The sequence below is a fragment of the Pseudomonas sp. PDM21 genome (assembly GCF_014852505.2).
Lineage (GTDB): Bacteria > Pseudomonadota > Gammaproteobacteria > Pseudomonadales > Pseudomonadaceae > Pseudomonas.
The window spans coordinates 4986289-5040103 of the sequence record NZ_CM181223.1 but is presented as its reverse complement, the minus strand read 5'-3'; the positions used below and the strand labels follow the sequence as shown (position 1 = coordinate 5040103).

Sequence of the window (53815 nt, the reverse complement as noted above, 5' to 3'; positions counted from 1 at the left end):
TGATCCTCGCCCGAGCCAGTGACGCGCCTGTCTACCAGCTGGACCTGTGGATGGTCGGCGAGGAAGAGAGCCGTCGGCTGCTGTGGGAGGCCGCCGGCGAGGCCGACCTGATCCTCATCGAAGGCGTGATGGGCCTGTTCGACGGCTCGCCGTCTGCGGCCGACCTGGCGCGGCGCTTCAATGTGCCGGTGATGGCGGTGATCAACGGCCAGTCCATGGCGCAGACCTTCGGCGCCATGGCCGTTGGCATGGCGACCTACCAGAGCGACCTGCCGTTCTCCGGCGTGCTCGCCAACCGTATCGGCAGCCAGCGTCACCGCGACCTGGTGCGCGACAGCCTGCCGGAGTGGATTCGCTGGTATGGCGCGCTGCCGCGCGATACCGAAGTGGAACTGCCCAGCCGACACCTCGGCCTGGTGCAGGCCGACGAGCTGGCTGACCTCGACGCCCGCCTGGACGCCGCCGCCGATGCCCTGGCGGCCAGCGCCAGTACCGAGCTGCCGCTGCCGGTGAGCTTTGCCGCGCCCGAGCCGCGCGGCGAATCCTCCCGCCTCGATGACGTGCGCATCGGCGTGGCGCGGGACAACGCCTTTGCGTTCCTCTACCAGGCCAATCTCGACCTGCTGCGTACGCTGGGTGCCGAGCTGGTGTTCTTCTCGCCGCTGCGTGATGACGCGTTGCCGGAAGTGGACAGCCTCTACCTGCCCGGCGGCTACCCGGAACTGCACCTGCAGGCGCTGGCCGGGAACCGCGCCATGGCCCAGGCCATCCACGCGCATCACGAGATGGGCAAGCCGATCCTCGCCGAGTGCGGCGGCATGCTCTATCTGCTCGATGCGCTGACCGATGTGGCTGGTGAACGCGCCGCACTGCTCGGCCTGCTGCCGGGCGAAGCGCGCATGCAGAAGCGCCTCGCCGCGCTGGCGCTGCAAGCGGTGACGCTGCCCGAAGGCACCCTGCGCGGGCACACCTTCCACCATTCGTTGCTGGACAGCAGCGAGGAGCCGCTGGCCCGTGGCGTCTGCCCCAACGACAAGCCGGTGGCCGAAGCGGTGTTTCGCCGCGGCCGGCTCACCGCCTCCTACATCCATTTCTACCTGCCGTCCGACCCGGACGCCGCAGCCGCCCTGCTGAGACCATGACCGAGCACGCCTACAGCCTTGAGGAGCGCGCCGCGCTCTATCGCGCCATTGCCGAGCGCCGCGACATGCGTCATTTCAGCGGCGGCGAGGTGGCGCCCGAACTGCTCGCGCGCCTGCTCGAAGCGGCGCACCAGGCACCCAGCGTCGGGCTTATGCAGCCGTGGCGGTTCATCCGCGTCACCTCGCGGGATCTGCGCGAAGCGATCCATGGGCTGGTGGAGGCGGAGCGCGTGCGCACCGCCGAGGCACTGGGCGAGCGTTCCGACGAGTTCATGCGTCTCAAGGTCGAGGGCGTGCTCGACTGCGCCGAAGTGCTGGTGGCCGCGCTGATGGATGGCCGCGAAGCGCACGTCTTTGGTCGCCGTACCTTGCCGAACATGGACCTGGCCTCGTTGTCCTGTGCCATCCAGAACCTCTGGCTGGCCTCGCGCGCCGAGGGCCTGGGCATGGGCTGGGTATCGCTGTTCGACCCCGCCGCGCTGGGTGAACTGCTCGGCCTGCCAGTGGGCGCCGAGGCGGTGGCGGTGATCTGCCTTGGCCCGGTCAGCGAGTTCTACCCGGCGCCGATGCTGGCCCTGGAAGGCTGGCGCCAACCGCGCGCGCTCAGCGAGCTGCTGTACGAGAACCACTGGGGAGAACAGCCATGAGCCTGGCCCTGCTGAGCGTCCTCGGCGTGGTGCTGGATGCCCTGTTCGGCGAACCGAGACGCTGGCACCCGCTGGTGGCCTTCGGACGTCTGGCGGATCGGCTGGAGCGGCGTTTCAATCGCTCCCGCGCCGACGCCGGCAAGGACACCCCCGGCCTCGGCTGGCGCAGCCACGGCGTCACCGCCTGGGTACTGGCGGTGATCCCGCTCACCCTGATCGCGCTATTGCTCAGCCTGCTGCCCTATGTCGGCTGGGTCGTGCAGGCGCTCGCGCTGTACGCCGCGCTGGGCCTGCGTAGCCTGGGCGAACATGCCGAGCCGGTGGCACTGGCCCTGCGCGCCGGAGACCTGAACGAAGCGCGCCTGCGCGTGGGCTACATGGTCAGCCGCGAAACCGCCGAACTGGACGACACCGCCGTGGCCCGCGCCGCCACCGAGTCGGTGCTGGAGAACGGTAGCGATGCGGTCTATGCCGCGCTGTTCTGGTTTGCCGTGGCCGGTGCGCCGGGCGTGGTGCTCTATCGCCTGAGCAATACTCTCGACGCCATGTGGGGCTACCGCAACGCGCGCTTCGAACGCTTTGGCTGGGCCGCGGCGAAGATCGACGATGTGCTCAACTACATCCCGGCGCGCCTGGTGGCATTCACCTACGCGCTGCTCGGCCACACCCGTCTCGCCCTGCGTTGCTGGCGCGCACAGGCGCCGCAGTGGGACAGCCCCAACGCCGGCCCGGTGATGGCGACCGGTGCGGGCGCCCTGGGGGTATCGCTCGGTGGTTCCGCCCGTTACCACGGCGAACTCCATGAGCGCCCACAGCTGGGCGAAGGCCCGGCGCCGACCGCCGCGGACATCTGGCGCGCGCTGGCCCTGGTACGTCAGGGCGTGCTGCTGTGGCTGGTGGTCATCTTCATCCTGGGAGTGCTCTGATGCTCGAACATGGCGGCCGGTTGCGCAAAGCGGCGCAGCAATACGGCATTCCGCTCTCCGAGTGGCTCGACCTGTCCACCGGTATTTCGCCCTGGCCCTGGGCGCTGCCCAGCGTGCCGGCAGCCGCCTGGATGCGCCTGCCCGAAGACAGCGACGGCCTGGAAGCCGCTGCGCGCCGCTACTACGGTGCCGAGAAGCTGCTGCCGCTGCCCGGCAGCCAGGCGGCGATCCAGTTGCTGCCGCGCCTGCGCCGGCCGGGCAAGGTCGGCGTGATCTCACCCTGTTATGCCGAGCACGCCGAGTCCTGGCGCGCCGCCGGACACATCCTGCGCGAGGTCAGCGACCAGGAGGTCCCTCATCACCTGGAGCGCTTCGACGTGCTGGTGGTGGTCAACCCGAACAACCCTACCGGTCGGCGCATCGAGGCCGGCGTGCTGCTGGAGTGGCACGCGCGTCTGCAGGAACGCGGCGGTTGGCTGGTGGTGGACGAAGCCTTCATGGACTGCACGCCCGAGCATAGCCTGGCGCCCAGCTGCGCGAGCCGTCCGGGATTGATTGTGCTGCGCTCCTTCGGCAAGTTCTTCGGCCTCGCCGGGGCACGGCTGGGCTTCGCCTTCGCCGAACCGCGCCTGCTGGATAGTCTGGCGAAACTGCTCGGCCCCTGGTCGGTGAACGGCCCGACGCGCTGGGTCGCGCAGGCCGTGCTGGGCGAGTTCCAGGAGCAGATCCAGCGGCGCCGCGATCTGCATGAGGCGAGCCGGCATCTGGCCGGGTTGCTCGGCGAACATGGGTTCGCCCCGCAGGGCGGCACGGCCTTGTTCCAGTGGGTGGTCTCCATGCGCGCCCACGCGCTGCGCGATCACCTGGCGCGCCAGGGCATCCTCGTGCGCCTGTTCGAGACGCCCGGCAGCCTGCGCTTCGGCCTGCCGCCGGACGAGAAGGGCTGGGAACGCCTGGAGCATGGCCTGCGCACCTTCAACCAGATGGAGAGCCTGCGTTGAGCACGCTGATGGTGCAGGGCACGACGTCCGATGCAGGCAAGAGCACGCTGGTGACGGCGCTGTGCCGCTGGCTGCGCCGTCAGGGCGTGGCCGTGGCGCCGTTCAAGCCGCAGAACATGGCGCTGAACAGCGCGGTGACCGCCGACGGCGGCGAGATCGGCCGCGCCCAGGCGGTTCAGGCGCAGGCCTGCCACCTGGCGCCGCACACCGACATGAACCCGGTGCTGCTCAAGCCCAACAGCGACACCGGCGCCCAGGTGATCATCCACGGCCGCGCGGTGACCAGCATGAACGCCGTGGCCTACCACGACTACAAGCGCGTGGCGATGCAGGCGGTGCTTGAATCCCACGAGCGCCTCAGCGCGCAGTACCCGGTGGTGATGGTGGAGGGCGCGGGGTCGCCGGCGGAGATCAACCTGCGCGCCAACGACATCGCCAACATGGGCTTCGCCGAGGCGGTGGACTGCCCGGTGATCCTGATTGCCGACATCGATCGTGGCGGCGTGTTCGCCCATCTGGTCGGCACCCTGGAGCTGCTCTCCGAGAGCGAGCGGGCGCGGGTAAAAGGCTTCGTCATCAACCGTTTTCGCGGCGACATCGCGTTGCTGCAGAACGGCCTCGACTGGCTGGAAGAACGCACCGGCGTGCCGGTACTCGGCGTGCTGCCGTACCTGATGGACTTCCACCTGGAAGCCGAGGACGCCATCGATACCCGTCAGGCCGCCAAGACCGGCGAGCACCTGCGCGTGGTGGTACCGGTGCTGCCGCGAATCAGCAACCACACCGACTTCGACCCTCTGCGCCTGCACCCGCAGGTCGAACTGACCTTCGTCGGCCCCGGCCAGCCGATCCCGCCGGCGGACCTGATCATCCTGCCCGGCTCCAAGAGCGTGCGGCCGGACCTGGCCTACCTCCGTGCCCAGGGCTGGGAAGAGGCGATCCGCCGTCACCTGCGCTACGGCGGCAAGCTGTTGGGCATCTGCGGCGGCTTGCAGATGCTCGGCCGCAGCCTGGCCGACCCGCACGGCCTGGAAGGCGCGGCGGGGGAGAGCGACGGTCTCGGCCTGCTGAACTTCTGCACGGTGCTGGAGCCGGAGAAGCAACTGCGCAACGTCAGCGGCCAGCTGGCGCTGGAAGAGGCTGCGGTGAGTGGTTACGAGATTCATGCCGGCGTCAGCGAAGGCCCGGCGCTGGCGAACCCGGCCGTGCGCCTGAGCGATGGCCGCAGTGACGGCGCGTTGAGTGCCGACGGCCAGGTGATGGGGACTTATCTGCACGGGCTGTTCGAGTCCAGCGCATCCAGCTCGGCGCTGCTGCGCTGGGCGGGGCTGCGCGAGGTGCAGAGCATCGATTACCACGCCCTGCGCGAACGCGACATCGAGCGCCTGGCCGATCAGGTCGAGGCGCATCTGGATACGGAAAAATTGAGTCGGCTGTGCGGACTGTAGGGCGGATGACCGTTCGCGGTTATCCGCCGTTTCGTCTTGCCAATGTTTCGGCGGATAACGCCGGGGGCGTTATGCGCCCTACGGCTGAGGCGGAGGTGCGCGATCCGAACGCCACCATCGCTCCGCGTAGGATGGGTGGAGCGGAGCGATACCCATCAATTCCCTGCTGCGATGCGATGGGTATCGCAGGCTCCACCCATCCTACAGGGACGTCGTCATTGCGGAGAGTCCATGCTTGAACTGATCCTCGGCGGCGCCCGTTCGGGCAAGAGCCGCCTGGCCGAACGCCTGGCGGCGGAAAGCGGACTGCCGGTCACCTACATCGCCACGGCCCAGGCCGGCGACGGTGAGATGTCCACGCGTATTCTCCAGCACCGCGAGCGCCGCCCCGAACACTGGGGCCTGGTGGAAGAACCGCTGGCTCTGGCCGACACGCTGGAGCGCCTGGCGGCGCCGCAGCAGTGCGTGCTGGTGGACTGCCTGACCCTGTGGGTCACCAATCTGCTGATCCATGAAAACGGCTGGCGCCTGCGCGGCGAGATCGACGCGCTGCTGGAAACACTGCCGCAACTGCCCGGACGCATCATTCTGGTCAGCAACGAAACCGGGCTGGGCGTGGTGCCGATGGGCGAACTCAGCCGCCGATATGTCGACGAGGCCGGCTGGCTGCACCAGTCCCTGGCCGAGGTCAGCGAGCGTGTAGTGTTCACCGTCGCCGGCCTGCCCATGGTGTTAAAGGGGGAAGCGTTATGAGTCTGCAATGGTGGCTGCAAGGCACCCAGCCGATCGACCGTGTGGCGCAGGACAAGGCCGCCGCGCGCCAGGACCAACTGACCAAGCCGCGCGGCGCGCTGGGCCGGCTGGAAGTTGAAACCATTCGCCTGGCCGGCCTGCAGGGCCGCGAGCGGCCAACTCTGGAACACATCTGGATCGCCCTGTTCGCCGGTGACCACGGCGTGGTCGCCGAAGGCGTGTCGGCCTACCCGCAGGCGGTGACCGTCGAGATGCTGCGCAACTTCGTGCGCGGCGGTGCGGCGATCAGCGTGCTGGCCCGCGACCTCGACGCGCGCCTGGAGGTGATCGACCTCGGTACTGCCACGCCGCTGGAGCCGCTGCCGGGTGTGCTGCATGTGATGGTCGGAGCCGGCACCGCGAACTTCACCAGGGAACCGGCGATGACCGCCGCCCAGTGCCTGATCGCCCTGGAGTCCGGCCGCGAGTCCGTGCGCCGAGCGCAGCAGGCCGGTGCGGAGCTGTTCATCGGTGGCGAAATGGGCATCGGCAATACCAGCTCGGCGGCGGCTCTGGCCTGCGCCCTGCTGGACGAACCGGCGCAGGTGTTGGTCGGCCCCGGTACCGGGCTGGATTCGCGGGGCGTTGCGCGCAAGGTCGAGGTGATCGACCGCGCGCTGGCGCTGCACCGCGCCCACTGCGACGAGCCCTTCGAGGCCCTGTGCCGTCTCGGCGGTTTCGAGATCGCCGCGCTGGTGGGCGCCTACCTCGCCTGCGCACAGAAAGGTATTCCGGTGCTGGTGGACGGCTTCATCTGCACCACCGCCGCGCTGTGCGCCACTCACCTCAACCCCGGTTGCCGGGACTGGCTGCTGTTCGCTCACGCTGGCGCCGAGCCGGGGCACAATCGCGTGCTGGCCGCGCTCGACGCGCAGCCATTGCTCGACCTCGGCCTTCGCCTGGGCGAGGGCAGCGGTGCTGCGCTGGCAGTGCCGCTGCTGCGTCAGGCGTGCCGGTTGCACAGCGGCATGGCGACTTTCGCCGAGGCAGCGGTGTCGGATCGTCCGGCATGACACTGCGCCTGGAATTGCTGCGTCACGGCGAGACCGAACTTGGCGGTGGCTTTCGCGGCCGCCTGGACGATGCGCTGACCGAAACCGGCTGGGCGCAGATGCGCGGCGCGCTGGGCGATGAGTGCCGCTGGTCGGTGCTGGTCAGCTCGCCTTTGCAGCGTTGCGCGGCTTTCGCCGAGGAGTTGGCGGCGCGCCATGGCTTGCCGCTGGGCTTCGAGCCGGGCCTGCAGGAGCTGGATTTCGGCCAGTGGGAAGGCCTTTCGCCAGCTAAGCTGATGGAGAGCGATGCCGCGGCGCTGGAGCAGTTCTGGAACGATCCGTACGCCTTCCCTCCGCCCGGTGGCGAGGCCATGGGCGACTTCGAATCCCGCGTCTTCGCGGCGCTGCAGCGCCTCTACCAAGCCCACGCCGGATCGTCCGTGCTGGTCGTCACCCACGGCGGTGTGATGCGCCTGCTCGGCGCGCTGGCCAGCGGCCTGCCGGCCAGGCGTCTGCTGGAAGTGGTGGTGGCCCACGGCGAATGCATGGCGCTGGACGTGACCCGCGACGGCGACGGCTGGCGCATCCACAAGGCAAGCAATTGATGAACGACCCGCACCGGGACCGCGAGCAAGAGGCACCCGAGCCCGCCGAGCAGAGCGGGGCGGACGTGCACGCCGCCCACCTCAGCGACTGGCTGCTGCCGCTGGTGGCATTGCAGTTCCTCACCCGACTGCCGGTGCGCCTGGGGCATATGCCGACGCCCGAACAGTTTGGCCGTGCCACCTTGTATTACCCGCTGGTGGGGCTGCTGATCGGTGCCGTCTTGTTCGCCATGGGCGAGTTGCTCAGTGGCGTGCACCTGCTGTTGCAGGCGGCGCTGATCCTGCTGGTGTGGGTAGCTTTCAGCGGCGCTCTGCACCTGGACGGCCTGGCCGATTCGGCCGACGCCTGGATCGGCGGCCTGGGTGATCGCGAACGTACCCTGGCGATCATGAAGGACCCGCGCTGCGGCCCGGCGGCGGTGGTCGCGCTGGTGCTGTTGCTGCTGCTGAAGTTCGCCGCGATCACCGCGATCCTTGGCAATCACCAGCACTGGGGTTTGCTGCTGGCGCCCTGGCTGGGGCGTTGTGCGCTGCCGCTGCTGTTCTTCACCACCGGCTATGCGCGCAAGGGCGGGTTGGGCCAGGCGCTGGCCGATCACCTGCCGCGCGGCGCGATGCCGTGGATGCTGGCGGCCAACGCGGCGCTGATGGTGCTGGTGGGCCTCACCGGCCTGCTGGCGCTGGTGGTCGCGCTGGTGGTGTTCGTCTGGTTGCGCAGCCGCTTCATCGCCCGCCTGGGCGGTACCACCGGGGATACCGCCGGGGCGATGCTGGAGATGATCGAGTGCGCCGTGCTGGTGGCCTTGGCGCTCTGATCTCGCCTTGTCACGAGCCTGGCCTGGACATCCTTGTAGGATGGCGTGGAGAGCAGCGATACCCATTACTGCTCATGCGCCGACCACATGGGTATCGCAAGCTCCACTCATCCTACGTTCTCGATAGCCTGCGCCGCCGGAGCAACCCTGTAGGAGCGAGCTTGCTCGCTCCTACAAAAAGCGCATGCGTCAGTCGAAGGCGAAATGCTCCGTCTTAAGCCCCATGATCGACCGCACCGGCTTCGCCATCGCTGCCGCATGGCCCTTGGCGCGGGGCAGCAGGCGGGCGAAGTAGAAGTCGCTGGTGGCGATCTTGGCCTTGTAGAAGTCGCTCGACTCGCTGCCGCCCTGACGCAGGCGCTTGCGAGCGGCAGCTTCCTGCAGCGCCCAGGAATACGCCAGCGCGGCGTAGCCGGAGAACATCAGGTAGTCGTGGCTGGCGGTGCTCACCAGGTCGCGCTGCTTGCGGGCGGTCAGGGCGATGCGCAGGGTCAGCAGGTTCCACTGCGCGCAGAGCTTGAGCAGCGTGAGCGCGCGGCCGCGCATGGCCGGCTCCTGCTTGAGCAGTTCGACGGCAAACTTCGCCACCTGCCGGGTGAAGTCGCGCACGGCCTTGCCCTGGGTCATCAGCAGCACCTTGCGGCCGAGCAGGTCCAGCGCCTGGATGCCGGTGGTGCCCTCGTAGAGCGTGGCGATGCGCGCGTCGCGGACGATCTGCTCCATGCCGTGTTCCTTGATGTAGCCGTGGCCGCCGAACACCTGCATGCCGAGGTTGGCGCTCTCCAGGCCCAGCTCGGTCAGGTAGCCCTTGAGGATCGGCGTGAGGAAGCCGAGCTTGTCGTCCCAGCGGTCGTACTCGGCGTTGTCGTTGGTCAGCAGGCCCTGGATCATCTTGTCGGCGTACTGGGTGGCCAGGTAGATCAGCGCGCGGCCGCCCTCGGCCACGGCCTTCTGGGTCAGCAGCATGCGGCGTACGTCGCCGTGGTGCATCAGGCTGTCGGCGATCTCGCCCGGCTCCTTGGTGCCGGAGAGGGCGCGCATGGAACGGCGCTCACGGGCATAGGCCAGTGCGCCCTGGTAGGCCAGTTCGGCGGTGGCGACGCCTTGGATGGCGGTGCCGATGCGCGCGCTGTTCATGAAGGTGAACATGCACTCCAGGCCCTTGTTCGGCTCGCCGATCAGGTAGCCGGTGGCGCCGTCGAAGTTCATCACGCAGGTCGCCGAGGCCTTGATGCCCATCTTCTTTTCCAGCGCGCCGCAGGTCACGCCGTTGCGCGGGCCGAGCGCGCCGGCAGACCCGCTGCTTTGGGAGGGTAGAAATTTCGGCACGATGAACAGCGAGATGCCGCGCGTGCCTTTCGGCGCATCGGGCAGTCGCGCGAGGACGATGTGCACGATGTTCTCGGTGAGGTCGTGCTCGCCGGAGGAGATGAAGATCTTGGTACCGGTGATCGCGTAGCTGCCGTCGGCGTTGGTTTCCGCGCGGGTCTTCACCTGGCCCAGGTCGGTGCCGCACTGTGGCTCGGTCAGGCACATGGTGCCGCCCCAGCGGCCTTCGGTGAGCGGGGTGAGGTAGGTGTGTTTCTGTTCCTCGGTGCCGTGCTGCATGACGGTGTTCATCGCGCCCAGCGACAGGCCCGGGTACATCGAGAACGGCCAGTTGGCGGTGCCCAGCATCTCCTGCTTGAGCGCGCCCAGGCTCATCGGCAGGCCCTGGCCGCCATATTCCACCGGGTGCGACAGGCCCTGCCAACCGCCGGCGACATAGGCGTCGTAGGCTTCCTTGAAACCCGCAGGCGTGCGTACTTCGCCGTTCTCCAGGTGGCAGCCTTCCTCGTCGCCGCTGTGGTAGAGCGGGGCGATCACTTCCTCGCAGAGCTTGGCGCACTCGCCGAGGATGGCGTCGACCATGTCCGGCGTGGCTTCGCCGCCGTTGACCAGGTTCTGGTAGTGGCTGGGGAAATCGAAGACCTCGTTGAGCAGGAATCGGGTGTCGCGCAGCGGAGCTTTGTAGACGGGCATCGGGGACCTCGGACCGTGATGCGCCCCGTCGAAAGCGCGGGGCTGGCTGGTCGCAGTTATACGGCCGGCTCCGCAGGATGCCCTTGGCTGCACCAACGCCTCGCACTGGCAGTTGGGACAATAGGCCAGATGGGGCAATCGATCAGAAGGGACAATCAGTCGCGCTGGCCATTGACCGAGCAGGAGTTGCGGGTATATACACGTATCCATGCTGACGACCCAATGCCTCTGCACCAAGCTGCGCCGCTCGGCCCGCGCCGTGACCCGCGTCTACGACGATGCCCTGAGGGGCGTCGGGCTGACCACTGCGCAATTCTCCCTGCTGCGGCACCTGTCGCGGCTGGAGCAGCCGAGCATCTCCGAGCTGGCCGATGCCATGGGCCTGGACCGCAGTACGCTGGGGCGCAACCTCAAGCCGCTGGAGGCCGATGGCCTGGTGAAGCTGGAAGAGGGCAAGGACCTGCGCAACCGTATCGTGGCGCTGACGCCAGCCGGGCTCGAGCGCATCGTGCGAGGTCGCGATGCCTGGGATGCGGCGCAGCAGGATGTGGCGGCGCACCTGGGCGATGAAAAGCGCCGTCAGCTGGAAGCCTTGCTGGATGAACTGGCCGCGCTGGAGAGCTAGCGGCGGCCTGCGTGCTGTTTAGAAGAACGAACAAAAGCGGGTATATACCCGTGCAGGAGCAACTGATGTCGAAGCTGTCGCGCACAGGGTTCTGGATACTGCTATCCGGCGCCCTGATCCTCGCCCTGTCCCTGGGCATCCGCCATGGCTTCGGCCTGTTCCTCGCACCGATGAGCGCCGAATTCGGCTGGGGGCGCGAGACCTTCGCCTTCGCCATCGCCCTGCAGAACCTGATCTGGGGCATCGCCCAGCCGTTCACCGGCGCCATCGCCGATCGCTTCGGCGCCATGCGCACCGTGCTGGTGGGGGGCATTCTCTACGCCGTCGGCCTGGTGCTGATGGGCTATTCAGACTCGGCCTTCAGCCTTTCCATGAGTGCCGGCCTGCTGATCGGTATCGGCCTGTCGGGCACGTCGTTCTCGGTGATCCTCGGTGCAGTCGGCCGCGCGGTGCCGCTGGAGCGCCGCAGTATGGCCATGGGCATCTCGGCCGCCGCCGGTTCCTTCGGCCAGTTCATCATGCTGCCGGGCACCCTCGGGCTGATCGGCTGGCTGGGCTGGTCCGCTGCGCTGCTGGCGCTGGGCCTGCTGGTGGCCTTCATCGTGCCGCTGGCGGCGCTGATGCGCGACAAGCCGCTGCCCATGCAGGGGCACGAGCAGACTCTCGGCGAGGCGCTGCGCGAGGCGGCCGGGCATTCCGGGTTCTGGCTGCTGTCCCTGGGCTTCTTCGTCTGCGGCTTCCAGGTCGTGTTCATCGGCGTGCACCTGCCGGCCTACCTGGTGGACCGCCACCTGCCCGCCACCGTCGGCACTACGGTGCTGGCGCTGGTCGGGCTGTTCAACGTATTCGGCACCTACCTCGCCGGCTGGCTCGGCGGACGCATGAGCAAGCCCCGGTTGCTCACCGGCCTGTACCTGCTGCGCGCGGTGGTGATCGTCGCCTTCATCTGGGCGCCGCTGAGCGTCTGGACGGCCTACGCCTTCGGCATCGCCATGGGGTTGCTGTGGCTGTCCACCGTGCCGCTCACCAACGGCACGGTCGCCACGCTGTTCGGCGTGCGCAACCTGTCGATGCTCGGCGGCATCACGTTCCTGTTCCACCAGATTGGCGCCTTCCTCGGCGGCTGGCTGGGTGGCTACGTGTATGACCACACCGGCAATTACGACCTGGTCTGGCAGGTTTCCATCCTTCTCAGCCTGCTGGCCGGCCTGCTCAACTGGCCGGTACGCGAGCGCCCGGTCGAGCGCCCGGCACTGGGGGCTGCGTGAAGCGCCCGGTGGTGATCGCACTGGTGCTGGGCCTCGGCCTGGCGCTGGCCGGTCTCGCCTGGTGGGGCTGGCAGCGTGGCGGGCTGGCGCTGATGCAGCTCGGAATGGGCAGTTGCTGATGTCCGGCGCGCGGGGTAGCGTGGCCTGATCACCGGAGGATTCCCACGATGCGCCCACGTCTTTCCCTGCTCGCCCTGACCCTGCTGCTGCCGATGGCCGCACAGGCCGCCGACTGCCCGGCGCTGCTCAAGACCCAGGGCGAGTTGCCCAAGCTGCGCTCCAAGGACAGCCTCGATCTCTGCGAACTGTACGCCGGCAAGCCGCTGCTGGTGGTGAACACCGCCAGCCACTGCGGCTTCACTCCGCAGTTCAAGGGCCTCGAGGCGGTCTACCAGCGGTACAAGGGGCAGGGCCTGGAAGTGCTAGGCGTGCCCTCCGACGACTTCAAGCAGGAAGACGCCGATGCCGCCGAGACCGCCAAGGTCTGTTACGGCAACTACGGCGTCACCTTCAACATGACCTCGGTGCAGCATGTCAGCGGTGACGAGGCGATCCCGCTGTTCAAGGACCTCGCCCAGCAGGCCGACCAGGTGCCGCGCTGGAACTTCTTCAAGTACGTGGTGGACCGCCAGGGCAAGGTGGTGGCCCAGTTTTCCAGCCTGACCAAACCGGACGATCCGCAGTTGCAGGCGGCGATCGAGAAGGCTATCGCCAGCCAGCCCTGAGGCGGAGCGACGCGCCATGAAGCCGGGCCCATGCCCGGCTTTTCCTTGCGCCAGAGCGGCGGAAGTGAAATTTCCTGTTACAGGTTCGACGCTGGAGTGCGACAATTCGGGCCCGGCGGCACTGCAATTGGCCGTCGATGTCATGGATACGATTCAGGAGATTCACCCTATGGATGGCAAAGCCCTCTTCCTGGCTGCCTTGCTCGCACAGGCTGTCGCCGCCCCGGCGTTCGCCGCTCCCGCCACCTCCAACCAGAGCGAAGCCCCCGCGGCTGCCGCTGCTCCCGCCGCCGCCGAGTCGGACGAGGAGATGTCGCCTGAGACCTTCGTCGCCAGCCTGCACTTCCAGAAGGGCAAGGTGGTGGTCGGCGACAACCTCGCGACCTTCGACCTGCCGGACAATTTCGTCTTCCTCGACGGCAAGGATGCCGAGCGCGTCCTCGAAGCCTGGGGCAACCCACCCAACGACGAGCCGCCGCTGGGCATGCTGATGCCGGCCGGCGTGTCGCCCTTCGACGCCGAGTCCTGGGCGGTGACCGTGCAGTACGAGGAGAGCGGCTATGTCTCCGACGAGGATGCGGCGAAGATCGACTACGCCGAGATGCTCAAGGACATGCAGGACGACCTCAAGGAAGCCAACCCGCAGCGCGAGCAGCAGGGCTTCGAGGCCATCCAGCTGATCGGCTGGGCCGCGCCGCCGCGCTATGACGCCGCAGAGAAGAAGCTGTACTGGGCCAAGGAGCTGCAGTTCGGCGACGCCAAGGAACACACGCTGAACTACAACATCCGCGCGCTGGGCCGCAAAGGCGTGCTGGTGCTGAACTTCGTCGCGGGCATGGAGCAGCTGCCGGAAATCGAGAAGAACGTCAGCAAGGTGCTGGCGATGACCGAGTTCAACCCGGGAAGCCGCTATGTCGACTTCAACCCCAGCGTTGACAAGGTCGCCGCCTATGGCCTGGGCGCGCTGATTGCCGGCAAGGTCGCCGCCAAGGTCGGCCTGTTCGCCACCCTGCTGGTCCTGCTGAAGAAGCTGTGGATTCTGCCGGCGCTGGCCATCGGCTGGATCGCCCGCCGCTTCAAGCGCAAGCCGTCGAGCGAGGGCTGATTCGACGGCCCGGGTTTCGAGGCATAAAAAAGCCGGGCATTGCCCGGCTTTTTCTTTGGTCCTGAAGGATCAGCCTTTCTCGCCCTGGACGGCCTTGCCGCCCACGGTGCCTTCCTTGAGCATGATCTGGTATTCCTTGCCGTCGGACTCCTGCTGGTACAGGCGCACGAGGAGGAAGTCCCAATCCTTGGCGAACCAGAGGATGGTCTTGCGGTTGCTCTTGGTGGGGTCGCGCACGCGCTCCACCTTGATCGCGGTGATCAGGCCGGCCTGGGTGCGGACCTTTTCTTCGCCGAGCACGCGGAAGTCGTAGGTATCGGTATCGGTACCCTCGATCACCTGGTAGCTCATGGCCTTCTTGCCGACGGCCACGTCATGCTGCAGCGCGAGCTGGTAGGTGGACTTGTCCAGCTGGCCCTTGTTCAGCGGCTGGCGTACCTGGTCGCCACGGTCGCTGCCCAGCACCTGCTTCTCGGCCCAGTCGAAATCGAGCTCGGTCTGCTTGTTCTTGCCCAGGCCTTCGCGGGCCCAGCGGTAGGTCAGTGGCAGGTAGGTGTCGTTCTCGACCTTGAACGTGCTGGTCTCGGTGAGGCTGGCAAGCAGCATGGACGCCTTGAAATCCAGTTCCCAGCGGCCGCCGTCGCCTTGCTTGAGGCTGCGGGAAGCGGTCCCGCTGATCGGCATCTGTTTCCAGTCGGCGGTGTAGCTGGCCTCGAACGGCTTCAGCTCGAAAGCCTGGGCCGGCAGGGTCAGTACAGCCATCAGGAACAGCAGGGCTCTACGCATCACGAATCTCCTAGGTTCGGTACGAATGGCCGGATGCGGGCAGAAGCTCCCCATCCAGCGTGGCGCCATGTTCACCCAGCCTGACTCGGCCTTCGGCGAACCAGCGCATGGCCAGCGGATAGATCACATGTTCCTGCACGTGAACGCGCTGCGCCAGCGTTTCCGGCGTGTCGTCAGACTCTACCGGGATTGCCGCCTGTACGACCAGCGGACCGCCATCAAGTTCCTCGGTGACGAAGTGCACGCTGCAGCCGTGCTCGGCGTCGCCAGCCTCCAGCGCACGCTGGTGGGTGTGCAGGCCCTTGTACTTGGGCAGCAGGGACGGATGGATGTTCAGCAGACGCCCCTGGTAGTGACGCACGAAGTCCGCGCTGAGGATGCGCATGAAGCCGGCGAGCAGCACCAGATCGGCGTCGAAGCCGTCGATGGCCTGGATCAGCGCGGCGTCGAAGCTTTCGCGGTCGGCGTAGGACTTGTGGTCGAGGAAGCGAGTCTCGATGTTGGCCTTTCGCGCACGCTCCAGGCCATAGGCGTCCGCGCGGTTGGAGATCACCGCGCGGATCACCGCCGGCGTATCAGCGCCGGCGAGACTGTCGATCAGGGCTTGCAGGTTGCTGCCGGAGCCGGAAATCAGCACCACGACATTGCAAGGTGTGGACATCAGTGGCCTTTCAGGTTGTTCAGGACCACGCGCTCGGCGTCAGCGGCGCAAGCGTCGATGCGGCCGATGACCCACGGCTGCTCGCCGGCGTCACGCAGGGCCTTCAGGGAAGCCTCGACCTGATCCTGTGCAACGCAGATGACCATGCCCACGCCGCAGTTCAGCACGCGGTGCATTTCGGTCTCGTCGACGTTGCCTTTTTCCTGCAGCCAGTCGAAGACCGCCGGGCGCTGCCAGCTGGCCACGTCAACCACGGCCTGGGCGTTGTCCGGCAGAACGCGCGGGATGTTGTCCAGCAGGCCGCCGCCGGTGATGTGGGCCATGGCCTTGACCGCGCCGGTCTGCTTGATCAGCTGCAGCAGCGGCTTCACGTAGATGCGGGTCGGGGCCATCAGCAGATCGGCCAGGGGCTGGCCGTTCAGCTGGGTGGATTCGATGTCGGCACCGGAGACTTCGATGATCTTGCGGATCAGCGAGTAGCCGTTGGAGTGCGGGCCGGAGGAGGGCAGGGCGATCAGGGCGTCGCCGGCGATCACTTTCGAGCCGTCGATGATCTCGGACTTCTCTACCACGCCGACGCAGAAGCCGGCCAGGTCGTAGTCTTCGCCTTCGTACATGCCCGGCATCTCGGCGGTCTCACCGCCGACCAGGGAACAACCGGCCAACTCGCAACCGGCGCCGATGCCGGTAACCACGGTGGCGGCCACGTCGACATTGAGCTTACCGGTGGCGTAGTAGTCGAGGAAGAACAGCGGCTCGGCGCCGCACACGACCAGGTCGTTGACGCACATGGCGACCAGGTCCTGGCCGATGCTGTCGTGCTTGTTCAGGTTCAGCGCCAGGCGCAGCTTGGTGCCGACGCCGTCGGTACCGGAGACCAGTACGGGCTGCTTGTAACCGGCCGGGATTTCGCACAGAGCGCCAAAGCCACCCAGGCCGCCCATGACTTCCGGACGCGCGGTGCGCTTGGCGACGCCTTTGATGCGTTCGACCAGGGCTTCGCCGGCGTCGATGTCCACACCGGCGTCCTTGTAGCTCAACGAGGGTTGCTTGTTGCTCATAAATCCAGGCCTATAGAAGGGATGATTCGTCTTGCCGCCGGGTGCGCCGTTCGCGCTTCCCGGCCTGCGCGGGAGGCGCGGGATTTTATCAGGCTTGCCCGGCAGCGGCCATCTCGCGCTGTTGCCGCTGGCCGGACGGCTGTTTAAGGTATAGGCCTTCCTTGCCAGCTCGTTGCACGCTGGCATCTTCGTTTTTGCCGCGAGAGCCCGCCATGCGCCTGACCGCCCGCCTGTTGATCCTCTGCCTGTCGCTGTTCAGCCTGCCGTCCTTCGCTGAAACGCTGGGCAACTTGTACCAGGTGCACGAACCGGTCGCTTCCCAGCAGCCGGACGAGCGCAATGCCGGCCTGACCCGTGCCCTGCAGACCCTGGTGCTGCGCCTGACCGGCAACGCCAGCGCCGCACAGAGCCCGGCGCTGGCCGGCTACTTCAAGGACCCGCAGCAACTGATCAGCCAGTACGGCTTCGAGAACGGCCCGCCCATGGCGCTGGTCGTGGACTTCGATCCGACCGCCACCGACAACGCCCTGCGCCAGGCCGGTCTGCCGGTCTGGGGTGCGAGCCGGCCGAGCGTGCTGGCCTGGTGGCTGAATGAAAGCGCCAACGGCAGCAGCCTGGTGGGCGACAGCCAGGAAGCCTCCGCCCCGCTGAACCGTGCGGCCCAGCGCCGCGGACTGCCGCTGCGCCTGCCGATGGCCGACCTCAGCGAGCAGCAGGTCGGCACTGCCGAGAACCTCAATGCCGCCCAGCCTGACGCTCTGAAAGCTGCCTCCGAGCGCTACGGCGCCGATGCCCTGCTGGCGGTGGACGCCAAGGAAGCCGACGGCAAGTGGACCGCCACCTGGCGTGTGTGGATGGGCGACGGCCGTGAACAGGGCCAGGCCCAGGGCGATACCCCGGACGCGCTGGCCGATGCGGTGATGCTCGGTGTTTCGCAGCGCCTGTCGCAGCGTTTCGTCGGTTCGGCAGGCACGGCTTCTGCCCAGGTCCTGCAGATCGAGGGCGCCGACCTGGCCCGTTACGCCGAAGTCTCGCGCCTGCTGGAGCCGATGGGCGCCAAGCTGGTGGAAGTCCAGGGTAACAAGCTCGTCTACCGCGTGACTGCCAGCGCCGAGCAACTGCGTGCGCAACTGGCGCTGGCCCGCCTGCAGGAAGCCCCGGCCGAGCCGGCGCAACCCGCGGTCGACGCCAATGGCCAGCCGGTGCCGAACGCAGCCGTTCCGGCCCAGAACACCCTGCGCTTCCACTGGTGACGAGCGCTACGGGGGCGGGCAAAGTCCCGCTTCCTGGCGTCGGTGGCTCTGAGTCGCACGTGGTAGCTGCGTTATCCTTCTGATTTGGATAAACTTTCAGTCACCAAGGCCCACCCCAAGCGATTGAAGAAACGCCGGCCCGGCATGACTCCTATGCAGCTCCCACTCAGCGTACGTCTGCGCGATGACGCAACGTTCGCCAACTACTACCCCGGCGCCAACGCCGCGGCGCTCGGCTATGTCGAGCGACTGTGCGAGCCCGAGGCGGGGTGGACGGAAAGCCTGATCTATCTCTGGGGCGCCGAGGGCGTGGGCCGCAGCCACCTGCTGCAGGCTGCCTGCATTCGCTCCGAGCAGCTGGGTGAGCCGTCGGTCTACCTGCCGATGGCGGACCTCGTGGCCTACGGTCCGGAAATCTTCGACAACCTGGAACAGCGCGAGCTGGTTTGCCTGGACGATCTTGATGCCCTGGCCGGCAAGCGTGAGTGGGAAGAGGCGCTGTTTCACCTGTTCAACCGCCTGCGCGATTCTGGCCGCAAGTTGCTGCTGTCCGCCTCGGTGTCGCCGCGCGAGCTGGGGGTGAAGCTGCCGGACCTGAAATCCCGCCTGACCCTCTCGCTGATCTTCCAGCTGCACCCGCTGACCGACGACGAGAAGCTGCGCGCCCTGCAGCTGCGCGCTTCGCGCCGGGGTCTGCACCTGACCGACGAAGTGGGACGCTTTATCCTTACTCGCGGCGCGCGCAGCATGCAGTTCCTCTTCGACCTGCTGGACGAACTGGACAAGGCCTCGCTGCAGGCCCAGCGCAAGCTGACCATTCCCTTCCTCAAGGAAACCATGGGCTGGTAAGCCCCGGTTTCCTCGATTCGCGGTTTCCGATCAGGCGCTCGTCGCTTCCTGTTGTGGCTCCTGGCCTTCGCCCGCCAGTTTGCGGTCGTACTGGAAGCGCCAGCGCGTGTACATCAGCGCCGAACAGAACAGCGACACGCTGAGGATGATCTCTGCCCAGCCGAAGATGGCGTGGTTGGGATCGAAGGCGTTGAGCACGCCGAGGATGAAGTACAGGTTGATCACGTAGCACGCCCAGGCGTGGCCACGCGCGCTGCCAATCAGGATCCCCGGCGCCACCACCAGCAGCGGCAGCAGCTTGAAGCCGAGGAAGGCCCACGGTACCCAGTGCGCGCCACCGTGGGCGTCGGCAAACAGCACGTCCCAGATGACGATGAGCAGAATCAGCCCGATGAAGCTGCCGAGGGCGACCGCGCGGCTGGCGGCCAGCCGGGGTTTGAGCCATTCCATGGGCGGCAGCGGTTTGTTCTTGCGGGCCATTCAGCTCTCCAGTTTGCGGGCAACTTCGGCCAAGCGCTTGCCCAGCGCGCGGCACAGGGTGATTTCGTGTTCGTCCAGGCTGCGCTTACCGTCGGCTGTGGCGAAGTGGCTGGCGCCGTAGGGCGTGCCGCCGCCGCGGGTTTCCAGCAGGGCGGGCTCGCTGTAGGGGATGCCGGTGATGAGCATGCCGTGGTGCAGCAGTGGCAGCATCATCGACAGCTGGGTGGTCTCCTGGCCGCCGTGCAGGCTGGCGGTGGAGGTGAACACAGCCGCCGGCTTGCCCACCAGGCCACCGGTCAGCCACAGGCTGCTGGTGCCGTCGAGGAAGTACTTGAGCGGCGCGGCCATATTGCCGAAGCGGGTCGGGCTGCCGAGGACGAGGCCGGAGCAGTCCTTCAGGTCATCCAGGTTGGCGTAGAGCGCGCCTTCGGCCGGGATATCCGGGGCGACGGCTTCGCATTCGGTGGAAACCGCCGGCACCGTGCGCACGCGCGCTTCCAGTCCGCCCTGCTCGACGCCACGGGCGATCTGCCGCGCCATTTCGGCGGTGGCGCCGTGGCGGCTGTAGTACAGGACCAGGATATAGGGAGTGCTCAAGGCAGGATCTCCAGTACCTTCTCCGGCGGACGGCCGATCACTGCCTTGTCGCCAACGATGACGATCGGGCGCTCGATCAGCTTGGGATGGCTGGCCATCGCCGCGATCAGCTGGTCATCGCCCAGTGCCGGGTTGGCCAGGTCCAGTTCCTTGTATTCGTCCTCGCCGGTGCGCAGCAGCTGGCGTGCGACGATGCCCAGCTTGCCGAGCAGCGCCTTGAGTTCGGCGGCGCTGGGCGGGGTTTCCAGGTAGCGCACGATGGTCGGCTGGAGACCGCGCTCTTCTAGCAATTCGAGGGCGCCGCGGGATTTGGAGCAGCGCGGATTGTGGAAAATTGAAATCTGGCTCATGTGCCGGGACTCGCAAGGCCGATGAAGTGGCGGCTATTCTAACCGCCTCCTCGGACTGGACTGAACCGCTGTCGTTCGCCGCGATCTACGAGGACGGATTTTTCAGTGCAGCCAAAGGACACTTCATGCACGAACGCTTGCAGGGCCTGGTCGAATTCGGCCGCTATCTGGTCCAGCGTTTCCTGGCCGACAAGGCGCCCAACAGCGCAGCAGCCTTGACCTACACCACGCTGTTCGCGGTCGTTCCGATGATGACTGTGACTTTTGCCATGCTCTCGGCAGTTCCGGCCTTCGAGGGCATGGGGGAGCGCATCCAGCTGTTCGTGTTCCGCAACTTCGTGCCATCCACCGGCGAGGCGGTCGAGGCCTACCTGCGCAACTTCACCGTGCAGGCGCGGCATCTGACGTGGCTGGGCGTGGCTTTCCTCGCGGTCACGGCCTTCACCATGCTGGTGACCATCGAGAAGGCTTTCAATGCCATCTGGCGTGTGCGTCAGCCGCGCCGGGGCGTGACTCGTTTCCTGCTGTACTGGGCGATTCTCAGCCTGGGCCCACTGTTGCTGGGCACCGGTTTCGCCGTGTCCACCTACATCACTTCGCTGTCGCTGCTCTCCGGCCCCCATGCGCTGCCGGGCGCGGCGATGCTGCTGAAGTTCATGCCGCTGCTGGCCAGCGTGGCGGCCTTCACCCTGATCTACGCGGCAGTACCCAATGCGCGGGTGCCGTTCCTTCACGCGCTGGCGGGAGGCGTCTTCACCTCGATCCTGTTCGAGGCGGCCAAGTCGCTGTTTGGCTTCTATGTGAGCTTCTTCCCTGGTTACAAACTGATCTACGGCGCCTTCGCCACCGTGCCGCTGTTCCTGCTCTGGGTCTACCTGTCGTGGCTGATCGTGCTGTTTGGTGCCGAGCTCGTCTGCAACCTGTCCTCGACCCGGCTCTGGCGCCGCCGCGCCCTGCCGCGCCTGCTGGTGATCCTTGGCGTGCTGCGGGTGTTCTTCGACCGTCAGCGCCACGGCCTGCCGACGCGCTTGGTGCATCTGCACCGCGCCGGTTGGCTGCTGCCCGAAGACGAGTGGGAAGAAGTGCTGGATTTCCTCGAGGGCGAGCAACTGGTCTGCCGTGCCGGCTCGACCACCGCGGCCTGGGTGCTGTGCCGCGACCTGGGCAGCTACAGCCTGCATCACCTGCTCAACCGCAGCCCCTGGCCGCTGCCTTGCCTGGAGGCGCTGCCGGCGGAGCTGGATGAGCCCTGGTACCCGGAATTACGGGAAACGCTGGCGCGCTACCAGGCGGATCGTCAGGCGCTTTTCGGTGACAGTCTGGCGAAATGGTTGAAGCCGTCACATTCCGAGTGACGCAAAACGTCAGTTTGCGGCGAATCTGATGCCTTGACAGCTTTGTACCACTTCAGAAATGCGCCATTTCTGGCTATTTCAGAATTGGCACAGTTCTGGCTATGGAGGATTCAGGACACAGGAGTCCTTCAGAAGTTCCTCCAAGGCCAGCGAATCCATGAAAAAAGACCAGAACAACGTAGTGCACCTGCATCAGCGCGATCTGACGAGCGCCCTGGAGCGGTTGAATAGAATCACTGGTCTGCAGTTCAGCAGCTGGCCCGAATCGCTCCTGCCGTCCGTCTCGCAAGAGGCCGCCGAACCCGCTGCAGCCGAGTCGTCGGACGACGACGCACTGGTACGTCAGCTGGGCTGAATCTTCACAGGCTGGTGGCTACCGGACGCGTTGCGCCGGCCTGCTGTTCCACCGCCTGCATGAAGACTTCCTCGGCGATTACCCGAGTCAGGGGAATGGCCGCGCGCAGCTTGATCTGCGCATCCTCGATCCGCTGTGAAAACGGCAGCCGGGCTACGGCAGACAACAGAATTCGGCTCTGCTTGTTGACCGTGCCATGGTCGATCACCACTTCCCGGCTGCGCTCGCCATCGCGGTAGCTGAGCAGCAACGTCACCGGCAGTTCCGCCACGCCGGGCAAATGCAGCCAGACCGCGACATTGAAGTCGGCCAGGCGTCCCCCGTTGGCCGCATTGGCCGGCCGTGCGCTGGCGACAATATGGCTGGGAACCTTGCTGACAAGCTGGTCTGTAGGCTGCATCGGGCTGTCCTGTCGATGGAGGCTGGCGTACTTGGCGCCAGTCGCATTCTGAAGGCCGCTGAATAGTCGGCGAACGAGAGTCGTCCCGGAAGTCAGGACGAACGTTCGAATTATAGGGAGGAGGCTCCCAGGCATTCCGGGCTTACTGCCGATCTTGCCTGTGACATTTCTCCCAAAATCGACAATCAGGCCAGGCGCAGCGGGTGGCGAGCTACCAATGGCGTGCTGAGGTTGGCGACGGGCAGCGGCAGGATGGTCTGGTTGTCGAAGCTGGCCAGTTGCAGCCACAGGTTCTCACCTTCGACGAACTGCCCCTGGGCTACCCAGAGCCCGTGATACCAGCCGTTGCCCGGTTCCGGCGTACTCTGCAGGACGCCGGGGTGACGCTGTGCGTCAGGCGCGCGGCGCAGCCAGACCGGACGGGGAAGTCCCTTCAGGTAGCGCAGGCCGAGGTGCAGTCCATCGTTGTTGAGGTGCCGCCAGCGCACCACCGCAAGGGTTGGCGTGCCGCCGTTGCCGGGAATCAGCAGCAACTGGCCGACCGGCAGCTGCCCGGCCTGCTGGCCGGTGCAGAGGATGCGGGCGCCGCCTGCGCTGGCGTCCATCAGTGCCGCTTCACGGCAGGGACTGGTCGAACTGTCCAGCAGGTGCTGCTGAATAGCCGGAAGGCCGACGACTACGCGGCAGGTGCCCTTCTGTTCGGCACGCTCATGACGGCGCGTCTGGTGTCCAAGCCAATGCTGGCGGACGCGCTCCAGCAGCACGGCCTGGTCCAGGCGACGCAGTGGCGCCGGGTCGTGCAGGGCAATCAGCAGGGCGCCCAGTTCCAGTCGGCGCAGTTGATCGGCCGGCGCGTCAGTAGCCTGTTCGACTGCAAGGCAGGGCTCGTCCGAGCCAAGGTCGACGACGAAGCCTTCCTGTTCCTCATCGTCCCAGGGCAGCAGGCGGCCCAGCGCGGCCAGCGGCGCCAGGGCTGAGAACAGCTGGGGGGCTTCGCCTTCAGTCAGGTGGAACGGGTTGCTCAGGGCCAGCAGCAGGATCTGCTGGTACAGCCCGCGCAAGGTGCCGGCAGGAATCGGGTCGAAAGCCGCCGCCACCGGTTCGTCCAGGCACTCCTGATGCTCACCGATCCAGTACAGAAGGTGGCTGTCGCGCCACAGGCTGCCCGGTGGCTGCTGGTATTGCTGGTAGTGACGCAGCAGGGCCTGGGCGAGGAAGTGCTGGGCCATGTACAGGCACCAGGCCATGTGCGGCCGCGACGGCTTGCGGCCGTGCAGGATCTGCAGCAGCAGGCGCTTGAAGCCGGCGGCGAGTTCGCTGCAGAAGTGTACGAAGAGCGCTGGCGGCACCTTTTCCTGGCGAATCAACCGTTCGTAATGCCGGTATTCTTCGCTGAGGCTTTGCAGGGCGCGTTGTCTTTCCAGTAAGGTCAGCGCGCATCGGTTGAGGCGGAACAGCGTGCCCAGCGCCTTCTGCAGACCTTCCTGCAGGGGCTGTTGCCGCGATTCCTGGAGCCTGACCGCCAGGTTGCTCATTGCCTCGGCGTCTTCTTCGAGGATGTCCGGCACCTCCAGGCGCAGGGCATCGAGCATCATGACCACCCCGCATACACGAGGATTGAAGGCATGGGAGTGCGGCTCCGTATTGTGATTGGCTTGATGGCCGGCCTGATCCTGGCCGGCTGCTCGGCGGACTATGGCACCGATCAGCATGGACAGAAAGTACCCGCTGCGAGCGTAGATGGCCAGTGGCTAGTTATTAATTACTGGGCGGAATGGTGTGCGCCGTGTCGCAAGGAGATTCCCGAGCTGAATCATCTGGCGCAAGAGGGCAAGGCGAAGGGCTTCCGGGTGCTGGGGGTGAACTTCGACGGGCTGCGCGACGCGGACCTGGCGAAGGCCTCGCAGGACCTGGGCGTGCAGTACACCGTACTGGCCGACGACCCCGCGCCGCGCTACAGCCTGCCGCGCAGCGAAGCGCTGCCTGTAACCTACATCATCGACCCTGAGGGCAAGATGCGCGAGCAGTTGCTCGGCGAGCAGACCGCCGCCGGCCTGCAGGCGCGACTGAGCGCATTGCGAGAGGAGAAACAGTGATGGCGAGGGTCTGTCTGCACGGCTACATCAGCGGCAAGGTGCAGGGCGTCTATTACCGCCAGAGCACCCAGGAACAGGCAGATCGACTGGAGATCGATGGCTGGGTGCGCAACCTCGAGGACGGGCGCGTCGAGCTGTTGATCGAAGGTGAGGAGGATGCGGTGCGCGAGCTGGAGAAGTGGCTGGCGCGCGGCCCGGTGAAAGCCAAGGTGACTGCGGTGGAGCTGCAGCCGATGACACCCCAGGGCATCACCGGCTTCATCGTTCGCCGCTAGCCGTCAGTTGCTGACGCCGGGGTCCGCCGCCAGGCGACCGGCGTCGGTCATCAGGCTGTGGAGGAATTCCTTCTGCAGCTCCGGATCGTTGCGGGTCAGCTCGATCAGGCTCTGTTCCAGTTCGCTCGCCTCCTCTTCCAGGCCGAGGTCGGAGAGGCGCTTCACCCGGTGTACCCAGTGGTGCACGTCGTCACCTTCCAGGTCGTCGTAGATCAGTGCGTGGGCTTCCTGCAGCTTGCCGCGCAGGGAGCGGCTGACCAGCAGGCTGGCATCGGCGCGGGTATCGTCCGAAGGGTCCTGGACGCTGAACTGCAGGCGGCCGATGCGGCTGACTTCGTCGTCGCTGAAAGGGCCTTCCAGCAGGTTCAGGCGCAGCACGCCATGGCGGTCGGTGAGCAGCTCCTGGGAGTTCTTCCCAGCCGTGACGGTCACCGGGCGCTCCGACCAGGGCAGGCTGGAGTATTCGGTGCGCTTGTCGCGCTGCTTCTCGTCGATCGATGCCAGGTTCTGCTCGGCGCGGCCGTTGGATTCGACGTTCATGAATGGGTTCATGCCGTCTATGCCATAGCGAATCCAGCCGCGGGTGACGCTTTCGGGCAGGTTGCCGAGAGCGAACACGTTGACCACGTTGGCGCCGATGCCGCCGACGAAGGCGACGATGCCGAGCGGCATTTCGTACACCTTGCGCCAGCCCTGGTACGGCGTGTAGCGGTCGTAGCGACGGGTGACCTCGAACTCGGTGACTTCAAAGGTCTTCTGTTCCTGCACGCGAATGCGGCGCTGCGGCAGTTCCAGGGTGCCCGGCGTGCCCACGTCGATCTGCAGGCTGTGGTCGAGCAGTTTCCGCTCGACTCGCTCTTCATGCTCGCTGCGTTGCGACAACTGGTTGGCGCAGCCGCTCAGCAGGAGGCTGCCGCACAGGGCGGCAGCCGCGAGGCTTGTGGTACTTCCGGTGGACATCGCTCTGCTCAGTTGCGGATCTTGGCCGTGATGAAGGCTTGCAGGTCGGACAAGGCGACAGGCTGCGACTCGGTGTCACGGCGGCCCTTGTATTCCAGGGCGCCTTCGTCCAGGCCGCGCTCGCTGACGACGATGCGGTGCGGGATACCGATCAGCTCCATGTCGGCGAACTTCACGCCGGGGCTGGTCTTCTTGTCGCGGTCGTCCAGCAGCACTTCGAAGCCAGCGGCGGTGAGGTCTGCGTAGAGCTTGTCGGTGGCGGCGCGCACGGCTTCGTTCTCGTACTTCATCGGCACGATGGCGATCTGGAAGGGCGCCAGGGCGGCCGGCCAGAGGATGCCGCGGTCGTCGTAGTTCTGCTCGATGGCGGCGGCGACCACGCGGGATACGCCGATGCCGTAGCAGCCCATGATCAGGGTGACCGGCTTGCCGCTCTCGCCCAGTACGGAGAGCTTCATGGCTTCGCTGTACTTGGTGCCGAGCTGGAAGATGTGACCGACTTCGATGCCGCGACGGATGATCAGCGTGCCCTTGCCGTCCGGGCTCGGGTCGCCCTCGACGACGTTACGCAGGTCGGCGACTTCCGGTACCGGCAGGTCGCGTTCCCAGTTCACGCCGAAGTAGTGCTTGTCGTCGACGTTGGCGCCGGCGGCGAAGTCGCTCATCAGGGCGACGGAACGGTCGATGATGCAGGGCAGCGGCAGGTTCAGCGGGCCGAGTGAGCCGGGAGCGGCGCCGATGGCGGCCTTGATGTCCGCTTCGCTGGCCATCTGCAGGGGGCTGGCCACCAGCGGGTGGTTGCCGGCCTTGATTTCGTTGAGCTCGTGGTCGCCACGGACGATCAGGGCGATCAGCTCGCCTTCCTCGGCGGCGTGCACCACCAGGGTCTTGATGGTCTTCTCGATCGGCAGGCCGAACTTCTCCACCAGGGCGGCGATGGTCTTGGTCTCGGGGGTGTCGACCAGGCGCAGCTCTTCGCTGGCGGCGCCACGAGCGGTTTCGCGTGGCAGGGCCTCGGCCTTCTCGATGTTGGCGGCGTAGTCGGTGGATTCGCCGAAGACGATGTCGTCCTCGCCGGAGCCGGCCAGTACGTGGAATTCATGGGAGCCGCTGCCGCCGATGGAGCCGTTGTCGGCCTGCACGGCGCGGAAATCCAGGCCCAGGCGGGTGAAGATCTTGCTGTACGCGCCGTACATGACGTCGTAGGTCGCCTGCAGCGAGTCCTGGCTGGCGTGGAAGGAGTAGGCGTCCTTCATGATGAACTCGCGGCCGCGCATCAGGCCGAAGCGCGGACGGATCTCGTCACGGAACTTGGTCTGGATCTGGTACATGTTGATCGGCAGCTGCTTGTAGCTGTTCAGCTCGTTGCGCGCGAGGTCGGTGATCACCTCCTCGTGGGTCGGGCCGACGCAGAAGTCGCGGTCATGGCGATCCTTCAGGCGCAGCAGCTCGGGGCCGTACTGCTGCCAGCGGCCGGATTCCTGCCACAGCTCGGCGGGCTGGATGGCGGGCATCAGCACTTCCAGGGCGCCGGCGGCATTCATCTCTTCGCGAACGATGGTCTCCACCTTGCGCAGTACCCGCAGACCCATTGGCAGCCAGGTGTAGAGACCGGACGCCAGCTTGCGGATCATGCCGGCGCGCAGCATCAGCTGATGGCTGATGACGACCGCATCGGAAGGGGTTTCTTTCAGGGTGGACAGCAGGTACTGACTGGTACGCATCTTTGGCCGTTTTGTCGGTTGCGAAGGGGAATATAGGCTGGGCATTGTACGGTGCAGGTCTGGCTGCGTACAGGGCGCGGCGGGCGGAGACGGAGGAGTGGCGTGAGTCGATTGAATGCAGCCCAGGTACAGGCGTTCATCCGTGCGGGATTGCCCATGGCGGACGAGATGGATTTCCGCATCGATGCCCTGGAGGGGCGCAGTGCCTTCGCGCGGATCCCCTTTCATGGAAAGCTGGTGAGGCCGGGCGGAACGGTGTCCGGGCCGACCATCATGGCGCTGGCGGACGCGGCGATGTACGCGGTGATCCTGGCGCAGCTGGATAACGTCGAGATGGCCGTTACTTCCAACCTGAATATCAACTTTCTCAGCAAGCCGAAGCCGGAAGACCTGTTGGCCGAGGCGAAGATATTGAAACTGGGGCGGCGGCAGGTGGTTTGCGAAGTAGCTGTCTACTCGGTCAGCAATCCGCAGGAGTTGGTCGCCCATGTCACCGGCACTTATGTATTGCCGATGTAACAGATACGTTCAAAGTTGTAGGTAAGTTGCAATAAAAAAGCCCGGCAGAAGCCGGGCTTTTTAGTTACCTGCAGTTCGTTCTGGATTACAGAACGGACAGCGGGTAGTCGATGATCAGGCGGAATTCATCAACGTTGCCTTCAGCCTGGTCGGCGTTGGCGCGGTGCCAAGCCTGACGAGCGCGGAAGGACAGGTCTTTTGCCGGGCCGCTCTGGATAACGTATTTGGCTTCCAGGTTGGTCTCGCGATGTTTGCCGTCCGGACCATAGCCGTAGTTGGCGTAGGGGCTGGTCGGATCGATCTTGTCGCCGTCGATGTCCTTACCGTAGATGTAGCGGCCCATGAAGGTCAGGCCCGGAACACCGTACTCGGCCATGTTCAGGTCGTAACGGCCTTGCAGGGATTTTTCACCCGGGCCGTTGAAGTCGGAGTACTGAACGGAGTTGGCGAGGAAGATCGAGTCGCCGCCGGCGTTGTTGTCGCCGATGCCGATGTAGTCGAACGGAGTGTTGCCGTTCACCTTCTGGAAGGCCAGGGTCAGGGTGTGCGCGCTGATGGTGTAAGCAGCGGCCAGCGAGAAGGTGTTGTTGCTGATGTCACCCAGCTTGGCGGAGCCAGCATCGGTAGTGCGGTAGTAGTTGAAGTCCAGGCCGAGGGACTGATTGTCAGCGATCGGCAGGGTGTAGTTCAGGTTGACGTAGTACTGGTTCCACAGGTCTTCGACCTTGGCGCCGTACAGAGAAGCCGAGAGTTGGTCATTGATGGCGTATTTGCCACCCAGGAAGTCAGCGCTGTTGGCGGTTACGCCACCGTACTGGGACCAGATCTCACCGTCACGGTTGGTGGTGTCCTGGCCGGTACCGGAGTAGAAGTGACCGCCTTCCAGATCCAGGCCGTCGATTTCGCTGCTCATCAGGCTGAAGCCGCTGGCGGTTTGCGGCAGCAGGCGGGTGCCGCCTACAGCGAACACCGGAGCGGTAGGCTGCATGTCGCCGAATTTCAGCTCGGTCTTGGAGATACGGACTTTGACCGCTGCGCCGGCTTTGCCGAAGTCGTCAGCCTTGTCGCCGTCATCGTGGACCGGCAGGTTGCCGGTGCCGCCGTAGCCGCTGCCACCGTCGAGTTTCAGACCCAGGTAGCCGAAAGCGTCAACGCCGAAACCAACGGTGCCTTGGGTGAAGCCGGAGTTGTAATTGGCCCAGAAACCTTGGGTCCAGTCACGGGCATCGGTGGCGCCGTCTTTCTTGTTGCGATTGAAGTAGTAGTTGCGAACCAGGAAGTTCAGGCTGCTGTCTTCGACAAAGCCTTTAGCGTCAGCCTGATTGCCTACGAAGGGCTCGGCCATTGCCAGTTGTGTGCTGCCTGCAGAAACGGCCAGGGCGATGGCGCTCCACTTCATCACTTTCATTGTGATTGCTCCTTTGGTTTTGAAATTATTCGCCATCACTAATGCCGCGGTGACGGCTCTTTCTTTTTTTGTCGGCGCTAACTTATAGCACGCGTGTTCAGTTGGCGATAGTTGCCCAAATGAACACACAAAATCTTTACGGGACTGTCGCAAAGCTGCATGACGCATGTCGCATTCAAGCAGTTCTCATGTTGCAAAAAGAGATTGCCCCCTGATTGCTTCATTGATGCCTCAGTCCTTGTGGTTCTCTATTCCATTGACCACTTCTTAAGTTCCCTCGCCTCCGCGTCCACTTCTCGAGTTGGGGTGGCCGTCGGTGCGTTGTCCTTGCCTCTAGCAACAACCGTGCACAAATGCCTGGTGCTGCCTTCACAGTGTTCGTCTTGCGACGCGTTGACGCATTTCACGGCTTCCGTTGGGGATTTGCAACATCCACGAGCACGCATGTCGTTTTCTGGCATCCCGTAGTTGTAGCTGTTTAAACGATTTTTCGCTGCGGATTGCCGTGATTGCCGTGCAGATTCCTGCACGCGCCTGTTGTCGGGATATGCCAATCCGCGTCATGCGCGATCCTGGTGCGGCGCTGCAAAGGGCGTGCTCCGGGACGATGCGTCGGTCGGGCATGTTCGCCGGAAGGGCTCTCTAGTATTCTTCGCGCCCTTCGGCTCCCCGTGGAGCTAGGCTTAAACAAGGCTCGTCGAACAGGAGAGGTCTTATGTTCGCCCTGGATTCCCGTCTCCAGCAGGACACCGTTGCGCTGGGTGATTTCCCGCTGAGCAGCCTGCTGTTGATGAATGACTCGCAGTACCCGTGGTTCATCCTGGTTCCGCGTCGCGAAGACGTCAGTGAGATCTTCCAGCTGGATTCTGCCGATCAGCAGCAGTTGTGGCGCGAGGCGACTCAACTGGCGGAAGTGCTCAAGGATACTTTCGACGCGGACAAGATGAACGTGGCCAATCTTGGCAACGTCGTCAGCCAACTGCATGTGCATGTGATTGTGCGCAAGCAGGATGATGTCGCCTGGCCGGGACCAGTCTGGGGCAAGCACCCGGCGGTTCCCTATAAAGAAGAAGAACTGGCGCGGGTGCGCGAGAAACTGCGCATGGCGCTGGGCGATGGCTTTCGCTTCAGTCAGGAGTGAATGATGGATCTGGAGACTCGAGTGATGGACCTGGAGAGCCGGCTGGCCTTCCAGGATGACGCATTGCAGACCTTGAGCGACGTGGTCTACGAGCAGGAGCGGGTGATCGAGCGCACCCGCCTGCAGATGCAGGCGCTGCTCAAGCGCCTGGAAGACCTGCAGGGCCAGGTTGGCGTCGCGGAAGATGACGCTCCGCCGCCGCACTATTGAGCCGCGCTGTTAATAGGTGCAGAAATGAAGAAGCCCGCCGATTGGCGGGCTTTTTCATGGAGCTGTGAATCAGCGGCGGTTGGGCAGGGCGGCGATCACGTCTTCCGCCTGCAGGCCCTTGTCGCGCTGGACTACCGAGAACTCCACGCGCTGCCCTTCGATCAGGATGCGGTGGCCCTCGCCGCGAATGGCGCGGAAGTGGACGAAGATGTCCTCGCCCGAGTCGCGGGAAATGAAGCCGAAGCCCTTGGAGGTGTTGAACCATTTCACGGTGCCGGTTTCGCGGTTCTCGCCGAGGAAGGTTTCGATGGGGGCGTGGGGACGTGTCGGGTTCAGGTTGGCGGCCCATTGCAGCACGACTGCGCCGGCCAGGCTCAGCAGTGGCAGCACGATGGCTGGTTGTTCGCCGATGAAAGGCAGCGGCGCGAGCAGGATAAGCACCTGCAGCACCACGGCCAGGACCACCAGGGCGGTGGCCAAGCCTTGCAGGGCTGAAGGCTGTTTCAGGTGGCTGCCCGGCGCGAGCAGGAGGCTGGTCAGGCCGAGCAGGGCCAGATAGATGGCATCGCTCTGTTGCAGATAGGGCAGGGCATCACTGCGCAGACTCGGGATAAGGGACAGCACGAGTGCGGCGACGCCCGTCACGAGATGGACGATCTTGAGCATGGCTACGGATTCACCTTGAGCGGGTAACGAAAAAAGAAGCAGCCGTCCCCAGGTGCGACGCCGGAAAGGAAAATGAAAGCGTGCTGGGCGGCCTATGCGCGAAACGCACGGCGGTTATTTAACAGCAAACCACTTGCCTTCTCAAATCAACCGCTTAGGCCATTCGTAGAGTGAGAGAAGCCCGTCGGGAGTGGCGGGCCTCCTTATATAAGGAGTGTTCACTCGGCGAGCAGGCTGCGCAGCATCCAGGCGGTCTTCTCGTGTACCTGCATGCGCTGGGTCAGCAGGTCGGCGGTCGGCTCGTCCGCCGCCTTGTCGGCCAGCGGCAAGATGCTGCGTGCGGTGCGCACCACCGCTTCCTGGCCTTGTACCAGCAGGCGGATCATCTCCTGGGCGTCCGGCACGCCTTCCTCTTCCTTGATCGAGGACAGGCGCGCGTAAGCGGCGTAAGTGCCCGGCGCCGGGAAGCCCAGGGCGCGGATGCGTTCGGCGATGCTGTCCACGGCCAGGGCCAGTTCCGTGTACTGCCCCTCGAACATCAGGTGCAGGGTGTTGAACATCGGTCCGGTGACGTTCCAGTGGAAATTGTGCGTTTTCAGGTACAGCGTGTAGGTGTCGGCCAGCAGTCGGGACAGGCCTTCGGCGATGGCGGCGCGATCCTGTTCGGCGATTCCGATGTTGATTTCCATGGTGATCTCCTCATCGTTGGCAGGGTGATTCAAAAGCATTGGATTCGAGGCTAACACCGAGGTGGGGGCGAAGCTCTTGGTCTATATCAAGGCAATCGATTGAGCTTTTCTATTAAAGGGCTGTGCGCCTGGCCGGCTTTTACGTCGCCGGAGCCTGGCTGCAACCTGCGGATTTTTCAGGCTATAATCCGCGTCTTTGCCGCGGGACGCGGGCCCGTGGCAGTGTGATCAGTCAAGGTGCCCCATGCCGATTTACGAGTACCAGTGCCAGTCCTGCGCGCATCAGCTGGAATCGCTGCAGAAGATCAGCGATGCGCCGTTGGTCGATTGTCCGGCCTGCAAGGCTCCCGAATTGAAGAAGATGTTGTCGGCTCCGGGTTTCCGCCTGGGCGGCAGCGGTTGGTACGAGACTGACTTCAAGACCGGAGCGAAGAAGAACCTCGCCTCCGGCGATGCCTCAGCGGCCTCTCCGGCCACCGGTTGCGGTGGTGGCGGCTGTTCCGCCAGCGAATGAGCGGTTCCCTAGAATTCAAGACTTTCGAGAAGCGAAACACACCATGATGCGCAGCCACTATTGCGGCCAGTTGAACGAGAGCCTGGACGGCCAGGTAGTCACTCTTTGCGGTTGGGTACACCGTCGCCGCGACCACGGCGGGGTGATCTTCCTCGACGTGCGTGATCGTGAAGGTCTGGCCCAGGTGGTATTCGACCCGGATCGCGTCGAGACCTTCGCCAAGGCCGACCGTGTGCGCAGCGAGTACGTGGTGAAGATCACCGGCAAGGTGCGCCTGCGCCCTGAAGGCGCGCGCAACTCGAACATGGCTTCCGGCGCCATCGAAGTGCTGGGGCATGAACTGGAAGTGCTGAACCAGGCCGAAACCCCGCCGTTCCCGCTGGATGAATACTCCGACGTGGGCGAGGAAACCCGCCTGCGCTACCGCTTCATCGACCTGCGTCGCCCGGAGATGGCCGCCAAGCTGAAGCTGCGTGCGCGCATCACCAGCAGCATCCGCCGCTACCTGGACGACAACGGTTTCCTCGACGTGGAAACCCCGATCCTCGGTCGCCCGACTCCGGAAGGCGCGCGTGACTACCTGGTGCCGAGCCGCACCTACCCGGGTCACTTCTTCGCCCTGCCGCAGTCGCCCCAGCTGTTCAAGCAGCTGCTGATGGTGGCCGGCTTCGACCGCTACTACCAGATCGCCAAGTGCTTCCGCGATGAAGACCTGCGTGCCGACCGTCAGCCGGAATTCACCCAGATCGACATCGAAACCAGCTTCCTCGAAGAAAGCGACATCATCGAGATCACCGAGAAGATGGTTCGCCAGCTGTTCAAGGAAGTGCTGAACGTCGAGTTCGACGAATTCCCGCACATGCCGTTCGAAGAGGCCATGCGCCGCTACGGTTCGGACAAGCCTGACCTGCGCATTCCGCTGGAACTGGTCGACGTGGCCGATCAGCTGAAGGACGTCGAGTTCAAGGTCTTCTCCGGCCCGGCCAACGATCCGAAGGGCCGCGTTGCCGCCCTGCGCGTTCCGGGCGGTGCGAGCATGCCGCGCAAGCAGATCGACGACTACACCAAGTTCGTCGGCATCTACGGCGCCAAGGGTCTGGCCTACATCAAGGTCAACGAACGCGCCAAGGGCGTGGAAGGCCTGCAGTCGCCGATCGTGAAGAACATCGCCGAGCCGAACCTGAACGAGATCCTTGATCGCGTTGGCGCGGTCGATGGCGACATCGTGTTCTTCGGCGCCGACAAGGCCAAGATCGTCTGCGACGCCCTGGGCGCGCTGCGCATCAAGGTCGGCCATGACCTCAACCTGCTCACCAAGGAGTGGGCGCCGATGTGGGTCGTGGACTTCCCGATGTTCGAAGAGAACGACGATGGCAGCCTGACTTCCCTGCACCACCCGTTCACCGCGCCCAAGTGCACCCCGGAAGAGCTGGAGGCCAACCCGGCCGGCAAGCTGTCCCGTGCCTACGACATGGTGCTCAACGGCACCGAGCTGGGCGGCGGCTCCATCCGTATTCATGACAAGTCCATGCAGCAGGCGGTGTTCCGCGTGCTCGGCATCGATGATGCGGAGCAGGAAGAGAAGTTCGGCTTCCTCCTCGACGCCCTCAAGTACGGTGCACCGCCGCACGGTGGCCTGGCCTTCGGCCTGGACCGCCTGGTGATGCTGATGACCGGCGCGGCCTCGATCCGCGAAGTCATCGCCTTCCCGAAAACCCAGAGCGCCGGCGACGTCATGACCCAGGCTCCGGGCACTGTGGATGCCAAGGCCCTGCGCGAGCTGAACATCCGCCTGCGCGAGCAGCAGAAGGCCGCCGAGTAAGTCGATCCAGATTGCCGCGGCGCCCGCAAGCCGGGCGCCGCGTGCGAAGCAAACAAGCGATACGGAGTGAGTTATGGCTGGTCATTCCAAATGGGCCAACATCAAGCACCGCAAGGAACGTCAGGACGCCAAGAAGGGCAAGATCTTCACCAAGCTCATCCGTGAGCTGACCGTCGCTGCCAAGCAGGGCGGGGGGATTCCGGCGGACAACCCGCGTCTGCGCCTGGCCGTGGACAAGGCGCTGACTGCCAACATGACCCGCGACACCATTGATCGCGCCATCCAGCGTGGCGTGGGCTCCAGCGAAGCGGACAACATGGCCGAGCTGACCTACGAAGGTTATGCACCCAGCGGCGTGGCGATCATCGTTGAAGCGATGACCGACAACCGCAACCGCACCGCGGCCGAAGTGCGTCATGCCTTCAGCAAGTGCGGCGGTAACCTGGGTACCGATGGTTCGGTGGCCTACATGTTCGAGCGCAAGGGTCAGATCAGCTATGCGCCGGGCGTGAACGAAGAAGCCCTGATGGATGCCGCGCTGGAAGCCGGCGCCGACGACGTGGTGGTCAACGATGACGGTTCCATCGATGTTTTCACCACCTTCGCCGACTTCATCTCGGTCAATGAAGCGCTGACCGAAGCCGGTTTCAAGGGCGACGACGCCGAGATCACCATGATCCCGTCGACCACCGCGACCCTGGACCTGGACACCGCACAGAAGGTCCTCAAGCTGATCGACATGCTCGAGGACCTGGACGACGTGCAGAACGTCTACTCCAATGCGGATATCCCGGACGAGGTGATGGCCCAGCTGGGCTGATCCCACCACCGGCGCTGGTCTGAAGCCGGAAGCGGGAGTGGTCGTCAGCGGCGCCTCCCGCTTCCGGTTTTTGTTATCTGAAGTACAGGTTACGGAAAAGGTTTGATCGGACGGACATGACCCTGATTCTCGGTATCGACCCAGGTTCACGGATAACCGGCTTCGGCGTGGTGCGCGACACCGGTCGTGGCTGCGAGTACGTGGCATCGGGCTGCATCCGTACCGGCAACGGCGAACTGTTCGAGCGCCTGCAGATCGTCTTTCGTGGTGTGCGCGAGGTCATCCAGACCTATCAGCCGACCATGATGGGCATCGAACAGGTGTTCATGGCGCGCAACGCCGACTCGGCGCTGAAGCTGGGGCAGGCGCGCGGCGCGGCCATAGTCGCTGCGGCGGAGGAGGGCTTGCAGATCGCCGAGTACACGGCGAGCCAGGTCAAACAGGCGATTGCCGGTACCGGTGGCGCGGACAAGCAGCAGGTCCAGATGATGGTCATGCACCTGCTCAAGCTCGTGCAGAAGCCGCAGATCGACGCCTCCGACGCCCTGGCCATCGCCCTGTGCCACGCGCACACCCGGCAGAGCCTGGTGCCACACGGCCTGGTAGGCGCCCGCCGACGTGGCGGGCGCTTGCGCCTGTGATATCCGGAAAAACATTGAGCAAGGACAAACACCCGTGATTGGACGCCTGCGTGGCACCCTGGCGGAAAAACAACCGCCGCACCTGATCGTCGATGTGAATGGCGTGGGCTACGAGCTCGAAGTGCCGATGACCACCCTGTATCGCCTGCCGAGCCTGGGCGAGCCGGTGACCCTGCACACCCACCTCGTGGTGCGCGAGGATGCCCACCTGCTCTACGGCTTTGCCGAGAAGCGCGAGCGCGAGCTGTTTCGCGAGCTGATCCGCCTCAATGGCGTGGGCCCGAAGCTGGCGCTGGCGCTGATGTCGGGGCTGGAAGTCGATGAGCTGGTGCGTTGCGTGCAGGCGCAGGATACTTCCACCCTGGTGAAGATTCCGGGCGTGGGCAAGAAGACTGCCGAACGCCTGCTGGTGGAGCTGAAAGATCGCTTCAAGGCGTGGGAAAATATTCCTTCCATCGCGCCGTTGGTGGTGGAACCCCGACTGGTTGCCGCAGTCTCAAGCGCCGAGTCCGATGCGGTCAGTGCGCTGATCGCCCTGGGCTTCAAACCCCAGGAGGCGAGCCGCGCCGTGGCCGCCGTGCAGGAGGAAGGCTTGTCCAGCGAAGAACTCATCCGTCGTGCCCTCAAGGGCATGGTCTAGGTAGCCATCGATGATCGAAGCCGATCGCCTGATCTCCTCTGTAACCGGTCGTGACCGCGAAGAGCAGCTCGACCGTGCCATCCGCCCGCTGAAGCTGGCCGACTACGTCGGTCAGCCGGTGGTGCGTGAACAGATGGAGTTGTTCATCCAGGCGGCCCGTGGGCGCCAGGAGGCCCTCGATCACACGCTGATCTTCGGCCCGCCCGGCCTGGGCAAGACCACCCTGGCGAACATCATCGCCCAGGAAATGGGCGTCTCGATCAAGAGCACTTCCGGCCCGGTGCTGGAGCGGCCTGGCGATCTGGCGGCGCTGTTGACCAACCTCGAACCCAACGACGTGCTGTTCGTGGACGAGATTCACCGCCTTTCGCCCATCGTCGAGGAAGTGCTGTATCCGGCCATGGAGGACTTCCAGCTGGACATCATGATCGGCGAGGGCCCGGCTGCGCGTTCGATCAAGCTCGATCTGCCGCCCTTCACTCTGGTGGGGGCGACCACTCGCGCCGGCATGCTGACCAACCCGCTGCGTGACCGCTTCGGTATCGTGCAGCGTCTGGAGTTCTACGGTGTGGACGACCTGTCCAGCATCGTCGCCCGTTCGGCGGGCATCCTCGGTCTGGAGATCGAGCCGGCGGGCGCCTACGAGATTGCCCGGCGCGCGCGCGGTACGCCGCGGATCGCCAACCGCCTGCTGCGGCGGGTGCGGGATTTCGCCGAGGTGCGCGGCACCGGCCACATCAGCAGCGATATCGCCGACAAGGCGCTGAACCTGCTGGACGTGGATGAAAGAGGCTTCGATCACCAGGATCGCCGCCTGCTGCTGACCATGATCGACAAGTTCGACGGTGGCCCGGTGGGGATCGACAACCTCGCGGCGGCCATCAGCGAAGAAAGACACACGATTGAAGACGTGCTGGAGCCCTATCTGATCCAGCAAGGCTATATCATGCGCACACCTCGGGGGCGTGTAGTGACCCGGCATGCGTACCTGCATTTCGGCCTGAATGTGCCGAAGCGGATGGGGGAGGGGACGACATCGGATCTGTTTGTCCCTGAAGATGGTAATTAATTGCATTTGTAGACGATTGCCGATTGGCAAAGTCTTTACTTGGTTCTAGAGTATGCGCGCGCAACACGGGGGTCAGCCGTTCCAGCAGCGGTATCGGGTCTATTACGAGGACACCGATGCCGGCGGCATCGTCTACTACGTCAACTACCTCAAGTTCATGGAGCGGGCTCGTACCGAGCGGCTGCGTGATCTGGGCTTCGCCCAGTCACAGCTGGCGGGGGAGAACCTGCTTTTCGTCGTTCATTCGGCTGAGGCGCGCTATCACGCGCCGGCCCGTCTGGATGACGAGCTGCTCGTCAGCGTCGAGGTGGAGGAGTTGAACCGTGCGAGCCTGAAGTTTCGTCAACAGGTTCGACGGGCGTCGGATTCGACCTTGCTCTGCGAGGGGCGATTCCTGGTGGCGTGCGTGCGGGCGGACAACCTGAAACCCCGCGCTATCCCAGATGTGTTGCGTGCGGCATTTGCCGGCAGTCCGGACACCCTTTCAGCAGGAGATTAACGTGGAACCGAACGTCGTCGACCATACTTCCATGTGGAGCTTGATCAGTAACGCCAGCGTCGTGGTACAGCTGGTGATGCTGACCCTGGTGGCCGCATCGGTCACTTCCTGGATCATGATTTTCCAGCGCAGCAACATGATGCGCTCGGCGAAGAAGGCCCTGGAAACTTTCGAAGAGCGCTTCTGGTCGGGCATTGACCTGTCCAAGCTCTATCGTCAGGCGGGCAGCAACCCCGATCCGGATTCGGGGGTCGAGCAGATCTTCCGTGCCGGCTTCAAGGAGTTCTCCCGTCTGCGCCAGCAGGCTGGCGTTGACCCGGATGCGGTGATGGAAGGCGTATCCCGCGCGATGCGCGTCGCCATTTCCCGTGAGGAAGAGAAGCTGGAAACCAGCCTGCCGTTCCTCGCCACTGTTGGTTCCACCAGCCCGTACATCGGTCTGTTCGGCACCGTGTGGGGCATCATGAACTCCTTCCGTGGCCTGGCCACCGTGCAGCAGGCCACCCTCGCCACCGTGGCGCCGGGTATTGCCGAAGCACTGATCGCCACCGCCATCGGCCTGTTCGCGGCCATCCCCGCGGTCATCGCCTACAACCGTTTCGCCGCCCGCTCGGAAATGCTCATCGGTCGCTACTACACCTTCGCCGACGAGTTCCAGGCGATCCTGCACCGCAAAGTGCACACCAGCGACGATTGATCGACGACCAAGAGGTAAGCCGTCATGGCAAGAGTTCGTCACAAGCGCAAGCCGGTCGCGGAAATGAACGTGGTGCCCTACATCGACGTGATGTTGGTACTGCTGGTCATTTTCATGGTGACCGCGCCCATGCTCAACCAGGGCGTCAAGGTCGACCTGCCCAAGGTTTCCAGCGAAGCGCTGCCGCAGGATAACGATTCCCGCGTGCTCACCATCTCCATCAAGGCCGACAAGACCTACTACTGGAACATGGGCTCCGAAGTGGACCCGGATCAGGGCAAGGCCAGCCAGACTGCCGTTGACCTCGACCAGCTGGTGACCGCGGCTACCGCGATCATGGCGCAAAACAGCAGTCAGGGTAAGAAAGTCCAGGTCTTCGTCCGTGGGGACAAGGCAGTCGACTATGGCTCTGTCATGGCCGTCATGGGCGGTCTGCAGAAAGCCGGAGTCGGCAACGTCGGTCTGATTACCGAGGCACCAGGTAGTTGATGCACCAGCTCGAGCGCTCTCAATCGGAAGGCTACTTCTGGCCAACGGTCCTGGCCGTGGCTCTGCACGTCCTGATCTTCGCCATGCTGTTCGTCAGCTGGGCCAGTACGCCTGAACTGCCGCCTTCGCGGCCGATCGTCCAGGCTACGCTGTACCAGCTGAAGTCCAAGAGCCAGGCGACCCAGCAGACCAACCAGAAGATAGCCGGCGAGGCGAAGAAGACTTCGGCCAAGCAGTACGAGCAGGAGCAGCTCGAGCAGAAGAAGGCTGAGCAGCAGGCATTGGCTGCTGCGAAAGCCGAGGAACAAAAGAAGGCCGATGCAGCTCAAAAGGCTGCAGATGCCGCCGAGAAAGCCGCTGAAGCCAAGAAGGCAGACGACGCCAAGAAGGTGGCCGATGCTGCCGCAGCCGCCAAGAAAGCGGCTGAGGCCAAGGCTGCCGAGCAGAAACAGCAGGCGGATATCGCCAAGAAGAAAGCCGAGGAAGAGGCCAAGAAAGAGGCCGCTGAAGAGGCGAAGAAGAAAGCTGCCGAGGAGGCCAAGAAGAAGGCCGCCGAGGACGCGAAGAAAAAAGCCGCCGCGGATGATGCCAAGAAGAAGGCTGCCGCGGTCGAGGCTGCGAAGAAGAAGGCTGCTGCAGCCGCTGCCGCAGCCCGCAAGGCCACGGAAGACAAGAAGGCCCAGGCGCTGGCCGACCTGCTGTCCAACGACACGCAACGGCAACAGGCCCTGGCCGACGAGCAAGGTGACGAGGTGGCGGGCAACTTCGACGATCTGATCGTCAGCCTGGTGAGCCAGCAGTGGAGTCGTCCTCCTTCAGCTCGTAACGGAATGAGCGTAGAAGTGCTGATTCAGATGCTGCCGAGCGGAGCCATCACCGGCGTAAGCGTAACCCGCTCCAGTGGTGACAAGCCGTTCGACGATTCGGCGGTGGCAGCGGTCAAAAACGTGGGCCGTGTTCCCGAACTGCAAAAACTGGATCGTGCCACTTTCGATAGCCTGTATCGTCAGCGCCGAATGGTCTTCAAACCGGAGGATTTAGATCTGTGAGTACCCTGATTCGCTTCGCGCTCTTCGCCCTGGCCCTGGTGGCCGGCGCAGCGCAGGCCGCCGACCCGCTGGTGATCTCCAGCGGTCGTGACTCGGCCGTCCCGATCGCCGTGGTTCCGTTCGGCTGGCAGGGCGGCAACGTCTTGCCCGAAGACATGTCGAACATCATCGGCAGCGACCTGCGCAACTCCGGTTACTTCGAGCCGATCCCGCGCCAGAACATGATCAGCCAGCCGGCCCAGGCCAGCGAAGTGATCTATCGCGACTGGCAGGCCCTCGGTGCGCAGTACGTCCTGGTCGGCAGCATCGTCCCCAGTGGCGGCCGCCTGCAGATCCAGTACGCCCTGCTCAACGTGGCGACCCAGGAACAAGTGCTGACTGGCAGTGTGGGTGGCACCACCGACCAGCTGCGCGACATGTCGCACTATATCGCCGACCAGTCGTTCGAGAAGCTCACCGGCATCAAGGGGGCGTTCTCCACCAAAATGCTCTACGTGACCGCAGAGCGCTTCTCGGTGGACAACACCCGCTACACCCTGCAGCGCTCCGACTATGACGGCGCCCGCCCGGTGACCCTGCTGCAGTCGCGCGAGCCGATCCTCTCGCCGCGCTTCTCGCCCGATGGCCGTCGCATCGCCTACGTGTCCTTCGAGCAGAAGCGTCCGCGCATCTTCATGCAGTACGTCGACACCGGGCGCCGCGAGCAGATTTCCAACTTCGAAGGCCTCAATGGCGCCCCGGCCTTCTCGCCGGACGGCAATCGCCTGGCCTTCGTGCTGTCGCGTGACGGCAACCCGGAAATCTACGTGATGGACTTGGGCAGCCGCCAGCTGCGTCGCCTGACCAACAACTCGGCGATCGACACTGAACCCTTCTGGGGCGCGGACGGCTCGACCCTGTACTTCACCTCGGACCGGGGCGGCAAGCCGCAGATCTACAAGATGAACGTGAACTCGGGCGCTACCGACCGCGTGACCTTCATCGGCAACTACAACGCCAACCCGAAACTGTCGGCGGACGAGAAGACCCTGGTCATGGTTCACCGCCAGGACGGTTTCACCAACTTCCAGATCGCGGCGCAGGACCTTCAGCGCGGTAATCTCCGGGTACTTTCCAACACCAACCTGGATGATTCGCCCACTGTTGCGCCAAATGGCACGATGCTAATATATGCCACCCGCCAGCAGGACCGGGGCGTGTTGATGCTCGTGAGCATCAACGGACGTGTTCGGTTACCGCTACCCACCGCTCAAGGCGACGTGCGCGAGCCTTCCTGGTCCCCTTACCTGAACTGACGGTTGCCAACTGTTTCAAATTTATACACTGGGGTTCATTAGGAGTTACATGATGGAAATGCTGAAATTCGGCAAATTTGCCGTTATCGCCCTCGCCATGGCTGTTGCCGTCGGCTGTTCGTCCAAGAAAGGCGATGCTACTGGCGAAGGCGCCAATGGCGGCGTTGATCCGAACGCTGGCTACGGCGCAAACAGCGGTGCCGTTGACGGCTCCCTGAGCGACGAAGCCGCTCTGCGCGCTATCACCACCTTCTACTTCGAGTACGACAGCTCCGACCTGAAGCCGGAAGCCATGCGTGCCCTGGACGTACACGCCAAGGACCTGAAAGGTTCCGGCCAGCGCGTAGTCCTGGAAGGTCACACTGACGAGCGCGGCACCCGCGAGTACAACATGGCTCTGGGCGAGCGTCGTGCCAAGGCCGTTCAGCGCTACCTGGTACTGCAGGGCGTTTCCCCGGCTCAGCTGGAACTGGTTTCCTATGGCAAAGAGCGTCCGGTTGCCACTGGCCACGACGAGCAGTCCTGGGCCCAGAACCGCCGCGTTGAGCTGAAGAAGTAAGACCTGATGCCGATGCGCCTGCGTTTTCTGACCTTGATCGCATGCGGACTGCCCCTCATGGCGGCAGCCGCGGTTCCGGTACAGGACGGTAATGGTGGCTACGCCAGCACACCGCCCTCGGGTTATGGCACCGCAGGCGCCGATGGCGCCTACGCCGGAGGCGGGATGACTACTCCCGTCTCCGGTCAGGCTCAGCTGTTCATGCAGCTGCAGCAGATGCAGGACGAGATGTCCCGTCTGCGCGGTATGCTCGAAGAGCAGCAGAACCAGATCCAGCAAATGAAGCAGGAAAACCAGGAACGCTTCCAGGACATCGACAGCCGCCTTTCCAGCGGTGCAGGTGCGGGAGCGGCCGGTGCTGCTGTTCAACAGGATTCCTCCGCTGCCGGCGCCAGTGCCGGAGCTGCCGCTGGAGCTGGTGTTGCTGCCGCCCAGCAACAGCAGCCCGCTGCCAGCAGCGAGCCGGGTGACCCGGCAAAAGAAAAGCTTTACTACGACGCCTCCTTCGACCTGATCAAGGCGAAGGACTTCGACAAGGCCAGCCAGGCCTTCGGCGCCTTCCTGCGCAAGTACCCGAACAGCCAGTACGCTGGCAACGCACAGTACTGGCTCGGTGAAGTGAACCTCGCCAAGGGCGACCTGCAGGGCGCAGGCCAGGCTTTCGCACGTGTCAGCCAGGCTTACCCGAGCAGCGCCAAGGTGCCGGATTCGCTGTACAAGCTCGCCGATGTCGAGCGTCGCCTGGGCAATACCGACAAGGCCCGTGGCATCCTTCAGCAGGTCGTGGCCCAATATCCGGGTACTTCCGCCGCCCAGTTGTCCCAGCGTGATCTGAAGAATCTGAAGTAAGCTCCCGATTCCATCTTGTGAAAACCCGCGCTAGTCGCGGGTTTTTTCGTTAGAATTCCCGCCCCCGGAAAGCAACAGTGGTTTCAGCTCGGCTGATGTCTGCTGTGTCCGGGATTGCCGGGCGCCCAGCGAGCGCGCCCACGACTCCAACGCAACGGAGGCGGATGGTCTGTGTAGCCGTCACGCCCGTGGCTGATATGCAACAGACCCTGCGCATCACCGAGATTTTCTACTCGTTGCAGGGGGAGACGCGCACCGCCGGCTTGCCGACTGTGTTCGTTCGCCTGACCGGCTGTCCCCTGCGCTGCAATTACTGCGATACCGCCTATGCCTTCAGTGGCGGCGAAATCCTGTCCCTCGACGCCATCCTTGACCAGGTTGCCCGGTACCGCCCGCGCTACGTCTGCGTGACCGGCGGCGAACCCTTGGCCCAGCCCAATTGCATCCCGCTGCTCGAGCGCCTGTGCGATGCCGGCTATGAGGTTTCGCTGGAAACCAGTGGTGCGCTGGACATTGCCGCCACCGACCGCCGTGTCAGCCGCATCCTCGACCTGAAGACTCCGGGCTCCGGGGAAGGGGCGCGCAATCGCTACGAGAACATCGGTGAGCTGACTTCCAACGATCAGGTGAAGTTCGTTATCTGCTCCCGCGAGGACTATGACTGGGCGGTGTCCAAGCTGATCGAGTACCGCCTGGAGCAACGGGCCGGCGAGGTGCTGTTCTCGCCCAGCCACCGCGAAGTGAACGCGCGTGCGCTGGCCGACTGGATCGTCAGCGACAACTTGCCGGTGCGCCTGCAGCTGCAGTTGCACAAGATTCTCTGGAACGACGAGCCGGGCCATTGAGCGCGGAGGAGACCTTCTCATGTCCATCAATCCATCCATGACCGACAAGAAAGCCGTAATCCTGCTCTCCGGTGGCCTGGATTCCGCGACCGTGGTCGCCATGGCCAGGGCCGAAGGGTACGACTGCTACACCATGAGCTTCGACTACGGCCAGCGTCACCGTGCCGAGCTGCAGGCAGCCGAGCGCGTGGCGCGCCAGCAGGGAGTGATCGAGCACAAGGTTATCGGCCTCAACCTGAATGGCATTGGTGGCTCGGCGCTGACTGACAGCAGCATCGACGTGCCCGAGGCACCGAGCGAAGGGATTCCGGTGACCTACGTGCCGGCGCGCAACACCGTGTTCCTGTCCCTCGCTCTGGGTTGGGCGGAGGTGCTGGGCGCTCGGGATATCTTCATCGGCGTGAACGCCGTGGACTATTCCGGCTACCCGGATTGCCGCCCGGAGTTCGTCGAAGCCTTCGAGCGCATGGCCAATCTGGCGACCAAGGCCGGCGTGGAGGGTGACGGCTTCCGTATCCAGGCGCCACTGCAGTTCCTTTCCAAGGCGCAGATCATCGAGGCGGGCATCGCCCGGGGCGTGGATTACGGCCTGACGGTTTCCTGCTATCAGGCCGATGATGAGGGGCGTGCGTGCGGTAAATGCGACAGCTGCCGACTGCGTTCCGAGGGCTTTTTGGCCGCGGGAATTTCCGACCCTACGCGGTATTTCTGAAAAAAGTTTTCGAAGGGTGTTGTTTTTGCGTTAGAAATCAGTATTATACGCCCCACGTTGGGTCGTTAGCTCAGTCGGTAGAGCAGTTGGCTTTTAACCAATTGGTCGTAGGTTCGAATCCCACACGACCCACCAACATGTAAGACAAAAGCCCCGTGATCGAAAGGTCACGGGGCTTTTGCCATGTGCCGGAAAAAGTCCGCCGTATGGCCATCCACGGTGCACCGCGTCGTAAGGTGGTGGTGATAAAATCGCCGGCATAATCAGACCGTGCCTGTTGAGGTTTTCACACGATGTCCCAGATTTCCGAACGCCTGCTGGTCCAGGCCCATCTGGCGGCGAAGCAGCCGCGGGTGTTGAGTGCGCAGGAAGAGGCTGACTACCGTGCGGCCATCGCCGCCGAGCTGAAGGCGCAGAACGCCGTGCTCGTTGCGCACTACTACTGCGACCCGGTGATCCAGGCGCTGGCCGAAGAGACCGGCGGCTGCGTTTCCGACTCGCTGGAAATGGCCCGCTTCGGCAACCAGCATTCGGCGCAGACCGTGGTGGTGGCGGGTGTTCGCTTCATGGGCGAGACCGCAAAGATCCTCAACCCGGAAAAGCGCGTGCTTATGCCGACCCTGGAGGCGACCTGCTCGCTGGACCTGGGTTGCCCGGTGGAAGAGTTCTCCGCTTTCTGCGACCAGCACCCCGAGCGCACCGTGGTGGTTTACGCGAATACCTCGGCGGCTGTGAAGGCGCGCGCCGACTGGGTGGTGACGTCCAGTTGCGCGGTGGAAATCGTCGAGCACCTGATGGATAACGGCGAGCCGATCCTCTGGGCGCCGGACCAGCACCTGGGCCGCTACATCCAGCGCGAGACCGGCGCCGATATGCTGCTCTGGGACGGTGCCTGCATCGTTCACGAGGAGTTCAAGGCCAAGCAACTGGAGGACCTCAAGGCGATCTACCCGGACGCCGCGATTCTGGTGCACCCGGAGTCGCCGGAAGCGGTGGTGGACCTGGCCGATGCCGTGGGCTCCACCAGCCAGCTGATCAAGGCCGCACAAACGCTGCCGAACAAACGCTTCATCGTCGCCACCGACCGCGGCATTTTCTACAAGATGCAGCAGCTGTGCCCGGACAAGGAGTTCATCGAAGCGCCCACTGCCGGCAACGGCGCGGCTTGCCGCAGCTGTGCGCACTGCCCTTGGATGGCCATGAACACCCTGGAGCGTACCCTGGCGTGCCTGAAGGAAAGCTCGGGTGAAATCTTCGTCGACCCGGCGTTGATTCCCAAGGCGATCAGGCCGCTCAAGCGCATGCTCGACTTCACCCAGGCGGCGAAGCTGAAGCTGGCGGGCAATGCCTGATGCGCTGGCGTAAATGAAAAAGCCCGGCCAATGCCGGGCTTTTTCATGGGTGGGAGAAGGGCTCAGCGGCCCATCATTTCCTTGAGGACACGCTCCTGGTCGCGGAACTCCTGCTGGCGGGCATCCAGGCGTGCGGCCAGGGTGAAGTTGCCGCCGGCGCGACGCTTGGCGAAGTCCAGCTGCTCGATCGCCTGCTTGTAGTCGCCGGTGAGCGCGTAGTACTCCGCGCGGGCCTGGTACACGCCAATGGCGTTGCCGCTCAGGGTGCAGGCATCGGCGAGGCGGTTCCACACGTCCGGGTCCAGCGGGCGGCGCTGGGACAGCTTGAACAGTGTCTTCTCGGCGTCGGCGGCGCGGTTGGTCTTCATCATCAGGTCGGCGTTGGCCTGGATCAGCGGGTAGCTGTCAGGGTACTGGCCGAGCATCTTCTGCACCCGCGCCTGGGCGTCGGGCAGCTTGTTGGCGGTGATGTCGAGATCGGACATGGCCAGGTTGTAGCTGATGTCGTTGGGCGCCTTGGCCAGCAGTTGCTGGAGGTTGCTGCGGGCCTCGTTCAGCTGGCCGATCTTGGTCTGCGACAGGGCAAGGCCGTAGCGAGCGGCGTCGTTCTTCGGGTCTTCGTCGAGCTGCGCGCGGAACTGCTTGCTGGCCATGCCCGGGGTGTCCTCGAACATCTGCTGGACGCGGGCGCGCATCAGCTCATAGCGCAGCGAGTCTTCCTTGCCGCCCTTGGGGTATTGCTCGGCGCGATTGCGGGTGTCGGCGATACGCGATTCGGTGACCGGGTGAGTCAGCAGGAATTCCGGCGGCTTGCCCTCGTAGCGGTACTGGCGGGCCAGGCGCTCGAACATGTTGGGCATGGAGCGCGGGTCGTAGCCGGCGCGGACCATGGTGGCAACCCCGACCCGGTCGGCTTCCTGTTCGTTCTGCCGGGAGAAGCGCAGCTGGTTCTGGATGGCCGCGGCCTGGGTGCCGGCGATGGCGGCGATACCGGCGTCACCGGCGCCTGCGGCGGCGGCGACGATGCCGGCCAGCATGGCGGCCATCACCGGAATCTGCATGCGCTGCTGCGCCTCGATGCCGCGGGCGAAGTGACGCTGGCTCAGGTGGCCGAGTTCGTGCGCCAGTACCGCGATGTACTCGCCTTCGGTCTGGGCGTAGATGAACAGGCCGCCGTTGACGCCGACCACGCCGCCAGGGGCGGCGAAGGCGTTGATCTGTTTGTCTCGAATCAGGATGAACGCCAGGCGGTGGTCCTGCAGTTCGCTGGACTCGGCCAGGCGGTAGACGCTGGACTCGACATAGTCCTTGAGTTGCGGATCGTTGAGCGTGTCGACCTGATTGCGCAGCATGCTCAGCCAGGCGCGGCCGAGCTGGAATTCCTGCTCCGGGGAGACGATGGACGAGCTGGCGTCCCCCAGGGAAGGCAGGTCGTCCGCCAGGGCCGGCATGGCGAAGGCGATAGCGAGCGACAGCAGGGCAGGGCGGAGTACTTTCATGTACACGAGGCTCGTTCCGAGAAAGGCTCTACTTTAGCCGCAGGCTAACGCCTATGCCTAGTTTGCAGGGCGGAAGTGCGGCGCAATTCGAAACGGGTATTTCCGCTTCGCTTCCGTTTTAACCCCCGAGGCTGACGGCTTGATTAATGATCGACGTCCTGGCCGGGCCTGGTTACTTTTCCAACGCTTTCGGTATTCTTGGGCGCCCTGACCGGAGTTCGTTTCGATGTCCGATACCACGCCGTCCGTCCCCGTCTGTGACGCGGAGCTGGACGCCAGCGGTCTCAATTGTCCGTTGCCGCTGCTCAAGGCCAAGCTCGAGCTGAATCGCCTTCCCAGCGGCGCGGTGCTCAAGGTGATCGCCACCGATGCTGGCTCCCAGCGCGACTTCCGCGTTTTCGCCGATCTTGCCGGGCACTCGCTGCTGCATGAAGAGGTCGAAGCCGGCGTCTATCGCTACTGGCTGCGCAAGAAGTAGCCCCCGATCGCGGGTAACCGCGACGTTACCCCATTCGTTTCGCAGGTTTCGTTGATGCTCAAGGTTTTGCAGGACTGGATGCAGCGCTATTTCTCCGACGAGGAGGCGATAGTGCTGGCGGTCATTCTCGGACTGGGATTCACCGTCATCCTGGCCTTCGGCGGGATGCTCGCGCCGGTGCTGGCGGCGATGGTCATTGCCTTCCTGATCCAGGGCATGGTCGGCGTGCTGGAGCGCCTGCGCGTGCCACACCTGTTCGCGGTGTGGCTGGTCTATTCGTTGTTCCTCGGGCTGCTCGCGGTGTTCCTGCTGGTGCTGGTGCCGCTGCTGTGGAAGCAGCTGTTCACTCTGTTCAACGAGCTGCCTGGCATGCTCGGCGAGTGGCAGGCGACCCTGCTGATGCTACCCGAGCGCTACCCGGACATGGTCACCGAGGAGCAGGTGCTGCACACCGTCGAGGCGGCGCGCAGCGAGCTTGGACAGTTGGGCCAGTGGGCACTGACCTTTTCCCTGTCGGGGCTGCCGGTGGTGGTCAACATCATGATCTACCTGGTGCTGGTGCCGATCCTGGTGTTCTTCTTCCTCAAGGATCGCCGCCGCTTCTACCACTGGTTCCGTCGCTACCTGCCGCGCGAGCGCGGGCTGATGAAGCAGGTGTGGAACGAGATGAACCAGCAGATCGCCAACTACATCCGTGGCAAGGTCATCGAGATATTCATAACCGGCGTGGCGACCTACATCGCTTTCGCGGTGCTGGGGCTCAACTACGCGGCGCTGCTCGCGCTGCTGGTCGGCCTGTCGGTGGTGGTGCCTTACATCGGCGCGGTGGTGGTCACCGTGCCAGTGGCGATGATCGCGCTGTTCCAGTGGGGCTGGAGCGACCAGTTCATCTACCTGATGGCCGTCCACGCGATCATCCAGGCGCTGGATGGCAACGTGCTGGTGCCGCTGCTGTTCTCCGAAGCGGTGAACCTGCACCCGGTGGCAATCATCTGCGCGGTGCTGCTGTTCGGGGGGCTGTGGGGCTTCTGGGGCGTGTTCTTTGCCATCCCGCTGGCGACCCTGGTGAAGGCCGTGCTGGATGCCTGGCCGCGACAGCCGCCTTTGGAACCGCAAGTCAGCCCGATGATGTAAACGAAAAAGGCCGCTGATCAGCGGCCTTTTTCATTGAAGCTGGCTCAGCGGATTACGGGTTCAGCTCTTGAGCGGCGGCGAGCACGGCGTCCACGTGCCCAGGCACTTTCACGCCGCGCCACTCTTGGCGCAGCACGCCCTTGGCGTCGATCAGGAAGGTGCTGCGGTCTACGCCCATGTATTCCTTGCCGTAGAGCTTCTTCAGCTTGATTACGTCGAACAGCTGGCAGACAGCCTCATCCTTGTCGCTGATCAGCTCGAAGGGGAAGCACTGCTTGGCCTTGAAGTTCTCATGGGACTTGATGCCATCGCGGGAGACGCCGAACACCAGGGTGTTGGCCTTGGCGAAGTCCTCGATCTTGTCGCGGAAGCCCTGGCCTTCGGTGGTACAGCCGGGGGTGCTGTCCTTGGGGTAGAAGTACAGGACGATCTGCTTGCCCTTGAGTTCGGACAGGCGGAATTCGACGCCGCTGGTGGCCGGGGCCTGGAAATCGGCGACGGGCTTGTTCAGTTCGACTGCCATTGGGATTTTCTCCTTGGGAGCATCCTTACGGATGCTGCGGACGCCAGGGTTCGATCAGCGCATCCAGGTTCAGCGCATCGGCGAAGTCGAGGAACTGATCGCGCAGCCAGCTGATCTGGGTGCCGGCCGGCAGCGTCACGGTAATGGTGGCGTTGAGCATGCTGGTGTTGGTGTGCGGCGCCTGGTAGGTGTCGCAGGTGAGGTTCTCCAGCTCGATGTTGTGGTCGATGAAGAACTGGCACAGCTCGTTGAGGATGTCCGGGCGATAGACGGCGCTGACATAGGCCACGTAGGGCAGGGCCTGGGCGCGGGTAACGTGGACATTGCTGCGGGTGACGCTGAGGGTGAAGCCGTGGCGCTTGGCCAGGGGCGGCAGGCCGCCTTCCAGACGGGCCAGTGCGTCCCAGCTGCCGGAGATCTGCAGGATCAGTGCGCTGAACTCGCCGTGACGGGTCAGGCGGCTGCTGACCACCGAGCAGCGGTTGTCGACGCAGGTGCGGCACAGCACGCTGGTCAACTCCATCGGGTTCGGGCCCAGAGCACTGATCAGAAGGAATTGTTCACGAGGGTGAGAGGCGGACATGCAGCTTTCCTGGGAGTGGCGGCCAAGCGGGCCGCATCGACAAAGGAGAAAGGGTAGCGAAAAGCGCCGATGAGGGGAATGTCTGACCGCTCGCGGGTCGCTGCGTCACCTTGTGCGTGGCCGGTGGCGACAGTACCATTACGGCTTTCTTTTTCCGGCAGGAGCGGTTGCATGATTGCGGGCAGTATGGTGGCGCTGGTCACCCCCTTCGATGCTCAGGGTCGACTGGATTGGGACAGCCTCGCCAAGCTGGTGGACTTCCACCTGCAGGAAGGCACCAATGCCATCGTAGCGGTCGGCACCACGGGTGAATCGGCCACTCTGGACGTGAACGAACACCTGGACGTCATCCGTCGCGTCGTCGACCAGGTCAACGGCCGTATCCCGGTCATCGCCGGTACCGGCGCCAACTCCACCCGCGAAGCCGTCGAGCTGACCGAGGCTGCCAAGTCTGGCGGTGCCGACGCCTGCCTGCTGGTGACCCCGTACTACAACAAGCCGACCCAGGAAGGCCTGTACCAGCACTTCCGCCACATCGCCGAAGCCGTGGCCATCCCGCAGATCCTCTACAACGTGCCGGGCCGTACCGCCTGCGACATGCTGCCCGAGACCGTCGAGCGCCTGTCCAAGGTACCGAACATCGTCGGCATCAAGGAAGCCACCGGCGACCTGCAGCGCGGCAAGGAAGTACTGGATCGCGTCGGCAAGGACTTCCTCGTCTATTCCGGTGACGACGCCACCGCCGTCGAGCTGATGCTGATGGGCGGCAAGGGCAACATCTCGGTGACCGCCAACGTCGCCCCGCGCGCCATGAGCGACCTCTGTGCCGCCGCCATGCGTGGCGATGCCGCCGCTGCCCGCGCCATCAACGATCGCCTGATGCCACTGCACAAGTCGCTGTTCATCGAATCCAACCCCATCCCGGTCAAGTTCGCCCTGCACGAAATGGGGCTGATTCCAGAGGGCATCCGCCTGCCTCTGACCTGGCTCAGCCCGCGCTGCCACGAACCGCTGCGTCAGGCCATGCGCCAGACCGGCGTCCTGGCTTAAGGAGCTCCCTCGCATGAAGCGACTGGCAGGACTGACTGCGCTCGCCCTGGTTATCGGCAACACCTCCGGCTGCGGCTGGCTGTGGGGCCCGGAAGGCTACTTCCGCGACCGGGGTGACGATTACCTCAACGCCCGCGAAACCGCACCGATGAAGGTGCCCGAGGGCATGCAGAGCAAGCAGCTCGACCCGCTGCTGCCGATTCCGATGAACGTCGCCACCAGCACCGAGAAGGAAGGCGAGTTCGAAGTGCCGCGTCCGCAGCCGCTGTCCGGCGCCGGCGAAGTCAGCGACTTCAGCCTGCAGAAGAGCGGCGACTCGCGCTGGCTGGTTGCCCAGCGTCCGCCGGCCGAAGTCTGGCCGGTCGCTCACCAGTTCTTCCAGGACAACGGCTTCTCCATCGCCAACGAACGTCCGCAGACTGGCGAATTCAGCACCAACTGGCAGCCGCTGTCGCAGCTCTCCGCGCCCCTGGCGCGTCGCCTGAGCAGCCGTGTGTCGGGCGTCGAGCCTGACAGCGAAGCGCGCGTTCGCGTGCGTATCGAGCCAGGCGTGCAGACCAACACCAGTGAAGTCTACGTGCTGAGTGAAACCCGCCCGGCCGGCAGCACCGCCACTGGCGATTGGCCGACCAAGCCGGCCGTGCCGAGCCTGGACGCCGCGCTGCTCGACGAAATGATCGCCAGCATGGCCACCAGCGCCGAGAAGGGCGGCTCCGTCTCCCTGCTCGCCGCGCACTCGGACTACGACACCCCTGGCGCTGTCCAGCTGAACAATGACGGCAGCGGCAACCCGGTGTTGACCGTCGATTCCGATTTCGACCGTGCCTGGGTCAGCGTCGGCCGTGCGCTGGATCGTGCCGACATCCGTGTCGACGACCTCAACCGCAGCCTGGGCGTGTACTACGTCAACATCGCCGAAGGCGCGAAGAAGAAGGACGAAGACAAGCCTGGCTTCTTCAGCCGCCTGTTCGGCGGTGGTGAGAAGACCAAGGAAGAAGAGGACGCCAAGGCCCAGCGCTACCAGGTTCGCCTGACCAGCGTGAGCAACACCGTCCAGATCACCGTCGACAAAGACATCAACACCTCCGCACCGGCTGACGTGGCGCAGGGTGTGTTGGAAAAACTCCAGGAGAGTATGCGGAATGCACTTCGCGGTCCTGGGGAGCGGAAGCCGGGGCAATTCGGCCTTGGTGAGCAGTTCTGACACCCGGATACTGATCGATTGCGGCTTCCCGCTACGTGAAACCATCCGCCGTCTGGCACGCCTGGGCGTAGAGCCCGGGCAGCTGGACGCGGTACTGGTCACGCACGAGCACTCCGATCACATCAACGGCGTCGAACTGCTGGCCCGGCACCATCGAATACCCGTGTATCTCAGCGCTGGCACCCTGCAGGGAATGCGCAAGCCGGTGACACCGGCGGGGCTGCTCAAATGCGGCGACCGCCTGGTACTGAAAGACCTGGAAGTCACTGCGGTGAGCGTCTCCCACGATGCGCGGGAGCCCCTGCAGTACGTGTTTTCCGATGGCCGGAAGCGCTTTGGCCAGCTCACCGATCTGGGGGCTGCCACGGCGCAGGTGCTGGAATGCTATCGTGGCCTCGATGCGTTGATCATCGAGGCGAATCACGATACCGACATGCTGGCCCGCGGTCCGTATCCCTACCCACTCAAGGTCCGTGTAGGCGGACAGTGGGGACATTTGAACAACCGGCAGGCCGCCGAACTTGTGGCGCAGCTGGGCTGGGAAAGTTTGCAGCACCTGGTGCTGGCGCATCTCAGCGAAAAGAACAACTCGCCGCATCTGGCCCGGCAAAGCTTCGTCGACACCCTCGGGTGCGACCCGGACTGGCTGCAGGTAGCCGATCAGCATTCTGGACTCGACTGGCGCACCATCGCCTGAGCCCACCCCCTAAGCAAGCGGAGCCCATCATGGAAAAACGCGAAGAACTCTATCGCGGCAAGGCCAAATCGGTTTACACCACCGATGACGCCGACCGCCTCGTCCTGCTGTTCCGCAACGACACCTCGGCGTTCGACGGCAAGCGCATCGAGCAGCTTGATCGCAAAGGCATGGTGAACAACAAGTTCAACGCCTTCATCATGCAGAAGCTCGAGGCCGCCGGCATTCCGACCCAGTTCGACGCCCTGCTGTCGGACAACGAAGTGCTGGTCAAGAAGCTCGCCATGATTCCGGTCGAGTGCGTCGTGCGCAACTACGCTGCGGGCAGCCTGGTGCGCCGCCTGGGTGTGGAAGAGGGCCTTCAGCTCACTCCGCCGACCTTCGAACTGTTCCTGAAGAACGACGCCCTGGGTGACCCGTTCATCAACGAATCCCACGTCCAGGCCTTCGGCTGGGCGACCCTGGAGCAACTGGCCGAAATGAAGGCCTATTCCTTCAAGGTCAACGAAGTGCTGAACAAGCTGTTCGACGACGCCGGCCTGCTGCTGGTGGACTTCAAGCTCGAGTTCGGCCTGTTCCACGGCAAGATCGTTCTGGGCGACGAGTTCAGCCCGGACGGCTGCCGCCTGTGGGACAAAGAGACCCGCAAGAAGATGGACAAAGACCGCTTCCGCCAGGGTCTGGGTGACGTCATCGAAGCCTACGAAGAAGTCGCCCAGCGCCTCGGCGTACCGCTCTGATCCCACCCGTGCACGCAAGCGTCTGATACCACGCGAAAAAATCCTGAATAAGGGCTTCGCCTTCAGGCTTCAAGCTGGTATCATGCGCGCCGCACGGAGAGATGCCG

General features: G+C 64.6%; 62 protein-coding genes and 2 tRNA genes (2 of these 64 running past the window's edge). 47 read left to right on the top strand and 17 right to left on the bottom strand.

Annotated elements, in window-relative coordinates; genetic code table 11:
- From IB275_RS23215 to IB275_RS23175, 9 genes are all read left to right on the top strand, one after another.
- A protein-coding gene (locus tag IB275_RS23215; protein ID WP_192291407.1) for a cobyrinic acid a,c-diamide synthase CobB crosses the window boundary here: on the top strand, window positions 1-1142 show its 3' portion. The gene continues 151 nt to the left of window position 1, outside the view; 1142 of the gene's 1293 nt are visible here — the last part of the coding sequence; its start codon lies beyond the left edge, outside the window; its stop codon occupies window positions 1140-1142.
- Window positions 1139-1789, top strand: a complete 651-nt coding sequence (bluB, locus tag IB275_RS23210) for a 5,6-dimethylbenzimidazole synthase (RefSeq protein ID WP_192291405.1) — start codon at window positions 1139-1141, stop codon at window positions 1787-1789. The genes IB275_RS23215 and bluB overlap by 4 nt, the downstream gene beginning before the upstream one ends.
- Complete coding sequence (gene cbiB, locus IB275_RS23205; protein WP_192291403.1) at window positions 1786-2715, top strand: adenosylcobinamide-phosphate synthase CbiB; 930 nt, start codon at window positions 1786-1788, stop codon at window positions 2713-2715. The genes bluB and cbiB overlap by 4 nt, the downstream gene beginning before the upstream one ends.
- A complete protein-coding gene (cobD, locus tag IB275_RS23200; RefSeq protein ID WP_192291401.1) occupies window positions 2715-3716 on the top strand; it encodes a threonine-phosphate decarboxylase CobD in 1002 nt (333 codons plus the stop codon). Before cbiB ends, cobD begins: the two co-directional genes overlap by 1 nt.
- A gap of 8 nt (window positions 3717-3724) precedes the next feature.
- On the top strand, window positions 3725-5164 hold the full coding sequence (locus IB275_RS23195; protein WP_192292521.1) for a cobyric acid synthase: 1440 nt from the start codon (window positions 3725-3727) through the stop codon (window positions 5162-5164).
- 231 nt (window positions 5165-5395) lie between these two features.
- Window positions 5396-5917: a bifunctional adenosylcobinamide kinase/adenosylcobinamide-phosphate guanylyltransferase gene (gene cobU, locus IB275_RS23190; RefSeq protein ID WP_192291399.1), complete on the top strand. Its 522-nt coding sequence runs from the start codon at window positions 5396-5398 to the stop codon at window positions 5915-5917.
- Complete coding sequence (gene cobT, locus IB275_RS23185) at window positions 5914-6969, top strand: nicotinate-nucleotide--dimethylbenzimidazole phosphoribosyltransferase (protein WP_192291398.1); 1056 nt, start codon at window positions 5914-5916, stop codon at window positions 6967-6969. The genes cobU and cobT overlap by 4 nt, the downstream gene beginning before the upstream one ends.
- Window positions 6966-7553, top strand: a complete 588-nt coding sequence (locus tag IB275_RS23180) for a histidine phosphatase family protein (RefSeq protein ID WP_192291397.1) — start codon at window positions 6966-6968, stop codon at window positions 7551-7553. Before cobT ends, IB275_RS23180 begins: the two co-directional genes overlap by 4 nt.
- A 92-nt stretch (window positions 7554-7645) precedes the next feature.
- A complete protein-coding gene (locus IB275_RS23175) occupies window positions 7646-8368 on the top strand; it encodes an adenosylcobinamide-GDP ribazoletransferase (RefSeq protein WP_225601626.1) in 723 nt (240 codons plus the stop codon).
- A gap of 189 nt (window positions 8369-8557) precedes the next feature.
- On the opposite strand, the gene IB275_RS23170 is transcribed toward IB275_RS23175, so the two are convergent.
- Complete coding sequence (locus tag IB275_RS23170; protein WP_192291395.1) at window positions 8558-10390, bottom strand: acyl-CoA dehydrogenase C-terminal domain-containing protein; 1833 nt, start codon at window positions 10388-10390, stop codon at window positions 8558-8560.
- Between the two features lie 208 nt (window positions 10391-10598).
- On the opposite strand from IB275_RS23170, the gene IB275_RS23165 reads away from it, so the two are divergent.
- The 5 genes from IB275_RS23165 (at window position 10599) to IB275_RS23145 (ending at window position 14113) form a co-directional block, all read left to right on the top strand.
- On the top strand, window positions 10599-11015 hold the full coding sequence (locus tag IB275_RS23165) for a MarR family winged helix-turn-helix transcriptional regulator (RefSeq protein WP_192291394.1): 417 nt from the start codon (window positions 10599-10601) through the stop codon (window positions 11013-11015).
- A 74-nt stretch (window positions 11016-11089) separates the two neighbouring features.
- Window positions 11090-12283: an MFS transporter gene (locus IB275_RS23160; RefSeq protein WP_192292518.1), complete on the top strand. Its 1194-nt coding sequence runs from the start codon at window positions 11090-11092 to the stop codon at window positions 12281-12283.
- Window positions 12280-12402 (top strand): hypothetical protein, encoded by a 123-nt coding sequence (locus IB275_RS23155; RefSeq protein ID WP_255302887.1) that lies wholly within the window; start codon window positions 12280-12282, stop codon window positions 12400-12402. The genes IB275_RS23160 and IB275_RS23155 overlap by 4 nt, the downstream gene beginning before the upstream one ends.
- A gap of 48 nt (window positions 12403-12450) precedes the next feature.
- The gene (locus IB275_RS23150; RefSeq protein ID WP_192291393.1) at window positions 12451-13008 is read left to right on the top strand and encodes a glutathione peroxidase; all 558 of its coding nucleotides are present in this window, start codon (window positions 12451-12453) and stop codon (window positions 13006-13008) included.
- Between the two features lie 169 nt (window positions 13009-13177).
- A complete protein-coding gene (locus IB275_RS23145) occupies window positions 13178-14113 on the top strand; it encodes a DUF2167 domain-containing protein (protein ID WP_192291391.1) in 936 nt (311 codons plus the stop codon).
- 69 nt (window positions 14114-14182) lie between these two features.
- Here IB275_RS23145 and IB275_RS23140 read toward each other — a convergent pair whose 3' ends face one another.
- The 3 genes from IB275_RS23140 to purM are packed head-to-tail and all read right to left on the bottom strand — an operon-like array spanning window position 14183 to window position 16621.
- Complete coding sequence (locus IB275_RS23140) at window positions 14183-14899, bottom strand: DUF3108 domain-containing protein (RefSeq protein WP_081520136.1); 717 nt, start codon at window positions 14897-14899, stop codon at window positions 14183-14185.
- Window positions 14900-14909: 10 nt separating this feature from the next.
- Window positions 14910-15560 (bottom strand): phosphoribosylglycinamide formyltransferase, encoded by a 651-nt coding sequence (gene purN / locus IB275_RS23135; RefSeq protein ID WP_081520137.1) that lies wholly within the window; start codon window positions 15558-15560, stop codon window positions 14910-14912.
- Window positions 15560-16621, bottom strand: coding sequence for a phosphoribosylformylglycinamidine cyclo-ligase (gene purM / locus IB275_RS23130; protein ID WP_192291389.1), 1062 nt, complete (start codon window positions 16619-16621; stop codon window positions 15560-15562). The genes purN and purM overlap by 1 nt, the downstream gene beginning before the upstream one ends.
- Window positions 16622-16833: 212 nt before the next feature.
- Here purM and IB275_RS23125 point away from each other — a divergent pair, with 212 nt between their 5' ends.
- Together IB275_RS23125 and hda are read left to right on the top strand one after the other, a co-directional pair.
- Window positions 16834-17874 (top strand): DUF8605 domain-containing protein, encoded by a 1041-nt coding sequence (locus IB275_RS23125; protein WP_192291388.1) that lies wholly within the window; start codon window positions 16834-16836, stop codon window positions 17872-17874.
- Between the two features lie 144 nt (window positions 17875-18018).
- A complete protein-coding gene (hda, locus tag IB275_RS23120; protein ID WP_024764559.1) occupies window positions 18019-18723 on the top strand; it encodes a DnaA regulatory inactivator Hda in 705 nt (234 codons plus the stop codon).
- 30 nt (window positions 18724-18753) lie between these two features.
- Here the strand turns inward: hda and IB275_RS23115 are convergent, their stop codons facing one another.
- Genes IB275_RS23115 through arsC form a run of 3 tightly spaced genes read right to left on the bottom strand, consistent with a single transcriptional unit; the run spans window position 18754 to window position 20150 of the window.
- The gene (locus IB275_RS23115; protein WP_151187994.1) at window positions 18754-19203 is read right to left on the bottom strand and encodes a DUF2069 domain-containing protein; all 450 of its coding nucleotides are present in this window, start codon (window positions 19201-19203) and stop codon (window positions 18754-18756) included.
- Window positions 19204-19800, bottom strand: a complete 597-nt coding sequence (gene wrbA / locus IB275_RS23110) for an NAD(P)H:quinone oxidoreductase (RefSeq protein ID WP_192224075.1) — start codon at window positions 19798-19800, stop codon at window positions 19204-19206. It abuts the gene before it with no gap.
- Window positions 19797-20150: an arsenate reductase (glutaredoxin) gene (gene arsC / locus IB275_RS23105; RefSeq protein ID WP_192291387.1), complete on the bottom strand. Its 354-nt coding sequence runs from the start codon at window positions 20148-20150 to the stop codon at window positions 19797-19799. Before arsC ends, wrbA begins: the two co-directional genes overlap by 4 nt.
- A 125-nt stretch (window positions 20151-20275) precedes the next feature.
- Between arsC and IB275_RS23100 the strand changes: the two genes are divergently transcribed.
- Together IB275_RS23100 and IB275_RS23095 are read left to right on the top strand one after the other, a co-directional pair.
- Window positions 20276-21505, top strand: coding sequence for a YihY family inner membrane protein (locus IB275_RS23100; protein WP_081520143.1), 1230 nt, complete (start codon window positions 20276-20278; stop codon window positions 21503-21505).
- Between the two features lie 157 nt (window positions 21506-21662).
- Entirely contained in the window at window positions 21663-21860 is a 198-nt protein-coding gene (locus IB275_RS23095) for a hypothetical protein (protein ID WP_192291386.1), read from the top strand.
- A gap of 4 nt (window positions 21861-21864) precedes the next feature.
- Here the strand turns inward: IB275_RS23095 and IB275_RS23090 are convergent, their stop codons facing one another.
- Together IB275_RS23090 and IB275_RS23085 are read right to left on the bottom strand one after the other, a co-directional pair.
- Window positions 21865-22260, bottom strand: a complete 396-nt coding sequence (locus IB275_RS23090) for a hypothetical protein (RefSeq protein WP_192291385.1) — start codon at window positions 22258-22260, stop codon at window positions 21865-21867.
- A 185-nt stretch (window positions 22261-22445) separates the two neighbouring features.
- Window positions 22446-23855: a PilZ domain-containing protein gene (locus tag IB275_RS23085; protein WP_192291384.1), complete on the bottom strand. Its 1410-nt coding sequence runs from the start codon at window positions 23853-23855 to the stop codon at window positions 22446-22448.
- A gap of 30 nt (window positions 23856-23885) precedes the next feature.
- On the opposite strand from IB275_RS23085, the gene IB275_RS23080 reads away from it, so the two are divergent.
- Both IB275_RS23080 and IB275_RS23075 read left to right on the top strand, forming a co-directional pair.
- Window positions 23886-24356, top strand: a complete 471-nt coding sequence (locus IB275_RS23080; protein ID WP_138215301.1) for a TlpA disulfide reductase family protein — start codon at window positions 23886-23888, stop codon at window positions 24354-24356.
- Entirely contained in the window at window positions 24356-24631 is a 276-nt protein-coding gene (locus IB275_RS23075) for an acylphosphatase (protein ID WP_192291383.1), read from the top strand. Before IB275_RS23080 ends, IB275_RS23075 begins: the two co-directional genes overlap by 1 nt.
- A gap of 3 nt (window positions 24632-24634) precedes the next feature.
- Here the strand turns inward: IB275_RS23075 and IB275_RS23070 are convergent, their stop codons facing one another.
- Window positions 24635-25591 (bottom strand): YceB family lipoprotein, encoded by a 957-nt coding sequence (locus tag IB275_RS23070; protein ID WP_138215299.1) that lies wholly within the window; start codon window positions 25589-25591, stop codon window positions 24635-24637.
- A gap of 8 nt (window positions 25592-25599) precedes the next feature.
- Entirely contained in the window at window positions 25600-27315 is a 1716-nt protein-coding gene (locus IB275_RS23065) for a proline--tRNA ligase (protein ID WP_192291382.1), read from the bottom strand.
- A 111-nt stretch (window positions 27316-27426) separates the two neighbouring features.
- Between IB275_RS23065 and IB275_RS23060 the strand changes: the two genes are divergently transcribed.
- Window positions 27427-27834 carry a PaaI family thioesterase gene (locus tag IB275_RS23060; RefSeq protein ID WP_139791665.1) on the top strand — a complete coding sequence of 136 codons (408 nt, stop codon included), beginning with the start codon at window positions 27427-27429 and terminating at the stop codon, window positions 27832-27834.
- 85 nt (window positions 27835-27919) lie between these two features.
- Here the strand turns inward: IB275_RS23060 and IB275_RS23055 are convergent, their stop codons facing one another.
- Entirely contained in the window at window positions 27920-29242 is a 1323-nt protein-coding gene (locus tag IB275_RS23055) for an OprD family porin (RefSeq protein WP_138215297.1), read from the bottom strand.
- A gap of 715 nt (window positions 29243-29957) precedes the next feature.
- On the opposite strand from IB275_RS23055, the gene IB275_RS23050 reads away from it, so the two are divergent.
- Both IB275_RS23050 and IB275_RS23045 read left to right on the top strand, forming a co-directional pair.
- Window positions 29958-30383 carry an HIT family protein gene (locus tag IB275_RS23050; protein WP_138215296.1) on the top strand — a complete coding sequence of 142 codons (426 nt, stop codon included), beginning with the start codon at window positions 29958-29960 and terminating at the stop codon, window positions 30381-30383.
- A 3-nt stretch (window positions 30384-30386) separates the two neighbouring features.
- Window positions 30387-30593, top strand: a complete 207-nt coding sequence (locus tag IB275_RS23045) for a SlyX family protein (protein ID WP_045210356.1) — start codon at window positions 30387-30389, stop codon at window positions 30591-30593.
- 69 nt (window positions 30594-30662) lie between these two features.
- Here IB275_RS23045 and IB275_RS23040 read toward each other — a convergent pair whose 3' ends face one another.
- On the bottom strand, window positions 30663-31259 hold the full coding sequence (locus IB275_RS23040; RefSeq protein ID WP_192291381.1) for a cold-shock protein: 597 nt from the start codon (window positions 31257-31259) through the stop codon (window positions 30663-30665).
- 218 nt (window positions 31260-31477) lie between these two features.
- Entirely contained in the window at window positions 31478-31948 is a 471-nt protein-coding gene (locus IB275_RS23035) for a Dps family protein (protein WP_192291380.1), read from the bottom strand.
- Between the two features lie 244 nt (window positions 31949-32192).
- Here IB275_RS23035 and IB275_RS23030 point away from each other — a divergent pair, with 244 nt between their 5' ends.
- The 17 genes from IB275_RS23030 (at window position 32193) to nadA (ending at window position 45800) form a co-directional block, all read left to right on the top strand.
- Entirely contained in the window at window positions 32193-32462 is a 270-nt protein-coding gene (locus IB275_RS23030; protein WP_192291379.1) for an FmdB family zinc ribbon protein, read from the top strand.
- A gap of 43 nt (window positions 32463-32505) precedes the next feature.
- A complete protein-coding gene (gene aspS / locus IB275_RS23025; protein WP_139791666.1) occupies window positions 32506-34284 on the top strand; it encodes an aspartate--tRNA ligase in 1779 nt (592 codons plus the stop codon).
- Between the two features lie 73 nt (window positions 34285-34357).
- A complete protein-coding gene (locus IB275_RS23020; protein WP_192291378.1) occupies window positions 34358-35104 on the top strand; it encodes a YebC/PmpR family DNA-binding transcriptional regulator in 747 nt (248 codons plus the stop codon).
- Between the two features lie 116 nt (window positions 35105-35220).
- Window positions 35221-35745, top strand: coding sequence for a crossover junction endodeoxyribonuclease RuvC (gene ruvC, locus IB275_RS23015; protein WP_081520158.1), 525 nt, complete (start codon window positions 35221-35223; stop codon window positions 35743-35745).
- 34 nt (window positions 35746-35779) lie between these two features.
- The gene (gene ruvA / locus IB275_RS23010) at window positions 35780-36385 is read left to right on the top strand and encodes a Holliday junction branch migration protein RuvA (protein ID WP_081520159.1); all 606 of its coding nucleotides are present in this window, start codon (window positions 35780-35782) and stop codon (window positions 36383-36385) included.
- A gap of 10 nt (window positions 36386-36395) precedes the next feature.
- Window positions 36396-37454 (top strand): Holliday junction branch migration DNA helicase RuvB, encoded by a 1059-nt coding sequence (gene ruvB, locus IB275_RS23005; RefSeq protein WP_138215289.1) that lies wholly within the window; start codon window positions 36396-36398, stop codon window positions 37452-37454.
- Window positions 37455-37506: 52 nt separating this feature from the next.
- Entirely contained in the window at window positions 37507-37953 is a 447-nt protein-coding gene (gene ybgC, locus IB275_RS23000; RefSeq protein ID WP_081520161.1) for a tol-pal system-associated acyl-CoA thioesterase, read from the top strand.
- Between the two features lies 1 nt (window position 37954).
- Window positions 37955-38650 carry a protein TolQ gene (gene tolQ / locus IB275_RS22995; RefSeq protein WP_045210353.1) on the top strand — a complete coding sequence of 232 codons (696 nt, stop codon included), beginning with the start codon at window positions 37955-37957 and terminating at the stop codon, window positions 38648-38650.
- Window positions 38651-38674: 24 nt separating this feature from the next.
- Entirely contained in the window at window positions 38675-39139 is a 465-nt protein-coding gene (gene tolR / locus IB275_RS22990; protein WP_081520162.1) for a protein TolR, read from the top strand.
- Window positions 39136-40188: a cell envelope integrity protein TolA gene (gene tolA / locus IB275_RS22985; RefSeq protein WP_192291376.1), complete on the top strand. Its 1053-nt coding sequence runs from the start codon at window positions 39136-39138 to the stop codon at window positions 40186-40188. Before tolR ends, tolA begins: the two co-directional genes overlap by 4 nt.
- Complete coding sequence (gene tolB / locus IB275_RS22980) at window positions 40185-41483, top strand: Tol-Pal system beta propeller repeat protein TolB (RefSeq protein WP_192291374.1); 1299 nt, start codon at window positions 40185-40187, stop codon at window positions 41481-41483. The genes tolA and tolB overlap by 4 nt, the downstream gene beginning before the upstream one ends.
- 52 nt (window positions 41484-41535) lie before the next feature.
- Window positions 41536-42042 carry a peptidoglycan-associated lipoprotein Pal gene (gene pal, locus IB275_RS22975; protein ID WP_017522099.1) on the top strand — a complete coding sequence of 169 codons (507 nt, stop codon included), beginning with the start codon at window positions 41536-41538 and terminating at the stop codon, window positions 42040-42042.
- 6 nt (window positions 42043-42048) lie between these two features.
- Window positions 42049-42891: a tol-pal system protein YbgF gene (gene ybgF / locus IB275_RS22970; protein ID WP_192291372.1), complete on the top strand. Its 843-nt coding sequence runs from the start codon at window positions 42049-42051 to the stop codon at window positions 42889-42891.
- A 197-nt stretch (window positions 42892-43088) separates the two neighbouring features.
- Window positions 43089-43736: a 7-carboxy-7-deazaguanine synthase QueE gene (gene queE, locus IB275_RS22965; protein WP_192291370.1), complete on the top strand. Its 648-nt coding sequence runs from the start codon at window positions 43089-43091 to the stop codon at window positions 43734-43736.
- A 37-nt stretch (window positions 43737-43773) separates the two neighbouring features.
- Complete coding sequence (gene queC, locus IB275_RS22960; RefSeq protein ID WP_192292515.1) at window positions 43774-44448, top strand: 7-cyano-7-deazaguanine synthase QueC; 675 nt, start codon at window positions 43774-43776, stop codon at window positions 44446-44448.
- Between the two features lie 59 nt (window positions 44449-44507).
- Window positions 44508-44583: transfer RNA gene (locus IB275_RS22955), tRNA-Lys, on the top strand.
- Window positions 44584-44741: 158 nt separating this feature from the next.
- Window positions 44742-45800: a quinolinate synthase NadA gene (nadA, locus tag IB275_RS22950; protein ID WP_192291368.1), complete on the top strand. Its 1059-nt coding sequence runs from the start codon at window positions 44742-44744 to the stop codon at window positions 45798-45800.
- Window positions 45801-45862: 62 nt separating this feature from the next.
- Here the strand turns inward: nadA and IB275_RS22945 are convergent, their stop codons facing one another.
- Window positions 45863-47299: a M48 family metalloprotease gene (locus tag IB275_RS22945; protein ID WP_192291366.1), complete on the bottom strand. Its 1437-nt coding sequence runs from the start codon at window positions 47297-47299 to the stop codon at window positions 45863-45865.
- Window positions 47300-47525: 226 nt separating this feature from the next.
- On the opposite strand from IB275_RS22945, the gene IB275_RS22940 reads away from it, so the two are divergent.
- Both IB275_RS22940 and IB275_RS22935 read left to right on the top strand, forming a co-directional pair.
- Window positions 47526-47777, top strand: coding sequence for a sulfurtransferase TusA family protein (locus IB275_RS22940; RefSeq protein ID WP_192291364.1), 252 nt, complete (start codon window positions 47526-47528; stop codon window positions 47775-47777).
- Window positions 47778-47831: 54 nt separating this feature from the next.
- Complete coding sequence (locus tag IB275_RS22935; RefSeq protein WP_192291362.1) at window positions 47832-48911, top strand: AI-2E family transporter; 1080 nt, start codon at window positions 47832-47834, stop codon at window positions 48909-48911.
- A gap of 52 nt (window positions 48912-48963) precedes the next feature.
- On the opposite strand, the gene IB275_RS22930 is transcribed toward IB275_RS22935, so the two are convergent.
- Window positions 48964-49434, bottom strand: coding sequence for a peroxiredoxin (locus tag IB275_RS22930; protein ID WP_192291360.1), 471 nt, complete (start codon window positions 49432-49434; stop codon window positions 48964-48966).
- A gap of 25 nt (window positions 49435-49459) precedes the next feature.
- Window positions 49460-50017, bottom strand: a complete 558-nt coding sequence (locus IB275_RS22925; protein WP_192291358.1) for a glycine cleavage system transcriptional repressor — start codon at window positions 50015-50017, stop codon at window positions 49460-49462.
- 171 nt (window positions 50018-50188) lie between these two features.
- On the opposite strand from IB275_RS22925, the gene dapA reads away from it, so the two are divergent.
- From dapA to IB275_RS22900, 5 genes are all read left to right on the top strand, one after another.
- Complete coding sequence (dapA, locus tag IB275_RS22920; RefSeq protein ID WP_045210343.1) at window positions 50189-51067, top strand: 4-hydroxy-tetrahydrodipicolinate synthase; 879 nt, start codon at window positions 50189-50191, stop codon at window positions 51065-51067.
- A gap of 13 nt (window positions 51068-51080) precedes the next feature.
- Window positions 51081-52271, top strand: coding sequence for an NlpB/DapX family lipoprotein (bamC, locus tag IB275_RS22915; protein WP_192291356.1), 1191 nt, complete (start codon window positions 51081-51083; stop codon window positions 52269-52271).
- A complete protein-coding gene (locus IB275_RS22910; RefSeq protein ID WP_192291353.1) occupies window positions 52210-52968 on the top strand; it encodes an MBL fold metallo-hydrolase in 759 nt (252 codons plus the stop codon). The genes bamC and IB275_RS22910 overlap by 62 nt, the downstream gene beginning before the upstream one ends.
- 29 nt (window positions 52969-52997) lie before the next feature.
- Entirely contained in the window at window positions 52998-53708 is a 711-nt protein-coding gene (gene purC, locus IB275_RS22905) for a phosphoribosylaminoimidazolesuccinocarboxamide synthase (RefSeq protein ID WP_192291351.1), read from the top strand.
- 95 nt (window positions 53709-53803) lie between these two features.
- Window positions 53804-53815, top strand: a tRNA-Ser gene (locus tag IB275_RS22900) (it continues 78 nt past the right edge of the window).

Bases quoted from the DNA above. Each gene is read 5' to 3' on its own strand.
- cbiB (WP_192291403.1), top strand. From the start codon at position 1,786: ATGAGCCTGGCCCTGCTGAGCGTCCTCGGCGTGGTGCTGGATGCCCTG.
- IB275_RS23050 (WP_138215296.1), top strand. From the start codon at position 29,958: ATGTTCGCCCTGGATTCCCGTCTCCAGCAGGACACCGTTGCGCTGGGT.
- ybgC (WP_081520161.1), top strand. From the start codon at position 37,507: ATGCGCGCGCAACACGGGGGTCAGCCGTTCCAGCAGCGGTATCGGGTC.
- IB275_RS23020 (WP_192291378.1), top strand. From the start codon at position 34,358: ATGGCTGGTCATTCCAAATGGGCCAACATCAAGCACCGCAAGGAACGT.
- IB275_RS23180 (WP_192291397.1), top strand. From the start codon at position 6,966: ATGACACTGCGCCTGGAATTGCTGCGTCACGGCGAGACCGAACTTGGC.
- IB275_RS23085 (WP_192291384.1), bottom strand. From the start codon at position 23,855: ATGATGCTCGATGCCCTGCGCCTGGAGGTGCCGGACATCCTCGAAGAA.
- IB275_RS23195 (WP_192292521.1), top strand. From the start codon at position 3,725: ATGGTGCAGGGCACGACGTCCGATGCAGGCAAGAGCACGCTGGTGACG.
- IB275_RS23045 (WP_045210356.1), top strand. From the start codon at position 30,387: ATGGATCTGGAGACTCGAGTGATGGACCTGGAGAGCCGGCTGGCCTTC.
- nadA (WP_192291368.1), top strand. From the start codon at position 44,742: ATGTCCCAGATTTCCGAACGCCTGCTGGTCCAGGCCCATCTGGCGGCG.
- arsC (WP_192291387.1), bottom strand. From the start codon at position 20,150: ATGAGCCAGATTTCAATTTTCCACAATCCGCGCTGCTCCAAATCCCGC.
- IB275_RS22930 (WP_192291360.1), bottom strand. From the start codon at position 49,434: ATGGCAGTCGAACTGAACAAGCCCGTCGCCGATTTCCAGGCCCCGGCC.
- IB275_RS23150 (WP_192291393.1), top strand. From the start codon at position 12,451: ATGCGCCCACGTCTTTCCCTGCTCGCCCTGACCCTGCTGCTGCCGATG.
- IB275_RS22925 (WP_192291358.1), bottom strand. From the start codon at position 50,017: ATGTCCGCCTCTCACCCTCGTGAACAATTCCTTCTGATCAGTGCTCTG.
- IB275_RS23030 (WP_192291379.1), top strand. From the start codon at position 32,193: ATGCCGATTTACGAGTACCAGTGCCAGTCCTGCGCGCATCAGCTGGAA.
- purC (WP_192291351.1), top strand. From the start codon at position 52,998: ATGGAAAAACGCGAAGAACTCTATCGCGGCAAGGCCAAATCGGTTTAC.
- queE (WP_192291370.1), top strand. From the start codon at position 43,089: ATGCAACAGACCCTGCGCATCACCGAGATTTTCTACTCGTTGCAGGGG.
- IB275_RS23125 (WP_192291388.1), top strand. From the start codon at position 16,834: ATGCGCCTGACCGCCCGCCTGTTGATCCTCTGCCTGTCGCTGTTCAGC.
- cobT (WP_192291398.1), top strand. From the start codon at position 5,914: ATGAGTCTGCAATGGTGGCTGCAAGGCACCCAGCCGATCGACCGTGTG.
- queC (WP_192292515.1), top strand. From the start codon at position 43,774: ATGACCGACAAGAAAGCCGTAATCCTGCTCTCCGGTGGCCTGGATTCC.
- ruvB (WP_138215289.1), top strand. From the start codon at position 36,396: ATGATCGAAGCCGATCGCCTGATCTCCTCTGTAACCGGTCGTGACCGC.
- pal (WP_017522099.1), top strand. From the start codon at position 41,536: ATGGAAATGCTGAAATTCGGCAAATTTGCCGTTATCGCCCTCGCCATG.
- IB275_RS23140 (WP_081520136.1), bottom strand. From the start codon at position 14,899: ATGCGTAGAGCCCTGCTGTTCCTGATGGCTGTACTGACCCTGCCGGCC.
- ruvC (WP_081520158.1), top strand. From the start codon at position 35,221: ATGACCCTGATTCTCGGTATCGACCCAGGTTCACGGATAACCGGCTTC.
- IB275_RS23065 (WP_192291382.1), bottom strand. From the start codon at position 27,315: ATGCGTACCAGTCAGTACCTGCTGTCCACCCTGAAAGAAACCCCTTCC.
- IB275_RS23080 (WP_138215301.1), top strand. From the start codon at position 23,886: ATGGGAGTGCGGCTCCGTATTGTGATTGGCTTGATGGCCGGCCTGATC.
- aspS (WP_139791666.1), top strand. From the start codon at position 32,506: ATGATGCGCAGCCACTATTGCGGCCAGTTGAACGAGAGCCTGGACGGC.
- IB275_RS23070 (WP_138215299.1), bottom strand. From the start codon at position 25,591: ATGTCCACCGGAAGTACCACAAGCCTCGCGGCTGCCGCCCTGTGCGGC.
- purN (WP_081520137.1), bottom strand. From the start codon at position 15,560: ATGTCCACACCTTGCAATGTCGTGGTGCTGATTTCCGGCTCCGGCAGC.
- IB275_RS23040 (WP_192291381.1), bottom strand. From the start codon at position 31,259: ATGCTCAAGATCGTCCATCTCGTGACGGGCGTCGCCGCACTCGTGCTG.
- bamC (WP_192291356.1), top strand. From the start codon at position 51,081: ATGAAGCGACTGGCAGGACTGACTGCGCTCGCCCTGGTTATCGGCAAC.
- IB275_RS23090 (WP_192291385.1), bottom strand. From the start codon at position 22,260: ATGCAGCCTACAGACCAGCTTGTCAGCAAGGTTCCCAGCCATATTGTC.
- dapA (WP_045210343.1), top strand. From the start codon at position 50,189: ATGATTGCGGGCAGTATGGTGGCGCTGGTCACCCCCTTCGATGCTCAG.
- IB275_RS22910 (WP_192291353.1), top strand. From the start codon at position 52,210: ATGCACTTCGCGGTCCTGGGGAGCGGAAGCCGGGGCAATTCGGCCTTG.
- IB275_RS23165 (WP_192291394.1), top strand. From the start codon at position 10,599: ATGCTGACGACCCAATGCCTCTGCACCAAGCTGCGCCGCTCGGCCCGC.
- IB275_RS23095 (WP_192291386.1), top strand. From the start codon at position 21,663: ATGAAAAAAGACCAGAACAACGTAGTGCACCTGCATCAGCGCGATCTG.
- ybgF (WP_192291372.1), top strand. From the start codon at position 42,049: ATGCCGATGCGCCTGCGTTTTCTGACCTTGATCGCATGCGGACTGCCC.
- IB275_RS23055 (WP_138215297.1), bottom strand. From the start codon at position 29,242: ATGAAAGTGATGAAGTGGAGCGCCATCGCCCTGGCCGTTTCTGCAGGC.
- IB275_RS22935 (WP_192291362.1), top strand. From the start codon at position 47,832: ATGCTCAAGGTTTTGCAGGACTGGATGCAGCGCTATTTCTCCGACGAG.
- tolR (WP_081520162.1), top strand. From the start codon at position 38,675: ATGGCAAGAGTTCGTCACAAGCGCAAGCCGGTCGCGGAAATGAACGTG.
- IB275_RS23075 (WP_192291383.1), top strand. From the start codon at position 24,356: ATGGCGAGGGTCTGTCTGCACGGCTACATCAGCGGCAAGGTGCAGGGC.
- cobD (WP_192291401.1), top strand. From the start codon at position 2,715: ATGCTCGAACATGGCGGCCGGTTGCGCAAAGCGGCGCAGCAATACGGC.
- IB275_RS22945 (WP_192291366.1), bottom strand. From the start codon at position 47,299: ATGAAAGTACTCCGCCCTGCCCTGCTGTCGCTCGCTATCGCCTTCGCC.
- cobU (WP_192291399.1), top strand. From the start codon at position 5,396: ATGCTTGAACTGATCCTCGGCGGCGCCCGTTCGGGCAAGAGCCGCCTG.
- purM (WP_192291389.1), bottom strand. From the start codon at position 16,621: ATGAGCAACAAGCAACCCTCGTTGAGCTACAAGGACGCCGGTGTGGAC.
- IB275_RS23115 (WP_151187994.1), bottom strand. From the start codon at position 19,203: ATGGCCCGCAAGAACAAACCGCTGCCGCCCATGGAATGGCTCAAACCC.
- hda (WP_024764559.1), top strand. From the start codon at position 18,019: ATGACTCCTATGCAGCTCCCACTCAGCGTACGTCTGCGCGATGACGCA.
- IB275_RS23100 (WP_081520143.1), top strand. From the start codon at position 20,276: ATGCACGAACGCTTGCAGGGCCTGGTCGAATTCGGCCGCTATCTGGTC.
- IB275_RS23145 (WP_192291391.1), top strand. From the start codon at position 13,178: ATGGATGGCAAAGCCCTCTTCCTGGCTGCCTTGCTCGCACAGGCTGTC.
- bluB (WP_192291405.1), top strand. From the start codon at position 1,139: ATGACCGAGCACGCCTACAGCCTTGAGGAGCGCGCCGCGCTCTATCGC.
- IB275_RS23035 (WP_192291380.1), bottom strand. From the start codon at position 31,948: ATGGAAATCAACATCGGAATCGCCGAACAGGATCGCGCCGCCATCGCC.
- IB275_RS23170 (WP_192291395.1), bottom strand. From the start codon at position 10,390: ATGCCCGTCTACAAAGCTCCGCTGCGCGACACCCGATTCCTGCTCAAC.
- IB275_RS22940 (WP_192291364.1), top strand. From the start codon at position 47,526: ATGTCCGATACCACGCCGTCCGTCCCCGTCTGTGACGCGGAGCTGGAC.